The sequence below is a fragment of the Bradyrhizobium sp. Ken01 genome (assembly GCF_055807355.1).
In genome coordinates this window covers 1-55,468 of sequence record NZ_JBVVPC010000041.1, presented here as the reverse complement: position 1 = coordinate 55,468, position 55,468 = coordinate 1, and the positions used below count along the sequence as shown (strand labels likewise).

Annotated in this window: 60 protein-coding genes and 1 pseudogene (1 of these 61 cut by a window edge); 12 read left to right on the top strand and 49 right to left on the bottom strand. The window is 62.1% G+C overall.

Annotated elements, in window-relative coordinates; genetic code table 11:
• Positions 1-235, bottom strand: the 5' end (the start) of a protein-coding gene (locus tag AC0L3S_RS30265) for an MFS transporter (protein ID WP_473283295.1). The gene continues 992 nt to the left of window position 1, outside the view; the window shows 235 of its 1,227 coding nt (coding positions 1-235); the start codon lies at positions 233-235; the stop codon falls past the left edge of the window.
• Positions 236-721: 486 nt separating this feature from the next.
• On the opposite strand from AC0L3S_RS30265, the gene AC0L3S_RS30260 reads away from it, so the two are divergent.
• Positions 722-1,300: a MarR family winged helix-turn-helix transcriptional regulator gene (locus AC0L3S_RS30260; RefSeq protein WP_473283263.1), complete on the top strand. Its 579-nt coding sequence runs from the start codon at positions 722-724 to the stop codon at positions 1,298-1,300.
• Between the two features lie 14 nt (positions 1,301-1,314).
• Here the strand turns inward: AC0L3S_RS30260 and AC0L3S_RS30255 are convergent, their stop codons facing one another.
• Positions 1,315-2,313 carry a hypothetical protein gene (locus AC0L3S_RS30255; RefSeq protein ID WP_473283261.1) on the bottom strand — a complete coding sequence of 333 codons (999 nt, stop codon included), beginning with the start codon at positions 2,311-2,313 and terminating at the stop codon, positions 1,315-1,317.
• Positions 2,314-3,132: 819 nt separating this feature from the next.
• Between AC0L3S_RS30255 and AC0L3S_RS30250 the strand changes: the two genes are divergently transcribed.
• Positions 3,133-3,903: a response regulator transcription factor gene (locus AC0L3S_RS30250; RefSeq protein WP_007595845.1), complete on the top strand. Its 771-nt coding sequence runs from the start codon at positions 3,133-3,135 to the stop codon at positions 3,901-3,903.
• A 176-nt stretch (positions 3,904-4,079) separates the two neighbouring features.
• Here the strand turns inward: AC0L3S_RS30250 and AC0L3S_RS30245 are convergent, their stop codons facing one another.
• From AC0L3S_RS30245 to motA, 37 genes are all read right to left on the bottom strand, one after another.
• A complete protein-coding gene (locus AC0L3S_RS30245) occupies positions 4,080-4,538 on the bottom strand; it encodes a hypothetical protein (RefSeq protein ID WP_473263651.1) in 459 nt (152 codons plus the stop codon).
• Positions 4,535-5,047, bottom strand: a complete 513-nt coding sequence (locus AC0L3S_RS30240) for a flagellar biosynthesis protein FlgN (protein ID WP_473283293.1) — start codon at positions 5,045-5,047, stop codon at positions 4,535-4,537. Before AC0L3S_RS30240 ends, AC0L3S_RS30245 begins: the two co-directional genes overlap by 4 nt.
• A 42-nt stretch (positions 5,048-5,089) precedes the next feature.
• Complete coding sequence (locus AC0L3S_RS30235) at positions 5,090-5,572, bottom strand: rod-binding protein (RefSeq protein WP_473283258.1); 483 nt, start codon at positions 5,570-5,572, stop codon at positions 5,090-5,092.
• A complete protein-coding gene (locus tag AC0L3S_RS30230; RefSeq protein WP_473263653.1) occupies positions 5,569-5,988 on the bottom strand; it encodes a hypothetical protein in 420 nt (139 codons plus the stop codon). Before AC0L3S_RS30230 ends, AC0L3S_RS30235 begins: the two co-directional genes overlap by 4 nt.
• Before the next feature lie 6 nt (positions 5,989-5,994).
• Positions 5,995-6,747: a flagellar biosynthesis protein FliR gene (gene fliR / locus AC0L3S_RS30225; protein WP_456768230.1), complete on the bottom strand. Its 753-nt coding sequence runs from the start codon at positions 6,745-6,747 to the stop codon at positions 5,995-5,997.
• The gene (flhA, locus tag AC0L3S_RS30220) at positions 6,744-8,825 is read right to left on the bottom strand and encodes a flagellar biosynthesis protein FlhA (RefSeq protein ID WP_007595850.1); all 2,082 of its coding nucleotides are present in this window, start codon (positions 8,823-8,825) and stop codon (positions 6,744-6,746) included. The genes fliR and flhA overlap by 4 nt, the downstream gene beginning before the upstream one ends.
• Before the next feature lie 93 nt (positions 8,826-8,918).
• Positions 8,919-9,185, bottom strand: a complete 267-nt coding sequence (fliQ, locus tag AC0L3S_RS30215; protein ID WP_018453982.1) for a flagellar biosynthesis protein FliQ — start codon at positions 9,183-9,185, stop codon at positions 8,919-8,921.
• Complete coding sequence (gene flgD / locus AC0L3S_RS30210) at positions 9,182-9,595, bottom strand: flagellar hook assembly protein FlgD (protein ID WP_063995069.1); 414 nt, start codon at positions 9,593-9,595, stop codon at positions 9,182-9,184. Before flgD ends, fliQ begins: the two co-directional genes overlap by 4 nt.
• Before the next feature lie 14 nt (positions 9,596-9,609).
• On the bottom strand, positions 9,610-10,020 hold the full coding sequence (gene flbT, locus AC0L3S_RS30205) for a flagellar biosynthesis repressor FlbT (protein ID WP_007613934.1): 411 nt from the start codon (positions 10,018-10,020) through the stop codon (positions 9,610-9,612).
• Positions 10,020-10,364 (bottom strand): flagellar biosynthesis regulator FlaF, encoded by a 345-nt coding sequence (gene flaF, locus AC0L3S_RS30200; RefSeq protein WP_473263654.1) that lies wholly within the window; start codon positions 10,362-10,364, stop codon positions 10,020-10,022. Before flaF ends, flbT begins: the two co-directional genes overlap by 1 nt.
• Positions 10,365-10,431: 67 nt before the next feature.
• Positions 10,432-11,478 carry a flagellar hook-associated family protein gene (locus tag AC0L3S_RS30195; RefSeq protein ID WP_473263655.1) on the bottom strand — a complete coding sequence of 349 codons (1,047 nt, stop codon included), beginning with the start codon at positions 11,476-11,478 and terminating at the stop codon, positions 10,432-10,434.
• 3 nt (positions 11,479-11,481) lie between these two features.
• Complete coding sequence (gene flgK, locus AC0L3S_RS30190) at positions 11,482-12,960, bottom strand: flagellar hook-associated protein FlgK (RefSeq protein WP_473263656.1); 1,479 nt, start codon at positions 12,958-12,960, stop codon at positions 11,482-11,484.
• A 34-nt stretch (positions 12,961-12,994) separates the two neighbouring features.
• Complete coding sequence (locus AC0L3S_RS30185) at positions 12,995-14,248, bottom strand: flagellar hook protein FlgE (protein WP_473263657.1); 1,254 nt, start codon at positions 14,246-14,248, stop codon at positions 12,995-12,997.
• Positions 14,249-14,343: 95 nt separating this feature from the next.
• Positions 14,344-14,925 (bottom strand): transglycosylase SLT domain-containing protein, encoded by a 582-nt coding sequence (locus AC0L3S_RS30180; RefSeq protein WP_473263658.1) that lies wholly within the window; start codon positions 14,923-14,925, stop codon positions 14,344-14,346.
• Positions 14,876-16,240: a flagellar hook-length control protein FliK gene (fliK, locus tag AC0L3S_RS30175; protein ID WP_473283256.1), complete on the bottom strand. Its 1,365-nt coding sequence runs from the start codon at positions 16,238-16,240 to the stop codon at positions 14,876-14,878. Before fliK ends, AC0L3S_RS30180 begins: the two co-directional genes overlap by 50 nt.
• Entirely contained in the window at positions 16,237-17,418 is a 1,182-nt protein-coding gene (locus AC0L3S_RS30170) for a chemotaxis protein (protein ID WP_473283254.1), read from the bottom strand. Before AC0L3S_RS30170 ends, fliK begins: the two co-directional genes overlap by 4 nt.
• On the bottom strand, positions 17,415-18,764 hold the full coding sequence (locus AC0L3S_RS30165; RefSeq protein WP_473283251.1) for a MotB family protein: 1,350 nt from the start codon (positions 18,762-18,764) through the stop codon (positions 17,415-17,417). The genes AC0L3S_RS30170 and AC0L3S_RS30165 overlap by 4 nt, the downstream gene beginning before the upstream one ends.
• 6 nt (positions 18,765-18,770) lie before the next feature.
• A complete protein-coding gene (locus AC0L3S_RS30160; RefSeq protein WP_473283249.1) occupies positions 18,771-19,478 on the bottom strand; it encodes a hypothetical protein in 708 nt (235 codons plus the stop codon).
• Positions 19,475-21,106, bottom strand: coding sequence for a flagellar basal-body MS-ring/collar protein FliF (gene fliF, locus AC0L3S_RS30155; protein ID WP_473263665.1), 1,632 nt, complete (start codon positions 21,104-21,106; stop codon positions 19,475-19,477). The genes AC0L3S_RS30160 and fliF overlap by 4 nt, the downstream gene beginning before the upstream one ends.
• Before the next feature lie 304 nt (positions 21,107-21,410).
• A complete protein-coding gene (locus tag AC0L3S_RS30150; protein ID WP_473263666.1) occupies positions 21,411-22,322 on the bottom strand; it encodes a flagellin N-terminal helical domain-containing protein in 912 nt (303 codons plus the stop codon).
• A gap of 270 nt (positions 22,323-22,592) precedes the next feature.
• Entirely contained in the window at positions 22,593-23,501 is a 909-nt protein-coding gene (locus AC0L3S_RS30145) for a flagellin N-terminal helical domain-containing protein (protein WP_473263667.1), read from the bottom strand.
• A gap of 264 nt (positions 23,502-23,765) precedes the next feature.
• Positions 23,766-24,506 carry a flagellar type III secretion system pore protein FliP gene (gene fliP / locus AC0L3S_RS30140; RefSeq protein WP_473263668.1) on the bottom strand — a complete coding sequence of 247 codons (741 nt, stop codon included), beginning with the start codon at positions 24,504-24,506 and terminating at the stop codon, positions 23,766-23,768.
• A complete protein-coding gene (locus tag AC0L3S_RS30135; RefSeq protein WP_473263669.1) occupies positions 24,503-24,946 on the bottom strand; it encodes a flagellar basal body-associated FliL family protein in 444 nt (147 codons plus the stop codon). The genes fliP and AC0L3S_RS30135 overlap by 4 nt, the downstream gene beginning before the upstream one ends.
• 42 nt (positions 24,947-24,988) lie before the next feature.
• Positions 24,989-25,684 carry a flagellar basal body L-ring protein FlgH gene (gene flgH / locus AC0L3S_RS30130; RefSeq protein ID WP_473263670.1) on the bottom strand — a complete coding sequence of 232 codons (696 nt, stop codon included), beginning with the start codon at positions 25,682-25,684 and terminating at the stop codon, positions 24,989-24,991.
• A complete protein-coding gene (locus AC0L3S_RS30125; protein WP_473263671.1) occupies positions 25,685-26,443 on the bottom strand; it encodes a MotE family protein in 759 nt (252 codons plus the stop codon).
• A 64-nt stretch (positions 26,444-26,507) separates the two neighbouring features.
• Positions 26,508-27,638 carry a flagellar basal body P-ring protein FlgI gene (gene flgI / locus AC0L3S_RS30120; protein WP_473263672.1) on the bottom strand — a complete coding sequence of 377 codons (1,131 nt, stop codon included), beginning with the start codon at positions 27,636-27,638 and terminating at the stop codon, positions 26,508-26,510.
• Complete coding sequence (gene flgA, locus AC0L3S_RS30115) at positions 27,635-28,111, bottom strand: flagellar basal body P-ring formation chaperone FlgA (RefSeq protein WP_473283247.1); 477 nt, start codon at positions 28,109-28,111, stop codon at positions 27,635-27,637. Before flgA ends, flgI begins: the two co-directional genes overlap by 4 nt.
• 13 nt (positions 28,112-28,124) lie before the next feature.
• The gene (flgG, locus tag AC0L3S_RS30110; RefSeq protein WP_007595892.1) at positions 28,125-28,913 is read right to left on the bottom strand and encodes a flagellar basal-body rod protein FlgG; all 789 of its coding nucleotides are present in this window, start codon (positions 28,911-28,913) and stop codon (positions 28,125-28,127) included.
• Positions 28,914-28,928: 15 nt separating this feature from the next.
• Positions 28,929-29,258 (bottom strand): flagellar hook-basal body complex protein FliE, encoded by a 330-nt coding sequence (fliE, locus tag AC0L3S_RS30105; RefSeq protein ID WP_473263675.1) that lies wholly within the window; start codon positions 29,256-29,258, stop codon positions 28,929-28,931.
• A 2-nt stretch (positions 29,259-29,260) separates the two neighbouring features.
• Complete coding sequence (gene flgC / locus AC0L3S_RS30100) at positions 29,261-29,677, bottom strand: flagellar basal body rod protein FlgC (RefSeq protein ID WP_473263676.1); 417 nt, start codon at positions 29,675-29,677, stop codon at positions 29,261-29,263.
• Between the two features lie 11 nt (positions 29,678-29,688).
• Positions 29,689-30,069 carry a flagellar basal body rod protein FlgB gene (flgB, locus tag AC0L3S_RS30095; protein WP_473263678.1) on the bottom strand — a complete coding sequence of 127 codons (381 nt, stop codon included), beginning with the start codon at positions 30,067-30,069 and terminating at the stop codon, positions 29,689-29,691.
• A gap of 85 nt (positions 30,070-30,154) precedes the next feature.
• Positions 30,155-31,240, bottom strand: coding sequence for a flagellar biosynthesis protein FlhB (gene flhB, locus AC0L3S_RS30090; RefSeq protein ID WP_473283245.1), 1,086 nt, complete (start codon positions 31,238-31,240; stop codon positions 30,155-30,157).
• A gap of 13 nt (positions 31,241-31,253) precedes the next feature.
• Positions 31,254-32,294 carry a flagellar motor switch protein FliG gene (locus AC0L3S_RS30085; RefSeq protein ID WP_473263680.1) on the bottom strand — a complete coding sequence of 347 codons (1,041 nt, stop codon included), beginning with the start codon at positions 32,292-32,294 and terminating at the stop codon, positions 31,254-31,256.
• Between the two features lie 2 nt (positions 32,295-32,296).
• Positions 32,297-32,677: a flagellar motor switch protein FliN gene (gene fliN / locus AC0L3S_RS30080; protein ID WP_473263682.1), complete on the bottom strand. Its 381-nt coding sequence runs from the start codon at positions 32,675-32,677 to the stop codon at positions 32,297-32,299.
• 76 nt (positions 32,678-32,753) lie between these two features.
• Complete coding sequence (locus AC0L3S_RS30075) at positions 32,754-33,068, bottom strand: hypothetical protein (protein ID WP_473263683.1); 315 nt, start codon at positions 33,066-33,068, stop codon at positions 32,754-32,756.
• On the bottom strand, positions 33,049-33,987 hold the full coding sequence (locus AC0L3S_RS30070) for a flagellar motor switch protein FliM (RefSeq protein WP_007613971.1): 939 nt from the start codon (positions 33,985-33,987) through the stop codon (positions 33,049-33,051). Before AC0L3S_RS30070 ends, AC0L3S_RS30075 begins: the two co-directional genes overlap by 20 nt.
• Positions 33,984-34,883, bottom strand: a complete 900-nt coding sequence (motA, locus tag AC0L3S_RS30065; RefSeq protein WP_007613972.1) for a flagellar motor stator protein MotA — start codon at positions 34,881-34,883, stop codon at positions 33,984-33,986. Before motA ends, AC0L3S_RS30070 begins: the two co-directional genes overlap by 4 nt.
• Positions 34,884-35,025: 142 nt before the next feature.
• Here motA and AC0L3S_RS30060 point away from each other — a divergent pair, with 142 nt between their 5' ends.
• The 7 genes from AC0L3S_RS30060 to AC0L3S_RS30030 all read left to right on the top strand — a co-directional run bounded on the left by AC0L3S_RS30060 (position 35,026) and on the right by AC0L3S_RS30030 (position 43,007).
• Entirely contained in the window at positions 35,026-35,814 is a 789-nt protein-coding gene (locus AC0L3S_RS30060) for a DUF1217 domain-containing protein (protein ID WP_473283243.1), read from the top strand.
• A 3-nt stretch (positions 35,815-35,817) separates the two neighbouring features.
• Positions 35,818-36,546 (top strand): flagellar basal-body rod protein FlgF, encoded by a 729-nt coding sequence (gene flgF / locus AC0L3S_RS30055; RefSeq protein ID WP_007595915.1) that lies wholly within the window; start codon positions 35,818-35,820, stop codon positions 36,544-36,546.
• A 36-nt stretch (positions 36,547-36,582) separates the two neighbouring features.
• Positions 36,583-37,908: a flagellar protein export ATPase FliI gene (gene fliI, locus AC0L3S_RS30050; RefSeq protein WP_473283241.1), complete on the top strand. Its 1,326-nt coding sequence runs from the start codon at positions 36,583-36,585 to the stop codon at positions 37,906-37,908.
• Positions 37,909-38,758: 850 nt separating this feature from the next.
• A complete protein-coding gene (locus AC0L3S_RS30045; RefSeq protein ID WP_473263685.1) occupies positions 38,759-39,394 on the top strand; it encodes a MarR family winged helix-turn-helix transcriptional regulator in 636 nt (211 codons plus the stop codon).
• Positions 39,395-40,185: 791 nt separating this feature from the next.
• Positions 40,186-41,592, top strand: a complete 1,407-nt coding sequence (locus tag AC0L3S_RS30040) for a tyrosine-type recombinase/integrase (RefSeq protein WP_473283239.1) — start codon at positions 40,186-40,188, stop codon at positions 41,590-41,592.
• A 330-nt stretch (positions 41,593-41,922) separates the two neighbouring features.
• Positions 41,923-42,465: a hypothetical protein gene (locus AC0L3S_RS30035; RefSeq protein WP_473283237.1), complete on the top strand. Its 543-nt coding sequence runs from the start codon at positions 41,923-41,925 to the stop codon at positions 42,463-42,465.
• On the top strand, positions 42,465-43,007 hold the full coding sequence (locus AC0L3S_RS30030; RefSeq protein ID WP_473283235.1) for a hypothetical protein: 543 nt from the start codon (positions 42,465-42,467) through the stop codon (positions 43,005-43,007). The genes AC0L3S_RS30035 and AC0L3S_RS30030 overlap by 1 nt, the downstream gene beginning before the upstream one ends.
• 23 nt (positions 43,008-43,030) lie before the next feature.
• Here the strand turns inward: AC0L3S_RS30030 and AC0L3S_RS30025 are convergent, their stop codons facing one another.
• Positions 43,031-44,182 carry a sensor histidine kinase gene (locus tag AC0L3S_RS30025; protein WP_473283232.1) on the bottom strand — a complete coding sequence of 384 codons (1,152 nt, stop codon included), beginning with the start codon at positions 44,180-44,182 and terminating at the stop codon, positions 43,031-43,033.
• A gap of 142 nt (positions 44,183-44,324) precedes the next feature.
• Between AC0L3S_RS30025 and AC0L3S_RS30020 the strand changes: the two genes are divergently transcribed.
• Positions 44,325-44,702 (top strand): response regulator, encoded by a 378-nt coding sequence (locus tag AC0L3S_RS30020; RefSeq protein ID WP_473283230.1) that lies wholly within the window; start codon positions 44,325-44,327, stop codon positions 44,700-44,702.
• A gap of 583 nt (positions 44,703-45,285) precedes the next feature.
• On the opposite strand, the gene AC0L3S_RS30015 is transcribed toward AC0L3S_RS30020, so the two are convergent.
• The 6 genes from AC0L3S_RS30015 to AC0L3S_RS29990 all read right to left on the bottom strand — a co-directional run bounded on the left by AC0L3S_RS30015 (position 45,286) and on the right by AC0L3S_RS29990 (position 51,085).
• Entirely contained in the window at positions 45,286-45,423 is a 138-nt protein-coding gene (locus AC0L3S_RS30015) for a hypothetical protein (RefSeq protein ID WP_473283227.1), read from the bottom strand.
• A gap of 406 nt (positions 45,424-45,829) precedes the next feature.
• Positions 45,830-46,006, bottom strand: a complete 177-nt coding sequence (locus AC0L3S_RS30010; protein ID WP_247478167.1) for a DUF3606 domain-containing protein — start codon at positions 46,004-46,006, stop codon at positions 45,830-45,832.
• 2,547 nt (positions 46,007-48,553) lie between these two features.
• Positions 48,554-48,907, bottom strand: coding sequence for a hypothetical protein (locus tag AC0L3S_RS30005; RefSeq protein WP_473283224.1), 354 nt, complete (start codon positions 48,905-48,907; stop codon positions 48,554-48,556).
• 393 nt (positions 48,908-49,300) lie between these two features.
• Positions 49,301-50,224 (bottom strand): non-homologous end-joining DNA ligase, encoded by a 924-nt coding sequence (gene ligD / locus AC0L3S_RS30000; RefSeq protein WP_473283222.1) that lies wholly within the window; start codon positions 50,222-50,224, stop codon positions 49,301-49,303.
• 242 nt (positions 50,225-50,466) lie between these two features.
• Positions 50,467-50,646, bottom strand: a complete 180-nt coding sequence (locus tag AC0L3S_RS29995; RefSeq protein ID WP_473249435.1) for a hypothetical protein — start codon at positions 50,644-50,646, stop codon at positions 50,467-50,469.
• A 31-nt stretch (positions 50,647-50,677) separates the two neighbouring features.
• On the bottom strand, positions 50,678-51,085 hold the full coding sequence (locus AC0L3S_RS29990) for a hypothetical protein (protein ID WP_473283219.1): 408 nt from the start codon (positions 51,083-51,085) through the stop codon (positions 50,678-50,680).
• A gap of 272 nt (positions 51,086-51,357) precedes the next feature.
• Between AC0L3S_RS29990 and AC0L3S_RS29985 the strand changes: the two genes are divergently transcribed.
• Positions 51,358-51,552, top strand: coding sequence for a hypothetical protein (locus tag AC0L3S_RS29985; RefSeq protein WP_473283217.1), 195 nt, complete (start codon positions 51,358-51,360; stop codon positions 51,550-51,552).
• A 43-nt stretch (positions 51,553-51,595) separates the two neighbouring features.
• Here the strand turns inward: AC0L3S_RS29985 and AC0L3S_RS29980 are convergent.
• Both AC0L3S_RS29980 and AC0L3S_RS29975 read right to left on the bottom strand, forming a co-directional pair.
• Positions 51,596-52,266 (bottom strand): annotated as a pseudogene (locus tag AC0L3S_RS29980) (integrase core domain-containing protein); the annotation flags it as partial.
• Between the two features lie 493 nt (positions 52,267-52,759).
• Entirely contained in the window at positions 52,760-53,281 is a 522-nt protein-coding gene (locus tag AC0L3S_RS29975; protein ID WP_473283215.1) for an HdeA/HdeB family chaperone, read from the bottom strand.
• 433 nt (positions 53,282-53,714) lie between these two features.
• On the opposite strand from AC0L3S_RS29975, the gene AC0L3S_RS29970 reads away from it, so the two are divergent.
• Complete coding sequence (locus AC0L3S_RS29970) at positions 53,715-54,173, top strand: hypothetical protein (RefSeq protein ID WP_473283213.1); 459 nt, start codon at positions 53,715-53,717, stop codon at positions 54,171-54,173.
• Positions 54,174-54,436: 263 nt separating this feature from the next.
• Here AC0L3S_RS29970 and lpxD read toward each other — a convergent pair whose 3' ends face one another.
• Complete coding sequence (lpxD, locus tag AC0L3S_RS29965) at positions 54,437-55,462, bottom strand: UDP-3-O-(3-hydroxymyristoyl)glucosamine N-acyltransferase (RefSeq protein WP_473283290.1); 1,026 nt, start codon at positions 55,460-55,462, stop codon at positions 54,437-54,439.
• Between the last annotated feature and the right edge of the window lie 6 nt (positions 55,463-55,468).

Here is a 55,468-nt window from a genome sequence, read left to right as displayed (position 1 = left end):
TGGTCAGGATCGATAGCCCCATGAGTGCGAAGCTCAGCAGCATGGCAGGCCGCCGGCCGATCCGGTCGGAATAGATCCCGAGCACGATTCCGCCGATCGGCCGCGTCACGAAGCCGGCGCCGAAGGTCGCCAGCGACAGCATCAGGCTGCCGTACTCGCTTCCCGTCGGGAAGAAGGTATGGCCGATCTGGATCGCGAAGAAGCTGTAGGTGATGAAGTCGTAGAATTCGAGCATGTTGCCGACTGTGGCGGCCAATGCTGCGCGCTTGACGCTGAACGGCTTCACTTGCTCGATGACGGACGACACTCTGGCATTCCCGGGCTCTATCCTATTTCGATTTAACCGCCTGGCCGCATTGCGACGCAACATTCATTAACCGAAAACGGTGGTTCCCCCGTCCTCTTTTCCGCTCCCCGAGTTGCGGCCGATCCGCCTGCTCGCGCAATTCGAAGCGCCCCGCGCAACAAATGGGCTTTGCGGTGGTCTCAACGACACATCATGTTGCACGCACATCCCGCGCCATCGGAATTGGCGCGTACACCGCGGTCATTTGACGGAAATTTTCAGAAGAGTTGAACCGCGCGATTTACTCGAACTTTCTTCGTTACGCTCTAGTTCCACGACCGGAAGGTTCCACCTCTTTCGGGATCCTCATTATCAGCTGCCCGGATTGCGCTACCAAAGCTCAATTGAATTAAGATTTACCGACCTGGAATTGAAATGAACTTGGCTCGCGAATCGATTGAACTGCTGGAACAGGTCGCCCGGATCCTGTGGTTCGAAGGCACCAAGCACGGCTTGCGTGACCGCGAGTGGATGGCGCTGCGTTTCCTTTCCCGCGCCAACCGGTTTTCCAGGACCCCGTCGGCGCTCGCAAGTTACGTCGGCACCACGCGTGGCACCGCCTCGTTCATCATCGGCGAGCTGGAGCGGCTCGGATATCTCGAGCGAAAGCGCTCGGTCCAGGACAAGCGGTCGGTGATGCTGAGCGTGACACAACAGGGCAAGAAGTTCCTGGTGCGCGACCCCGTCAACGTCCTTGTCGAGGCCATCGCCGTGCTCGAGGACGAGGCGAAGGTCAGCTTCCGCGACGCGCTCCGCCACGTGCTGGATCAGTCGGACGCAGCCGAACAGCGGCACCATACCGACGTCTGCAAGCGATGCATCTTCCTCCGCGAAGATCGCAGCACCACGGACAGCAGGACGACGGCCGAGTTCAGCTGCCGCCTGTTTCGCGCGCCGATCGCGGAGGCGGAGGTCGATCTGCTATGCACCAGCTTCGAGCATCACCGCAAATAGCAGGCGGCCCTCGATCAGGGCGTCGCCTTGCGTGACGAATAGATGACGCCCCCGCTGGACTCGACGACCAGGCGTCCGTTCTCGTTTTTGATCTCCTCGATGCGACCAAGGCCGGGCACGTGCTGTCCCAGCACCGCCTCGACGACGCCGTGCGGGCCTTGCAGGATCGCAATCCCTTCATAGGCCTGGCGGACCGACCAGCCCTTGACCGTCTTGCGCGGCGCCGAGATGCGCTCGGACGGAGTTACCGATCCCGTGACCTCGGGCGTAGCGGCCGAGGCCATCATTGGCATTGGCTGTGAGGCGACGGGCGCTGGAGCCTGGGCCTGCACTTGAGCCTGCACCTGGGCAAGCTTGTCGAGCTTCACCGTAGAGGACGAGCTCACCCGTTCGATGCGGTCCAGATTCTCGCCAAAACGGCCAAAACGGTCATTGGTCGCCTTGCTCGATTGGTCGACCGCGGTGCGCAGGCCGTCGAGATTGTCGGACACGCCCGACACCTGCCTGCGCAGTTGCGCCACCGTCTCGCGCAGATTCCTGATCTCAGTATTGGCCGCGACGTTGGTCTGGGCGGGCTGCATGGCGAAATAGGCGATCACGCCGGTGCAGGCGCAGACGACCAGGATTGCAGCGACTGCCAATGTCGCGAGCGGCACGACCCATGTCGGACGCGGCGGCGGCGGCTTGGCCACGATCACGGCCGGCTTGATCACGGTGGGCGTAGGCTTGGGGATTGCCATCTTGTCGAGGCGCGCCTTGGCGCGAATACGCTTCAGGCCCTCGAGCGCCTCTTTCGCCAGAGTCTCATCGCTCGCTGCTGCCGACGCAGGCTTGGTGTTCGCAGCAGGCTTGGTATTTGCAGAAGGCTTGGTATTTGCAAAAGGCTTGGTATTCGAAGCAGGCTTGGCCGTCGGTGCCGCATTGTCTCTGGCATCGCGCGTCTCCGCAGCAGGTTTCGCCGCTGCGGAAACATCGGCGGTCGCGTTGGGACGAGCTTGTCCATCGGACAACATGCGAGAATGCTCCGTTCGGTTCGATCTTTCGAACGGTGACATTATTTGCCGAAGCTTGCCTGAAACGTGCGCATCGAAAACTTTTCATCCCGCGCGATACGACGTCACATGAGTCAAACGCGTCACGCACGTGGCGAGAGTGCGACTCGAAAGACACACCCTCGCCAAGATTTCGCCAAGCTGGAGTCGCCTCGCCATACATGAGTCGAATTGTCGCATGTGGAAAGACGATGGCGAGAGTCAATCCGGGGTTGAAAACCCATCAATGTGCCTGAAGCGAAGCACCACGCGAAATGGCTGTAATCATACGGGGATGCGAAACTTTAGAACCGCCACGGTGCAAAACTAGTTCGAATTCTAAATCAACTGATACGATTGAATATACAAAGAAACAACTCGAAACGAATCAAGAGTATCAAGCACCTATAGCAAACGCTTAGTTGCGCACGCTTGATCGGAAATCGGCAATTGTTACGGTCCTACTCAAGTGATTCTCGCCAGTTGGCGAGGAGATCGACACAGTACAGTGGCGTTCGGACGCAATGAGCAACTTGGCGCAACTGTTCTAGGTCGCTTTCTCAATCCGCTCCGCGAGGTGATCCGCAAGACACCCGCCGAGCCTCACGCAGTAAGCGTTCAGTATCGAGTCGAAGTAGCAGGCCTGCGAGACGCAGGCACTGAATGCGTAGGGCTGCCCGCGAATATCGAAACCATAATAACGGTTCGCGGGATGGAATATCGTCAAACAGCACAGTTGCCGAGCCGGGCATCACAACAAACAACCGGCCGAAACAAGTGCGAAACAGGGGCGAAAAACTGATGTATATTATCGTTGATGATCGCGAGAGCGTCACGAACAGCTATGTCGGAGGGCTCGTTCGCGAAGGTGTATCGTCGATCGGCTTCTCCTCCGGAGAATTCTGGGACTGGCTGCAATCTGCGAGTGAATCGGATCTGGCCGCGGTGGACGCCTTCCTCCTCGGGGATTGCGACACCCGCGGAAGCCTGCCGCGGGCAATGCGCAAGCGCTCCTCGGCACCGATTATCGCCATGAGCGGCCAGAAGATGCTCAAGAACACGCTGGAGCTCTTCGAATCGGGCGTCGATGACGTCGTCCACGTGCCGATTCACCTCCGCGAGATCCTCGCCCGAACGGCCGCGATTGCGCGTCGCCGGGTCGGGGAACTGCCAAGGCCCTGCGAGACCAGGATCCAGGTCTTCTTCAACGGACGTGACCCCGAGATCGCTGGCCACGCCCTCACCCTGCCCCGCCGCGAACTGCGCATTCTCGAATATATGGTCAGCAACCACGGCAAGTGGGTCACCAAGACGCAGATCTTCAACGCGGTCTACGGCATCTTCGAAGCGACATTCGACGAGAGCGTGATCGAGAGCCACGTCAGCAAACTGCGCAAGAAGCTCCGCGACCGCCTCGGCTTCGATGCAATCGTGGCCCGGCGTTACGTCGGATACCGCCTCGACATCCCGGCCGGCGAGACCATCGACGTGCCGATGCAGGAGCTCGACGAAGTCGGCATCCTGCTGAACAGGGCGCATACCGCCCCAGTGGCGTATCCGGCCGGAAACTGATCGGCAGAGCGCTGCCACTAAACCGACAACGGCCTCTGCGAACCACCTTCGCAGAGGCCGTTGTATTTTCAGCGACGTCGACGGCGAACAGAGGCGCGGCAGTACCGGCGCTGCGGCTCGCGTCTAAGTGCGATTCTAGAGGCTCGCTTCTGATTCACTCAGAAACCGGTAATACCCTAGGGCTTCTGCTGGAATTCTTCCTTCGACACGTAATTGAAGTCCTCGACAAGGACGTCCTGGACGACTTCGGCCTGCATTCGTTCGTTGACACGCTGCTTGATGGCCGTCGTGAGGATGGAGAGGTCGTAACGGGCGAGTTTTCTGAAATCGAGGCGGTCGTCGGCATAGATCCTGCGGAAGGCTTCATCGACGACGAACGGCTCGGGCGGAACGCTGAGCTGGTGCATGGTCCGCGCCTCCACCGTATAGACGAAGCGCGCGACGATGTAGCCCTGCACGTTGCCACTCTCGACCATCGGCACGCTCAGCGCCCGCGTCTTCTGGTACTGCAGCCCGTCAAGGTATTCGTCCTTTGCCGGCAGCAGGCTGCCATTTTCCTTCCAATAGGCCACGGCATAGCTCGTTCCCGCTGTGAGGATGCATACCCAGAGCCCGGCCAGCACGAGTCTGATCATTTTCCATCCTGTGCGGCGCGACCGGTATAGGTGCCATCCGACTCGGCATCCTTGATGGCCTTGACGATGATGGTCGCGACCTCGCGCACCGCATCGTAATGCATTTCCAGGATGGAACGGTTGCGCTCGAGCTTCTCGCGCAGCCGCTGAATCTCCTCGGTGATCTCGACCTCGCCGCCGAGGTGCATTCGCGCCCGCATCAGGCGGACGAATTCCAGCATGCTCCGGCTCTTCCGGGCGCTGAACTCGTCGAAGTCGACCTTCTTGCCCGTCGCCAGCGCGGCCGTCTCCTCTTCCACGATGCTTTCGAGCCGGCGGATCGCAGCCAGGAGGCCGCGTACCTCGTCCGATCTCGCCGCGTCCCCGCCGTCGTTCGCCACCTCGCCGCCGACATTCGGCAACAGCACGGGCAACAGGGCATCCCCCGACGCGGCGGCCGTCGTCATCGCCCCGGTGTCCACGGCCGGCTGTTCCAACACCATGGCCGCCGCGCCTTCTTGTGCCTGCATATGAAATTCACCCTTCAACTTCTGTGATCCATTCCCGGAACGTCATCCGGCCTTGCCCATAGTGTCCGGCCCCGGCGGATGCGCGGCAGCGAGCTGCTTGGCAATGCCGATGCCCTTGCCCTTTGCCAGCTGAGCACCAAGTTGCTCCGCCAGCATCGACTTCCAGACGCCGCCGGCCGTGCCTTTTCCAAAGACCTCCTCCGACTCCTTGGGCAGCATCGTCTCGACGAAGGTCTGGAGGATGAAGGCTTCGAACTTGCGGTACACCTCGCCGGATGCCGGCGCCTTGATCACCTGCACCGGCGCGCCGTTCACCGCACCCGACTGCGGTTCCGAAGCCTTCGCCGCGGATTGTTCGGCGGCGGCCGCAGCCTTGGCCTTGCCGACCTCCGCGTCCATCGTGGCGGCGAAATCCGTATCCGATGATTTCAACGCGTCGAGCTTCGCGGTGGCCGCGCGCTGCGTCGCGGGATCGGCGGCGTCGAGGACGTCGAGGACGAGGTCGGGTGTCGCTGTCACGATCATGTCTTGGTCCGGTTGGCTGGCCGTGGCGTCCACTCACGCACGGTGAGGCTTGTTCCCGTCATCTCCTCGAGCGATCGCTTCTCGGCGTCGCGAAGCTTGTCCGCGAGCGCCGCCTTCGCGACCTGCTCGAACTGCTTCACACGGCGGCTCTCCGCGCGAACCTGGTCGAGCTGCTGCGAGGCCTGGGCCTGAATGGTGCGAGCGCCGACGCTGGTTCTGGTCAGACGCCGCGCGATCGATTCGCTCGATGATCCCGCCGGCGGCTTTCCCTCGTTGAGAGTCCCGACCAACCATTCCTGCTCGTCCTGCAAGCTGCGCTCCTGCTGCCGCAGCTGCGCGAGCTGCCACTCGGACAGCCGAAGCTGGAGCTTCACGAGCGAGACCATGCGGCCGAGCTTGTCCGCGCGCGACGTCATGACCGATCACTCCGCCAGCCACGAGGAGACGCCGAGCATGAATTGCGTCAGGAGCTCGTCGCTGGTGAGGTAGAGCAGCAGGAAGCCGCCGAACAGCACGAAGGGCACGGAGATGAAATAGACCGGAATCGCCGGCGTCAGCTTGTTGATCAGGCCGACCGCCAGGTTGACGACGACCGAATAGACGATGAAAGGGCTGGCGATCCGCAGCGTCAGCACGAATGCCTCCGACAGCCGGCCGACGAGCTGGTCGAGCGGCATGCTGCCGCCGAGCCGGTCGCCCGGATGCCAGACGTCGTAGGAGTTCATCAGCCCGCGCAGGACCTGCCAGTGCTGGTCGGTCATGAAGAACAGCGTGGTGACGGACGTCATGATCAACGGCACCAGGGCCGGCGCCGGATCGGTGTCGCCGACCGGCGTCCCCGGGATGTTGCTCAGCCCGATCGCACTCGCCATTACAGTGGCCATGGTCTGGAGTGCGAGAAAGAACACGCGACCGCCGAGGCCGATGACGCTGCCGACCACGAGCTCGGAACAGATCAGCAGCACGAGGGTCAGCGGCGCCGCGTTCTCCGTGAGAGGTTTCAGGACAGCAATCAGGATCGGCGTCAGCGCGAATGTCGTGACGAGCGCGACGAACAAGCGGACCTGGGCCGGAACGTTGACGCTGGAATAGCCGGGCACCAGCATCAGGCAGGCACCGATGCGGCAGAACACGATGAACGTCACCAGCACGCTGTCGGTGAGGCCGCTGATCACGATATGGCTCCGAGGGCCCTGATCTCGGTGCTGCGCGCGACTTCGACATGCGACAGGATCGGCAGTGTCGGGAAGACCCGCTCCAGGATCATCCGGACGTAGGGACGCGCTTCCGGGGTCACCGCCAGCACCACGCTGGTGCCGTTCTCGGTGAACTTGCGGATCGCGGCGCTGGCTTCGGTCGCAAACTGCTCAATCAGGCGCGGATCGGCGTCGAATTCGACGACATCGCCCTTGGCGTCGCGCTTCAGGCTCTGGTGGAACGCGAGATCCCAACGGTTGCCGAGACGGACGACGTTGAGCACGCCGTTGTCGGAGAGATCGCCGCAAATCTGCTGGGCAAGACGTGTACGCACATGTTCCGCCACCTGCTCGGAGCGGCGAACATGGGGCGCGATCTCGGCGATGGCTTCGAGGATCAGATGGAGGTTGCGGATCGACACGCGCTCGGCCAGCAGGATCTTCAGGATCGCCAACAGCCCCGAATACGATATCTGCGACGGGCAGAGATCCTCGACCAGGCGCTTGTATTCGGGATCGAGCCTGTCGAGCAGGCCGCGCATGTCCTTGTAGGACAGGAGCTGGGCGAGGTTGGCCCTGATCACTTCGCTCAGATGCGTGAGCAGCACCGACAGATTGTCGACCGGCTTGCAGCCCTGACGCTTGACCTCGTCGGTGAACGCGTCCGTCACCCACAGCGCCTTCATGCCGAAAGCCGGCTCGATCACCTCTTCGCCGGGCACGTCGGGCTTGCCGTCCTTGTCGACCAGCACCAGCACTTCGCCGAGCCGGAGCTCGCCCTGGGCGACACGGGTGTCGTGGATCCGGATCTGGTATCCCTTGGGATCGATCGACAGATTGTCGGTGAGCTTGATCTCGGGAACCACGAAGCCGTACTGCTTGGCGAACTTCTTGCGGATCTTGGCCACGCGGTGCGCCAGTTCGTTGCGCGAGCCCAGCAGATGGACCGAGAGGTGCCCGCCGAGCGCCAGCTCGATCTCCGCGGTCTTGAGCGATTCCTTGACGGATTCCTTGGCATCGACCTGGGCACGTTCGTCGGCCTTGCGCGCATCTTCCTTCTGCTTCAGGGCTGCCTGCCGCCTCGGCAGCGAATACCCGACGAAGGCCATGACGCCGCCGAGCAGCAGGAAGGGCGCCGTCGGCAGCCCCGGCATCAGGGCGAGCACGAACATCATCAGCGCGGCGGCCGACACCGCGCGCGGATAGCCGCCGAGCTGCCGCAACACCGCCTGCTCAGCCGACCCCCGGGTGCCGCCCTTCGAGACGAGCAAGCCCGCCGACAGCGACACGATCAGCGCCGGCATCTGCGTTACCAGGCCGTCGCCGACGGAGAGCTTGGTGTAGACGTCGGCGGCGCGTGCCAGCGTCAATCCGTGATGCGTCACGCCGATGATGATACCGCCGAAAATGTTGATCGCGGTGATGATCAGGCCGGCGACGGCGTCGCCACGAACGAATTTCGAGGCGCCGTCCATGGCGCCGAAGAACGCGCTCTCCTCTTCCAGCTCTCGCCGCCGGCGCTGGGCTTCCTTGTCGTCGATCAGGCCCGCGGACAGATCCGCGTCGATCGCCATCTGCTTGCCGGGGATGGCATCCAGAGTGAAACGGGCGCCGACTTCGGCGATACGCGTTGCGCCCTTGGTGATCACGACGAAATTCACCGTGACCAGAATCGCGAAGATGATCAGGCCGATGACGAAGTCACCGCCCATGACGAACTTCGAGAAGCCGGCGACGACATGGCCCGCGGCGTTTTCCCCCTCCCCGCCGCGCGACAGGATCAGGCGGGTCGTTGCGACGTTGAGCGCAAGCCGCAGGATCGTCGCGATCAGGAGCACGGTCGGAAAGGCCGAGAAATCGAGCGGGCGCTGGATCCAGAGCGCGACCATCAGGATCAACGCCGAGAGCGCGATCGAGAATGCGAGGCCGAGATCGATCAGGATCGGCGGTATGGGCAGGAACAGGATCGTGAGCATGGCCACGATGCCGCCGGCGAAAAAGGCGTCGGCGCCCAATCGTCGCGGGGTCGGCAGGCTAGCAGCTAACGTATCGGACATGGGTCACCGGCAGAGGATCCGGCCCGTAATCTGCCGTGCAAAGCTTACGCGGGGGTGGTGGCAGGGGGGCAGAGGCGGCCGGGACCGCCCGGATCAGAAGCCGCGCTCGATGTGCGAATAGACCATCTCGGTGAAGGTGGAGAGATGGGCTCCGATGAAGGAGCCAGAGACGGCGACGACCACGAGAATGACGATGATCTTCGGAACGAAGGTCAGCGTCACCTCCTGGATCTGGGTCAGCGCCTGGATCAGCGCGATGATGGTGCCGACCAGCATAGCGGCACCGACGGCAGGCCCGGAGGCGACGATGATGGTCCAGATCGCCGCCTGGACGATGTCGAGAGCATCCCGTTCGTTCATGACTGGCTGATCGTGAGACCGGGGCCGATCGCGACCTTCGTGCCGTTCTCGAGTGTTGCGATGGAGCCGTCGCTGTTGATGGAAACCGAAGCGACCTTGCCGCTGAAGCTCGCTCCGGTCGAGTCCGTGAAGCTGACGGTCTTTCCAATCAGCCCATTGGCCTGCGACAGCGATTGCGAAGACAGCAGAGCGTCGAGCTTGTTATTGGTCTGCATTGCCTGCTCGACCGACGAGAGCTGCGCAAACTGGCTCATATATTGCGAGGTATCCATCGGATTGGTCGGATCCTGATTCTTCATCTCCGCGATGAGGAGCTGAAGAAATGTGTTGTAATCGACGCCCGTGCTCGACGTCGTCGTCGTCGTGCTGGTCGACTTGCTGGTGCTATCGGTCGCGCTGGTGACGTTCATGTCGCTCTCCGCTGTCAGGCAGCCTCGAATGGGGAATCGATCTTGGCGCCGGCCAGGATGGCCTGCTCCACCGGAAACAATGCCCGGATCCGCTTGAGCGCCTCGAAATAACGGGTCGCCCCGACCAGGTCGTCGACCGCGCCAAGCCCAACCAGCATCTCCTGGCTCTCGCACACCGCGAGCAGAGCTGCGTGATGCTGCCCGTAGAGAGCCGAAGCATCCCGGACATCGGTCGGATTCATCAGCATGAGCTGGACGATGAAATAGAGCTGCCGCAGCGCCGTGGTGGCGTCCGAGGCCTGCATGATCTGCCCTTCGAGCAGGAACATCACGTCATTGACGAGCTCGACGGAGACCTTGCGGTCCACGCGCAGCACCGCGCCGTTGATGTAGACCCGTTCGCCCGCACGCAAGGATATCTTCATCAAAGTGCGTCTCGGATCAGGCGATTGATTTCGATGAGCTGGATCACGTCATTCGACTTTTCTTCGCGAAGGCGGTCGGCTTCCTTGACCACCCACAGCCCGATCGAGATGATGTCGGCGCGCAGCTTCTCCGGAAGCCCGTTTTCCGGGTGCGCGAGATCCTCGATGAAGATCGTCCACAGCCGCCGCACATAGAGCAGGCTCTCGACCAGATCCTCGAGGCTGAAGCGGTCCTCCTGGATCCGCTCGAGCCGGTCGATGCCGAGGCTGAGCGCCTGCCGCTCGCGGCCCCGCGCTTCATAGCCGCTCTCGTCGACGACCGCTTCATAGGCTTCAAACGTCATCAGGACAACTCTGCGCAGGAGACCGAACAACAAGACAAGGGTTACGCGCCTTACGAAGGAGCTGGACTTAGAGATAGTTGATGAGGCTGATCTTCTGGAGCTGCGAGGTGAGCGCAAGTGCCGTCTGGATCTGCGTCTGCAAGGTGTTGACCCTGACCGATGCTTCCGTCGGATCGACCTTCTCTATACCGACGATCTGATTGTTCAGAATATCCTGCTGCGTCTTGAGCTTGTCGGTTGCGGAGGTGATCCGCTGCTGGACCGTGCCGATGTCGCCGCCGAGGGTCGCAAGGTCAGTGATGGCGTTTCCGACAAGGCCGATGGCCTTGTCCACGACAACCTGGAACGTCGCTTGGTCCAGGTTCGCGTTCCCGAGATCTGCCATCATGGTGTAGGCCTCGGCGAGCTTGCGGAAGCCTGTCTGATTGGCGCTGACGGAGGTATCGGCGATCTCGGTCGTGGAGATCCGGCTTTGCATGACCTGGTCGGTAGCCGATGACCAATTGGTGTTCCAGGCCGGGCTCGCGAACTCCGCATCGAAGGTGGTGTCGAGGAAGGTCTGCATCTGGGCCGGGGTGATGGTGTTCACGCTGGGCGATGATTGCGAGAAGCCGAAGGTCGCAAGAAAGTCGGCGTCGACCTGGTTCTTGCTGGCCGAGCCCGCGGTGTAGGCCGTGATCGGCGTGTTCTGCGTGTTGATGCCCGAGAAGAGAGACGAGCCGTTATAGGAGACGTTCAGCGCGCCAATCAGATCCTGGAGGTTTGAGGACGCAGGCGGCAGGATGATCCGCCCGCCGCCGTCGGTGCTGCGCGCCGCGATCAGGTCCTTGAGGAAGTCCGTTGCGGTCGAACCAAGCTGGGTGATGCGGCTCTGCGTGATGTCCAGGCGTCCCGAGACCAGCCCGTTGGTATCGACGAGCTGATCGGCGAAGCTCAAATCCGCCCGCAGGGTGACGTCGCCTCCCGTCGTGGCACCAAGCTCGAGGCCGACATCGGCGAAACGGCCAGTGGTGGCTTCCTTCGAGGCCTTGGCCAGCGCGGCCTGATTGTTGGTAATCGAGGACCTCAAGGACGAAGACAGCATCAAGGTCGAGATGTAGTTTGCGCTCATCATGACTTAATTTCCCACGGCGGCCAGCAGGCTCTGCAACATTTCGTCGACGGTCGAGATGATCTTCGACGAGGCCGAATAGGTGCGTTCGACCTGAAGCATCAACGACATCTCGTCGTCCATGTTGACGCCGCTGACGTTCGACAGCGCCGCCGTGCTGCGGTCGAGCAGCGTTTTTTGATAGGTTACGTTGGAGTCGGCGGTCTTGCGCTGGTTTTCGATCCAGCTCGTCGACGACGACGCGAAGTCGATCAAGCTGCCGTTCGGCTTGCCTTGCGTGGTCGCATCGAACGGTTGCGACGCATCCATGGCGCCGATGAGCTGCTGCAGCCGGGCCGAATAACCGCCGTTGCCGGCGGTATTGTATTGGTATGCGGCGTTGCCGCTGATCGCGCCATCGCGCAGCAGATTAGGATTGCCGCCTTGGGCGGGATCGACCGATGCGGCGACGGAAATCGTACCAGCGAGGCCCACCAGGACGGTGGCGCTCGCCGGCATCGCCGGTGCGCCGGGATAGGTGAAGAGACCGGGGACGTCGGGCAGTGTCGGAACAGGCGACTGGTCACTTTCCTTGAAGGCATCGACCAGGCCGCGCGCGATTTCGTCGAGCTGGCTCTGGTAAGTAACCGTATCATTGTCGCGCAGCTGCGCCAGGCCAGCAAGCTTGCCGGACTTGAGCGACATCGCTGAATTGGCGCCGGTCACCGGAACGCCGTCGATATAGACGGCATTGCCGGTGGTGCCGGCCGTATAGGCGTTCGTCGGCGCAAAGCTCACCGTTCGCGCCGTCTTGTCGAACAGCACGACGCCGCTATCGGTATAGAGCGCCGCGTCTCCGTTGGGACGGGTCGACATCGTCACGCCGAGCTCCTGCGACAGCTGCGAGACGATGCTGTCGCGCTGGTCGAGGTAGTCGGTGATGTCGTCGCCGGAGATCGTCCCCTTCACGATCGCGGTGTTCACGGTCTGGAACTGGGAGAGCAGCCGATTGATGTTTTGAACCGACGTATTCATGTCAGCATCTGCGCCCTCCCGGACCGACTGCACGGTCTGGGTCGCCTGGTTGAGCGCGGTCGCCATGTCCTTGGCAGACGTGACCGCCGCCTGCGCCAGCGTGGTGTTGTCCGGCGCGTTGGCATATTGCTGGAGCGCCTTCTTCAGCGCATTGAGCTGCGCCGTCGGCGACTGGTCGAGTTCCGGATCGTCCACCGTGGCAGATGCGATCTTCTGGAGACCGTCAAGGATCGCGCTCTGCTTGGCCGACGTCGAGGTTGCGGTCAGCACGTTGGTGTAAAGACCCGAGCTGGCGGCGCGCTGGATCGCCGCCACGTAGACGCCGGTTCCCGGGAGATTGTCCAGGACGGCAATCTTGCGCGAATAGCCGGTGGAGCTGGCACCGGCGATGTTGCGCGAGATGACCGACGACTGGATGCCCGACGCCATCAACGAGGAGCGGGCGGATTCGAGAGCGGCGGTAAGGTTCATGATCTGCTCTTGCCGGGGACGGGCGCTGAAGAAATCAGCGCTTCAGGTTAACGACCACGTCCAGCAGATCGGCGCCGGTCTGGAACGATTTCGAGTTCGCGGTGAAGCCGCGCTGCGCCTCAATCATCGAGGTCAACTCGTCCGCGAGATCGACGTTGGAATCTTCCAGAGCACCCGACTGGATGGTGCCGAGCCCGCTCTTGCCAGACACATCGACCTGCACGTTTCCAGAATCCAGGTTCGGCGAGTAGACGTTGCCGACTTCGGGCGTCAGACGGTCGGGACTCGGAACGGTGGCGAGCGCGATCTGGAAGCTCGGCAGCGTGGTGCCGTTCTTCAGGACGGCGGTGACCACACCCTTGTCGTCGATGTTGACCTTCTCGACAGCGGAGGGCGCGTTGCCGTCGACGGTCGCCTTGAAGTCGAAACTGGAGGCGACCTGGGTCATGGCCGAAAGGTCGATGTTGAAGGCAGCCGAACCACCGGGGATCGCCACCGTAAGCGATGTCGCGCTCGGCGGCGGGCCGACCAGATCGAGCTTGCCTTTTCCGGTCGAGCTTACGTCGAACTTGAACGTCGTGGCAGCGCCGTGCACTGTAAGCACGTTGCCCGCGGGATCGTAGACCTCGACGTCCCACGTATTCGCGCCGGTCTTGGCCGCATAGACGTCGAGCGTCACGGCGTTGCCGATGTTGTCGTAGGTCACCATCGACGTCTTCGACGTGTAGTTACCCGGGCCCGCCGCAGCGGCCGGTGCAGCAACGATTGCCGCACTCGGATCCAGGTTGGCGGCCACGGTGGCCTTGGTCGAGGGTGACGCCTGCAGCGCCATCTGATTGACGTTGATGACCTGCAGGTTGCCGAAACCGTTGGCGGAAGTGTTGGGCACGGCGCCGTTCTGGATGTTGTAGCCCATCAGCTGGAAGCCGGCGGCGTTGACGAGGTTGCCCGTGTTGTCTGGCACGAACGCACCGGCGCGCGTCAGGAAGTTGTTGCCGTTCGGATCCTGCACGACGAAGAAGCCGTTGCCCTGGACCGCGAGATCCGTCGCCGAGGTCGTAAATTGGTAATTGCCGGCATCGCTGATCGCGTAGCGCACCGTGGTCTCGACCGCGCCGGAATCGTAATTGCCCGAGCCGCTCTTCAGGATCAGCGAGGAAAACTCGGTCGAAGCCCGCTTGTAGCCGGTGGTGTTGACGTTCGCGATGTTGTCCGAAACCGTCGACAGCTTGTTGGACTGCGCGCTCATCCCGGAAACGCCGGTGCGCATAACACCATACAGGCTCATGAATTGGGCTCCTTTGGTAGGTTGCGGTTACAATGGAGGCTGTTGCTTGCGCGGGGCTGATGATTGGGAGCGATACACAATTTGATGTCGGCTCCTTAGGTCGTCTTGGGCTGACAGAACGAGCGCGCCTTGTCGGTCCACGCGCCGAAGCCGCTGGAGACGAGATGCGCAACGATGTGGCAGACGTAGCGCTTCTGTGCCGGCTGGTTGTTGGGGCCTGCATTGTAGCGGGCGACTGCCATGGTCCAACTGCCCTCGCGCTGCTTCAGCTCCTTCAGGAAGCGCGCGGCGTAGTCGACATTCCCTGCGGGATCGAACATCGCCCGGACCGAGGCGAACTTGTCGCCGTGATAGTAATGATTGATCTGCATGCAGCCGAGGTCGATCAGCTTGATCCCCTTGGCTCGCATGGCCTCGAAGTTGGCGATCGCGTCGTTCATGTCCTTGGCGAACACGGTCTGTCCTTCGGCGCCGAGCGCGTAAGGATGAAGTGCGCCGCGCCGCCCCGTCTCGGTCAGGCCGACCGCGTAGAGAATGCCGAGCGGAATTCCGTGCTGCCGGGACGCACGCGCCATCTCGCGCTCGCACGGGCGCGAATTGTCGGTCGCAGCGGTCGCGACGCCGGCGTTACAGATAAACAGGGCCGCGACGAAGCTGCGGCGCCACGTCCTGGTCATGACGCGTCTCCTCGTTGGACCGGCGCTCCTGTCGGGCCTGCTTCGCGCCGCCGTCCGCTTGTCCCGACGAATTGCTCGTACCGTCGAACGTGCCTTGCGACTGCGGCGATGGCTGTTGCTGGCTCGAGAGCTGCGGCTGCGACTGACCGGAGCCGCTCTGGAATCCATCCAGCGAGCCGTGCTGGACGGGCGCGACGTCGGCGACGTAGCCCGCCGACTGCATCAGATCGCGGATCGAATCGCGCTGCTGATCCAGCATCTGGCTCGTGTCCTTGCGCTCGGCGGCGAGGTGGACGGACACCTCGTTGCCGACGAGACGAAGGCGCACGGTGACATTGCCGAGCGCGGGCGGCTCGAGATTGATGGTCAGGATCTTGAGCGGCTGATCCGGCGCATTGACTTGGGACGCTGCAAGATCCGGGGCCGCGGACGCCGCCGGTGCCGGAGATTCCTTCAGCTCGACGACGACGGCGTTGGCAACTTGTTGCGGCGCATTGAATTGCGCCGGCGGCAGATGGGTTTCTTGCTGGACCACGGTGACCTTAGTCGTCTCGGGCAATGGGTCCCGCGCCGAAGCCTTGGCGGCACGCTCGACATTGGCCGCGACGGTCTCAAAGCCGGGCGCCGTTGCTTTCGGCGATGGCTCACTGCCGTCCGTCGATGTCGCCCGGGCGCTGGTCGCCGCGTGCGAATCCGCGGCCTGCGAATGCGCGCCGGTCGGAGCCACGAGAGATGGGGGCTCGGCTGTCGTCGCCTTCGCCGTGCCAATGGCCTGAACGTCGCGCTTCGTCGTGGAAGACCGCTCGTCGCGCCCGGACGCATCCTTCTTGTCGCCGGCCGGGGCTTGCATCTGCGGCATCACGACCGGCGGCCCGGCGACGATCTCCTGCCCGATGATCCCGGCGATGCTCGATCGGCTCTGGACGTCGGCCTGCTCGGTATGATCGAGGGGTCCATGTTTCCCGGACGACTTGTCGGTCTTTTTGTCGGAAGGTTTTTCGGTGGTCTCTTCGCTGGATCTGCGCTCTTCGACCGCCGCGATACGTTGGTGCACCGTCTCGTCGCTCGCGTTGTCCTTCCCGCTCTGATGCGCCGGGCGCGTCCGCAGCGTTCCGGCTTTCACGGCCGTGTCGCTGCCCTCGTCGTTGAGCGCGCGCTTCGCAAGATTCGAGACGGTGTGCAGCAGATCGTTGAAGGACGAGTCCGCCTGCGCTTTCGTCCCGGCGCTCTTGCCGGAGCGCGATGTGCCCCGCATGTTGAGGCTTTCGGCGAGACTCGAAAAGACCTGTCCGGAGGTTCCACTGAGCTTCGTCATGGACGGCGATCCCTGGTGAGAAGTTCGAGCTCGCCGAGCTGCCTCTGCGCGCGCGCAAGCGTTGCAGTCGACGACGCCAGATCGAGACGCGCCGGCGTGACCGGAGGCTTGTCGGCTGCGGCGGCGGATCCGCCGGCGAACGGCTTGCGAACGTCGAGTGCGAGCTGCACCGTTGCATTCAGAAAGGGAATGTCGCGCTCGGGCAGCTTCGACCGGTCGAGCACCTTCAACTCGGCGAGACCGCCGTCATATTCGTCGGCGAGCGCCCGCGCCACGCCGCGGAACAAATGCGCCCGCTCGCGCTCCGCCGAGGCGTCGGCGCTGAGAGTCAGGGCACGCTCGCCGGCAAGCCGGGTCACGGCCAGCCCTCCCCGCACCATCGCGGTCCGCGCAATCACGAGATAGAGCTTGAGGCGGCTCGCGCGGTCGATCTGCTCCAGCAGGGTGGTGATCCGCGCAAACCGGCGCTCGTCGAGCGCGAGGGTCGACTGCGTCAGGCCCGTGGAAAAACGCTGCCAGAAGTCCCCGGCATAGACCGAGTTGTGGTAGTGCCTGATATAAGCCAGCGCCAGGAACTCGAACTTGTCGAAATCCTCGGCTTGCCCGACCAACAGGATCTCGCGCCGCAGCGCTGCCTCCTCCACCAATGTGCCCGGCAAGAGCAGGCGCGCGTCATCCAGGCGCTCGATTGCAAGCGATGCCTCGGCGCGTGCGAACAGCGCGCCCTGGACCAGCGCGACCTGCCCGCCCAGGCCCGACGGAATCGTCCGCGGCTTGACGTCCTTGAGCAGCTCGCGCGCTTCGTCCTGACGACCCTCGACATAGGCAAGCGCGCCATCGAACAGCCGTCCATCGACGTTCAGCTTGTCGCGCGGCAGCTTGCGGATGATTTGCGGCGCGCCGCCGCTGAGCAGGTAGATGACAGCGGCCTGGCCGTTCTGCGGGTTGCTCCACACGCCCGGATCGGCGGCAAGAAATTTTTCGCCGATCTGCCGGATCAATGCGCCGTGGCTACCGTGTGCTGCGGTATCGCCATTGGCGATGCCGTCTTGCACGGCCTGCAACGCCCGAACGAGCTCATATGGCTCGACCGACGCCGGTGCCGGTTCGGCGAATGCACCTGCCGCCGTGAACGGCAGCAGCATCAGCAGCGCGGCGCGGAGAAGAGGCCTGGTCAAGGACGCTTCTCCCGGACCATGATCTCGATCCGACGATTCTGCGCGGCCGCGGGATCGTTTTGAAGTTTCGGCCGCCGGTCGGCGTAACCCTCGACATGCTCGATCCGCTGCCCATCGACGCCGGAGCGGACCAGCATGTAATAGGCCATCTGCGCACGGGCCGTCGACAGCCGCCAGTTGTCGTAGGTCTCCGAACGGTACGGCCGGTTGTCGGTGTGGCCGCGGACGATGATCAGGCCGGGACGCTTTGTCAGCAGCGGGCCGATCTTGTCGATCACACGGATGAGCTCGGGCCGCGGCTCAGCCGAGCCGACCGCGAACATGCCGAAATTCGCATCGTCGGTCAGGCTGATCAGCAGGCCTTCCTCGACCTGACGCACCTCGGCCACCGGTCCCGCGCCGGCCTTGACGTCCGACAGCGCATCCGCGATCGCCGATTGAAGCTGCTTGACCGCTAGTTGCTGGGCCTGAGCCGCGTCGCGCGGCTCGGATTCCTTCGTCGTGTCGTTGGGACGCGGCTGGGTGGCGGCATTGGCTTGATTACCAGCCTGGGCGCCCGGCTGCGCGCTCCCTTCGCGTGAGGCCTGCGACGCCGCGGACCCCGGCGGCAGCAGAGGCGACAGGCTTGCGGACGACGCATCGGCGTTCGGAGCGACACTTCCGCCGGCATCGTCCTGCCTGGGTCGGCGTGCCTGCGGCTCGACCTGGCCCGTGCCGGACGCAGTGTCACGCGCGAGTGAATTCGGCTTAGGCTCGAGCTCTGGCTTGGGCTTGGGCTCGGCCTCGATGATGCGATCGGCATCTTTGGCTGCCTGCGGCGCAAGCTTCCAATAGCCTGGATCGAACGGGTCGCGGTAAGCGTCGCCTCCCTTGAGGCCATCCTCCTCGGCGGACGTCAGAGCGCCGGCGCGCCGCTGCCCCGAGGCCTGGTTCGCGCTGCTGGCGATCTCGGCAAGCGTCGTATAGGGATCACGGAACAGGACCTTCTCCTCGTAGAAGGGCGGCTTCTCGGCCGTGGGAGAGTCACCGCGACGTTCCTCGCTCGGTCCTCCCGGCTGGCGCCTGCCGTCCTGGCCGTCGAACGACGACGGCTCTTTCTTGGAGAGATCCTTGAGACCCTTCGGGGCAGGTGCGTTTTCCGCGAGCTTGATCGGATTGAAATAGCTCGCGACCACCTGCTTCTGATCCTGGTTGAGCGCATTGATCAGCCACATCACCAGGAAGAACGCCATCATCGCGGTCATGAAGTCCGCATAGGCGATCTTCCAGACGCCGCCGTGCGGCTTCTCGTCGTCGAAGGCGCTGCGCCGGCGGATGATGACGAGTTCTGACTTGACCTCATTCATGACGGACTACCGGCGCGCCTCTTTCAGGCGCTCGCTCCAGGCCGAGATCTGCGTCTCTATCACCGTCTGGTCGGCCACGACGCGAACCTCAAAAGTATCGGCGGCCTCATACTCGAAACCCGTTCGCCGCGCCGTCCCGAGCTGCGTCTTCACCAGGTCGAGCAGTTCGCTCGGGCCGGTGACCTTGAATACCGGCACCGGCGAATTGCCGGTCAGCGCCGCAATCTGCTCGACCAGCGACCCGATCGCCTTGTCGCGGACCGCATCGGCGAGGAACGGCAGCAATATCCGCGCAACGGAGCTCGCGATGTTGGTTTCGATTTCGCGGCAAGCCGTCTCGAAGCCGCTGACGACCGCCACCGCCTGCTGGTCGGACCACTTGGCCCGCTCTTCGCCGAGCCGGATCGCACTGCGAACTCTTTCTTCGGCGATCCTGGACTCGCCCTCCGCGACGCCGGCCGCATGGCCGCGCCGAAAAGCGTCGTCCAGGAGATTGGCCGCCGGGGGTTCCGCCTTCGGCGCCGGAGGCGGCGACTGAAGCTGCGGCTGCGACTGCGGTTGCGAATGGGTCTGAGGCTGCGGCTGCGGCTCGCGCCGGGCTTCCTTGGGCCTCGTCAGCACATCCTGGATTTTGGGCGGCGGTGGAGGCGGAGGCGATTTGACCCGCCCGTTCGCGTCGAACTGCGTCAGGAGCTTTCCGATTGCCGCGTTCATGCCGCCTCCTCGCGTCGCATCCAGTCTTTAAGGATTGCTGCCGCCTGCATCTGATCGAGACGGACGATCTGCTCCAAGCGCTTCTGCGGCGTTCGCTGCATCTTGCCTTCGAGGTCTTCGACCAGGTTGAGCTCGGCCTCCTCGCTGTCCGCCAATGCAAGGGCGCCGGCGGCCGACTCGAGCTGGGCAGCTTCCGCCGCCTCGGTCTGCTCCTGCGCCGCGCGGTGGGTCAGAATGCCGTTGACCGCGGGACGAAGTCCGAACCACACCAGCATCGAAGCTACGGCCAGGATCGTGACTGCGTTGATGACGCTGCCGAGCTGCTTGTTGATCATCTCGACGAAGCTGATCGGCGGCACCGGTGCCAGTTCGCGCGAGCCTTCGATGAAATCGACGGCCGTCACCTGGATCTGGTCGCCGCGCGCCTTGTCCAGCCCGCCGGCCGTGGCCGCGAGTTGGCTGATCTCGGCGAGCTTGCTGTCGAGGATGGCCTGGTTGCTCTTGTCGCCCAGGTCGGCAATGAGCCGCCCGCGGTTCACCAGCACGGCAATGAACAGCTTCTTCACCGAATAGCCGTCGCTCACCGTCGTCGTGGTCTTGGACGAGACCTCGAAATTGGTGACGTCCTCGCGGCGGGTCTTGTCCTCGCTGGAGTTCTTGGTGCCGCCGGCGTTCACCTGCTGGTCGGGAAGATTCTGCTGCACCGTGGTCGGCTGCGAACGGTCTGCGTTCTGTGACTTCTCGTTCTCGCGGACGTTCCGGACCGAGCGCTCGGCGCGGCTTTCGGGATCGTAGACGGTTTCGTTGATCTGCCGCTTGTCGGTGGAGAGCTGCGATGCAACGCTCACTTCGAAATTGTCGAGGCCCAGATACGGCGTCAGCGCCTTGCGGATGTTTTCCTGAACCATTCCGCCGACCGTCTTCTGCAGGCTCGCCATTTTAGTCGGAGCGGCAGTAGCCTCGTCCTCTTCCGCAAGCAGCATCGAACCGTCGGCGTCCAGCACCGTGACCTTGTCGCGGCTCATGCCCGGAATGGCCGCCGCGACGAGATGACGGATCGACTGCGCCGTGCGTGCTTCGATCGCGCCGTCGGTGCGCAGTACGACCGATGCCGAAGGCGGCTGCTGCGTCGCGCGGAACGACCCGCGCACCGGCATCACGATATGCACCCGCGCCGCCTTCACGCCCTTCATCAACTGCACCGTGCGCGCGATCTCGCCTTCCAGCGCCCGGAGCTTGGTGACCTCCTGCATGAACGAGGTCAAACCGAGCGAGCCAATCTTGTCGAACAGCTCGTAGCCGGAATTGGCGCTGGTCGGCAGCCCCTTCTCGGCGAGCAGCATCCGCGCCTGCATGGTCTGGCTCGGACGCACCGAGACTGCGTCGCCGGCAGTGTTGACGTCGAAGGTGATGTTTTGCTCGCGCAGCGCTGCACCCATGCGCGTCACGTCTTCGCGGGAAAGGCCGGTATAGAGCGTTTCGAATTCAGGCCGGCTCAGATAATAGGCGCCGCCCACGACGGTGACGAGAACGGCGAAACCGATCAATCCCAAGGCCATCAGGCGTCGCGGCCCAAGCTCGAGCAGATTGTTGAGCAGTTGCTGTACCTGCGCACGACTGAGCAGCATGTGACCTCGTACCAATGCGAACGTAGAGGACACTCTGCTGCCAACCTTGTCTGAAGGTTGTGCGAGACCACGAATGTGTCGGTTCGCCGGCGAGGCGTTGCAATTTTACAAGAGACTGAGTGACGCAATCGCGCGCATCGGCAACAGGCGGACGGCCGGTCGCGTTGCGGTGCGATCGGCGACGGCATGTTGCCTGGGATGTGGCGTCAGGAGATCGATGGGGGCACGTCGTGTGCCGTCAGATCCGCCGTTCATGGCGGAGACCGTGCCCCCTGGGGAGCACGGTCGTTTTCGAAGCCGCGACTTAGCGGAACAGCGACAGGATGCTCTGGCTGTTCTGGTTGGCGATCGAGAGCGCCTGAACGCCGAGCTGCTGCTGGGTCTGGAGCGCCTGAAGGCGGGTCGATTCCGCGTTCATGTCGGCGTCGACGAGCTGGCCGACACCGCGGTCCACGGAGTCCATCAGGGTCTTGACGAACTCAGTGTTGGTCGCGAGGCGGTTCTTGACGGCACCGAGATTGGCGGCGGCCGAGGCCACCGAGTTGATGCCAGTGGTGACCTGCGCGATGTAACCATCGAGCGTGGTCTGGTCAACTGCCGAGTCGGTCAGCGCGGAGATGCTCATCGTGTCGATCGACGGAGAGGTCGAACCGGCCGTGTCCAGAATGCCGCCCTGCGCCGAGGTGTAGAGCGAGTAGTTGGCGGTGGTCACGGTGATGGAGCCGATGGTGGGCGTACCGCCGACACGTGAGTACGACGACACCAGGTTGAAGGTCGTCGGCGTGGTGGCGGTCGTGCTCAGCCAGTTGATGCCGTTGAAGGTCGCAGAGTTGGCCTTGAGCTTCATGTCCTGCTGGATCTGGGTGATGTCAGCCTGGATCTTGGTGCGGTCGATACCGGCGGTCTTGGCTTCGACCAGCAGCGCCTGGAGCTTGGTCAGGCCGGAGTCCTTGTCGCCGATGACCGAGGTCAGCGCGGTATATTCGGTGTCGACGGTCGCAGCCGACAGACCGAGCGAGTCGGAGACCGCGGAGAGCGCGGCGTTGTCGGAGCGCATCGACGTCGCGATCGACCAATAGGCAGCGTTGTCCGAGGCCGTGGAGACGCGCATGCCGGTCGATATCCGGTTCTGCGTCGTCGCGAGCTGCGAGCTGACGTTGCGAAGGGTCTGCAGCGCGGTCATTGCAGACGAGTTGGTGAGGAGGCTAGAACCCATTTTGATGTCCCTTTGGAGATTGAATTAAATTTGGGGACATACCGGACTTGCACCGGTACGGCAGGGCGGCGTCATGCCTTTGGGCTGCGCAAAAGCGTCAAGGCCCAACCTGTCGTAACGGCGACGATAGCCCGTGAAGCTTGTGCGAGGCTTGTGGCTCTGTGTCTTTGCCGCAACAAGGCGGCCGAAATTGCGGCGCGCGACGTCACGCCAAAACAAGAGGGCCGCGCTTCGCAAGAAGCGCGGCCCTCTTCCCGGATGGTTCGGAGGTTAGCGGAACAGCGACAGGATGCTCTGGCTGCTGTTATTGGCGATCGAGAGCGCCTGCACGCCGAGCTGCTGCTGGACCTGGAGGGCCGACAGGCGGGTGGACTCCTGGTTCATGTCGGCGTCGACGAGCTGGCCGATACCGCGATCCACGGAGTCCATCAGCGACTTCACGAAGTCCGTGTTGGTCGAGAGCCGGTTCTTGACAGCACCGAGATTGGCGGCGGCCGAGGCCACCGAGTTGATGCCAGCGGTGACCTGCGCGATGTAGCCATCGAGCGTGGTCTGGTCAGCCGCCGAGTCGGTGAGCGCGGAGATGCTCATCGTGTCGATCGACGGAGCGGTCGAGCCGGCCGTGTCCAGAATGCCGCCTTGAGCCGAGGTGTAGAGCGAGTAGTTGGCGGTGGTCACGCTGATGGAGCCGATGGTGGGCGTACCGCCGACACGCGAGTACGACGACACGAGGCTGAAGGTCGTCGGCGTCGTGGCGGTCGTGCTCAGCCAGTTGATGCCGTTGAAGGTCGCCGCATTGGCTGTCGCCTTCATCTGCTGCTGGATCTGGGTGACGTCGGCCTGGATCTTGCTGCGGTCGATACCGGCGGTCTTGGCTTCGACCAGCAGGGACTGGAGCTTGGTCAAGCCGGAGTCCTTGTCGCCGATGACCGTGGTCAGAGCGGTATATTCGGTGTCGACGGTCGCGGCCGACAGACCGAGCGAGTCGGAGACCGCAGAGAGCGCGGCGTTGTCGGCGCGCATCGAGGTCGCGATCGACCAGTAGGCAGCGTTGTCCGACGCGGTCGAGACGCGCTGGCCGGTGGAGATGCGGGTCTGCGTGGTAGAGAGCTGCGAGCTCACAGACCGCAAGGTCTGGAGTGCGGTCATGGCGGTCGAGTTCGTAAGCAGGCTTGACATTGCGAATGTCCCTTTATGTACGCGTTACATTTTCACGAGGGGACATACCGGGCTTTCACCGGTACGGAGGGGCGGCATCATGCCTTTGGACTGATGTGGGTGTGGTCCAACCCGCCGTGACGCATTGCTAGCACGCCGAATCTTGCGCGCAGATTAAGATCGGATTGAATTACGATGTAAAATCAGATGGTTAACGGTACCTATTGCTAACTATAGTCCGGTACTTCTCGCTAACCATAACGCTCCCTCTGGCGCTCGTTGCCGTTACGAGAACGACCGCACCAGTCCGGAGGCGAGAAGATTCCAGCCGTCGATCAGCACGAAGAACAGCATCTTGAATGGAAGTGCGAGGATCGTTGGCGGCATCATCATCATGCCCATCGACATGGTCAGCGTCGCCACGATCATGTCGATGACGAGGAACGGCAGGATGATGAGAAATCCGATCTCGAACGAACGCCTGAGCTCCGAAATCATGAAGGCCGGAATGATGACGCGCATGTCGACGCGCTTGTCGTCGAACTTCCTGCGGAAGCTCTCCGCGGCCAGCGATTCGAAGGTCTGCAGATCCTTGTCACGAACATGGGCCAGCATGAATTCGCGGAACGGATCAGTGATCTTCAGATAGGCCTCTTCCTCCGAGATTTCGTTCTTCATCAGCGGCTGGATGCCGGTTTCCCAGGCGCGGTCGAACGTCGGCGCCATCACGTAGAAGGTCATGAACAGCGCGAGGCTGACCAGCACCAGATTGGCCGGCGTGGTCTGGAGGCCGAGACCGGCGCGCAGGAACGACAGCGCCACCGCAAATCGCGTGAAGCTCGTCACCATGATGAGCAGCCCCGGCGCCACCGACAGCACCGTGATCACCGCCATCAACTGGATGATGCGGCCGCTGGTCGAGCCGTTGCCCGGCGGCAGCAGCGAATTGAGGTCCGGAATCTGGGCCAGTGCCACTTCAGGCAGCACGACCAGGAGCAACGCAAGCAGCAGGACTCTCAGTTTCACTGAATCACCAACGTCTCAATGATCAATTCGCGGATCTTGCCCGCGGAGCGGATATTGGCGCGTTCGGTCAGGTCGTCGCGCAGATGCTGAAGCCCGCGCGATCCCTCGAACTGCGCCACCGTCGCCGACCGCAGATAGGTGACGATGTCCTCGCTGATATGGGCCGCCAGGATGCCGGCATCCTCGTCGCTCATGCTCTCGGTCACCATGGAGGCTTCGATGCGGGCCCAATTGTTGGCCGGCGCGCCGAGATTGGTCACGATCGGGGACAGCTTCCTGAGCCGCGCGCTGCCGGCGTAGCTTGAGGCAAGAGGTGGCGGCGTGGCGGTTTTCTTCGCATCGGCAACGCGCTCGGCGGCCGCAAACAGATGCAGGCCTGCAAGCGCGCCCGCGCCGATCGCGATCAGGGTCAGCACCACGATGGCCGCAATCAGGCGCATGACGTACCCTGCCCTCGTGACGCGGCCCGACGGTCGCGCATCTCAGAACGGTGCCACGGCGTCATAGATCCGATGTCCCCATCCGGGCTGCTGCACGTCAGACAGATTTCCGCGACCCCCATAGGCCACGCGCGCCTCGGCGATCTTCTCGTAGGAGATCGTGTTGGTTCGCGAAATATCGCGTGGGCGCACGATGCCGCCGACGTTGAGCACGCGCATTTCCGTGTTGACCTTGAATTCCTGCGAGCCGCTGATCATCATATTGCCGTTCGGCAACACGTCGGTGACGATAGCTGCGATCGACAGCTTGATATCTTCAGTGCGGTCGATCTGGCCGTTGCCCTTGATCTGGGTGTTGGTGTTGAGGTTGGCGCTCGTCGAGCCCTTGTCCTGCCATCCCGCAACGTCCATCAGCCAGTCGAGCCCGAACTTGATCTGCGAATCGCGCGAGCGGTCGGTCTTGTTGTCCAGCTTGGCCTTGTCCTGCATCGAGATGATCACCGTCACGACGTCCCCGGTGCGGCGGGCACGGGGATCGCGGTAGAGATCGGTGCCGTCATCCCAGGTCGAGCGATAGCTGACGGGCGAGCGCATGCGAGGCGTCACGGGAATCGGATCGGCCTGCGTCCTCAGGCCGGTCCCGACCGGCGACAATCGCGGCCCCGTCAGGACCTCGGCCGGATCAGTGACGCATCCGGCAAGCGACAATAGCGACAGGATGAGGATCAGATTCTTCATCTATTTGGTCTTTCCGTCATCCACGCGACGCATCCCGCCGAGCAGATCGGCGAGGTGCGCCGCGCGCCCCGTCTCCATCTCGTTGAAGATTGCGCTCGAGCTCCTCGGGCTGAGCTTTGCGAGCACGGCAGCGGCCGTCTCATCCGCCATCCCGGCGATCTGGGTTGCGGCGGCGTCCGGCTTCATGCGCGAGTAGATCTCGACCACGCTCGCTTCGGCCTTCTTCAGGAAGTCGTCGCGCAACGCCATCCACTTCTCATATTCCGCGCGCTTGGCCTCGACCTCGGCGATCCGCTCGCGAAGCTGGTTCTCGGCCTTCTCCAGCTCCTTGAGCTGCCAGGCCAGCCTTGCATCGACGGCGGGCTCGGCGACATTGCTGCAGAACAGGGCGACTTCGTTGTCCGGGGTTGCAGCGGCCTGGGGCGGCACCGGCTTCGGCGGCGCCGTGACGCTGCCGGGCTTGGCCGGTCGCGGCGCGGCTGTGGGTGCCGGCGCGGGCTTCTCGGAGGCCGGCACGGCACCCGTGGTCGCGGGTCCCGAATCTTCGGCTGCCCACGCTGTCGCCCGCATCGACGCATTGTCGCTCGGGATCGACGAGATCGGCTTGTGCGGGCCAGGCGCGCGGGCGCGCGCGAAGGACAGCAGGTTCAGCGGCTTCGACGGCTTGGCCTCATCCAGCGCCAGAACGGGCGAAGCGCTCGCGAGCGCGGAGGCCGCGACCAAGAGGAGGAGTTTGGCTTTATGATCCAGCTTCAACATCGGCCCGCGTACGATTTTCGGTCGAGAGAGCATTGAGCGACCAAGCTTGCAGGGCGCTTACGCGTCATTGCACGATGACATCCGCCTGGAGGGCGCCGGCCGTCTTGATCGCCTGGAGGATCGCGATGATGCCGGATGGTTTCAGGCCGATCTGGTTAAGGCCGCGCACCAGGCGCTGAAGATCGACCCCGCTCAGGATCGCCACCTGCGAGCCGGCCTCGTTGGCCTCAACCACGGTTTGCGGCACGACCACGGTCTGCCCTTGCGAGAACGGCGCCGGCTGCGACACCACGGGAAGCTCGGTGACGCGGACCGTCAGATTGCCGTGCGTTACGGCAACGGTCGATATCCGTACGTCGCGTCCGATCACCACCGTACCGGTACGCTCGTTGATCACCACCCGCGCCGGCGTGTCCGGTTCGACCGTCAGCTCGCCGATTTCCGCAAGAAAGCGGACCGGGCCGATGTGGCGCGGCTTCGACAGCACGATGGTGCGGTAGTCGCGCTCGAAGGCGATCTGGGCGCGGTAGCGTCCGCCCGCGTAGCGGTTGATGGCGTCGAGGATCCGCGTTGCGGTGACAAAGTCGGGGTTCTTGAGCTCCAGCACAAGATACTCCATTTCATGGAGACTACCCTGCACCTCGCGCTCGACCAGCGCGCCGTTCGGGATGCGGCCTGCGGTCGGCGTGCCCTGGCTGACGTTCTGGGCCTGGCCTCCGACGCTGTAACCGGCGACCGTGACCGCGCCTTGCGCCACTGCATAGACCGCTCCGTCCGCCGCGCGCAGCGACGTCATCACCAGCGTGCCGCCGAGCAGCGAGGTCGCGTCTCCGAGCGACGACACCGTCACGTCCATGCGCTCGCCCGCACCGATCGAGGGCTGCAGGTCCGCGGTCACCATCACGGCCGCGACGTTGCGCGTGCGCAGCGTCGTCGGACGCGGCGGATTGTTGGTGCTGGTGGTCTCGTTCCTGACATTGATGCCCATGTTCTCGAGCATCGATTGCAGGGACTGCTCCGTGAACGGCGCATTGCGGAGCGTGTCGCCGCTGCCGTTCAGGCCGATGACGAGGCCGTAGCCGACGATCTGGTTTTCGCGCAATCCCTTGATGTCCGCGATGTCCTTGATACGGACGGCAGCCTGGGCGCTGGCGGCGGAAACGAGCAGGACGAGCGCAAGCAGGACTCTGGTCATGACCCGTCCACGACCTTGACGGTGCCGTCCGGCTGGACGACGCCCCTGATGATCACGCCCGTATCGGTATTTCGTATCGGGATCAGCGCGCCGGGCGCACCCGACTGCATCGCTGCGCCGTAGGTCACGATCGACAGGCCGCTGTCTTCGACCACGACCTTGACCATCGCGCCGCGGGCGACCGTCCAGGGATCCTCCACCGAGTTGGTCGGGATCGGCTGGCCGGGCAGCAGCGCGCGGCGCGCCATGCGGCCGACCAGGACCTGGCGTCCTTCGATGAACATGGCGACGCCGAGCACGTTCGGCGCGAAGGCACGCTCGGTGATCATGTCGTCCCGGATCAGCTCCCCGGCGCGGATCGAGACGGCCGGCACGGGGAGCCGCTTCTCCTCGGCCGCCGCGAGACGCGCCGAGGCGAGAACCAGCAGCACGGCGGCCAACCCGCGCATGATCGAGCCCATCGTCTTCAACATGGATACACCGGAACTAGCGCATGCCCTTCGAGACCGTCTGGGCCATTTCATCCGAGGCCTGGATGACCTTGGCATTCATTTCGTAGGCGCGCTGGGCAGAGATCAACTCGGTGATTTCCTTGACCGGATCGACGTTCGAGGCTTCGAGATATTGCTGGTTGATCTTGCCGTAGCCAGAATCGCCGGGCAGCCCGACGACCGGCGTGCCGGACGCCGTGGTCTCGCGATAGAGATTGCTGCCCAGCGGTTCGAGACCGGCCTCGTTGGCGAAATTGGCGAGGTTGAGCTGGCCGATTTGCCTCGGGTTCACTTCCGTATCCAGCTTGGCGAACACCTGTCCGGTCTGGTTGACCGTGACCTGGACCGTTCCCTGCGGCACCGTGATAGCCGGATCCAGCAGGTAGCCGTCGGTCGTGACGAGCTGGCTGTTGGCATTGGTGTTGAACGAGCCGGCACGGGTATACTGCACCTCGTTGTTCGGGCCGAGCACCTGAAACCAGCCGCGGCCGTTGATCGCCATGTCGTAGGGATTACCGGTCTGCGTGAGCGCGCCCTGGATGTGCAGCTTGCGGATTGCCGCCGATTTGACGCCGAGGCCGAGATTGGCGCCTTCCGGGATCGGCGACGAGCCGCTGGTGTTCGCAACGCCCTGCATGCGGTCCATCTGGTAGAACAGATCTGTGAACTCGGCGCGCGCCCGCTTGTACGACGTCGAGTTGATGTTGGCGATGTTGTTCGCGATGACTTCGATGTTGGTCTGCTGGGCGTTCATGCCCGTGGCCGCGATGGCAAGCGATTTCACAGCGTCACTCCTTGATCAGATCGACATCCGAACGACTTCTTGGTAGGCCTGCACGACCTTGTCGCGAACTGCGACCGCCGTCTGCAAGGCCTGCTCGGCCGACATCAACGCCTCCACGACGCGCCGCGTCGATTCCTTGCCCTGCATCGCCGAGATCGAGGCCGCCTCCCCCGCCTTCAACGTTCCGATCGCGTCCGTCGTCACCTGCTTCATGATCGATTCGAATCCGCCATCGCCGCCGGACTGGATCGCGGGCGTGGCCGCCGGCGAAATGGCCTGCGCCTCGGTGGCGCGGCTCGCCGCCTGCGCGGTTGAGATCGCCGTGGATGAAATTGCCTCAAGCATTGTCAGCTCCTCAGCAGGTCGATGGTCATGCCCAGCATCGACCTCACCTGTTTCACCACCTGGAGATTGGCTTCATAGGACCGGTTGACTTCCCGCATGTCCGCCATCTCGATCATCATGTTGACGTTCGGCATCTTGACGTAGCCGGCCTTGTCGGCGGCGGGATGCCCCGGGTCGTACTCCACACGGTACGGCGTGGTGTCGACCCCGATTTCCTTGACCTTCGCCAGCTGCGCGCCCGAGGCGCGGTCCATCGCGGCATCGAAGGTGATCGTCTTGCGTTGATAGGGATCTGCGCCGGCAGTGCGCCCCGTCGCCGTCGCGTTGGCGAGGTTCTCCGAGACGATGCGCATGCGCGTCGACTGCGCTTCGAGCCCGGAGCTCGCGACCGTCAACGAGGATTGCAGAGAGTCCAGCATGTCAGTTCACCTCAGGTCTTTGCGCTCGACAGCAGCATGCGGTGAAACGACCGCACGATGGCCGAGTTCATCGAGTAGTCGCGACTGACGTCGCTGCCCTTGATCATTTCCTGCTCGAGGCTGACGGAGTTGCCGGAGTGAACCACATCCCAGCTATCCTTCTTCGCAGTCGCCCGCGTGTCGCTCTCGGCTGGGGAGAGCTGCAGGTGTGACGGCGACGTGGTCGCCAGTCTCACCGGGGTGCTGTCGAGCACCTTGTTGAAGGGTTCGACGTCGCGCGCCTTGAAGCCCGGCGTGTTGGCGTTGGCGACGTTGGTGGCGATCGTCGATTGGCGGAGCTCGAGGTATCGCGCCTGCGACGATGCGAGTTCGAAGAGATAGAGCGGTCCCACGGCAGCACCATTCTGGTTCAGACGGTGTAACCTTAGGGTCGCAAGCTTTCGTCAGGCTGATGGAAGGGACGCTGTCCTCGGAATTCTACTGGACCTTCTCGGACCGCGGCGTCTGCTTGGACTGCAGGAAGTAGATGATCTCGGCGACCGGCCGGAAGAACTCCGCCGGAATCACCTGGTCGACCTGAACCGCCTCATAGAGCGCGCGCGCCAGCGCCTTGTTCTCGATCACCGGAATCCGGTTCTGCTCGGCGACTTCGCGGATCTTCAGCGCAATCACGTCCATGCCCTTCGCCACGACGATCGGCGCCGGATTTTCCTCACGATTGTAGCGCAGTGCGATCGCGAAGTGGGTCGGGTTCGCGATCACCAGCGTCGCGCGCGATGCGGAAGCGATCATGCGCTGGCGCGAGCGATCGCGCGCCAGCGAGCGCAGGCGCGCCTTGATCAACGGATCGCCTTCGGCCTGCTTGTGCTCGTCCTTGATCTCCTGCCGCGTCATGCGCAGCTCGCGCCGCCAGTGGAAGCGTGCCCAAGCCAGATCGACCGCGACCAGGACGATGGTCGCGATGCAGATCGCCGAGACGATTCGCATGGCGATGTTGAGAATCATCTCCGGCAGCGCGACCGGATCGGTGTACATCGCCTCGAACGCCTTCGCTTCCGACGAGCGCAGCACGAACGCGACGACGATAGTCACCGCGGCGAGCTTGAACAGCGACTTGGCGAACTCGACGAGGCCCTGCGATCCAAACAGCCGGCTCCAGCCGCCGAGCGGAGAGATTCGCGAAAGGTCCGGCGTGATGCGCTGGAGCACCAGGCTGGGAGCATTTTGCAACAGCGAGGCTGCGAGCCCGAACGCCGCCAGGGTGACGACCAACGGCGTCAGAAACCGCAGTGCCTGAAGGCCGACCACGATGAGGAGATTCTGGGCGTCGGCCCCGGTGCTGAGGGGGAAGCCGTCGGGATCATCGAGAAAGCCCGTCAGCATCGGCGTCAATTGCTGCACGCCCTGGCCGATCAGGAACGCCTGGATCACCATCAGCGATGCCATCGAGGCGAAGATCGAAGCCTCCCGAGAGACCGGGATTTTGCCCTGTTCGAGCGCATCGCGGACTTTCTTCTCGGTCGGCTCTTCTGTCTTGCTCTCCTGATCGGTTGTTTCTGCCATGCCCGTTCAGCGGTCAGCGAAAGACCAGCTCATCCTCCTGCTCGGGGTTGAGCTCGATTTCGCCCTTTTCCGCAAGGTCGAGCGCGAGGTCGGTGATCACGCGCCGCGCCTCCAGCACGTCGCGCTGGTTCGACGGTTCGCCGATGGCGAGTTCGTGCTCGACGACCCTGCGGACGCGCGAGGCGACCGAGGAGAGGATCATCTCGCGGAAGTGCTTGTCGGTGCCCTTCAGCGCGATGACGATACGATCGGTCGGCACCTGGTCGAAGATCATCGTGCGCGCCTTCGGCGTCAGGTTGGTGACGTCGTCGAAGGTGAAGAGCAGCTCCTTCAGCACTTCGGCCGACTTCGGGCGCTTCTCCGAAAGGCTCTTGAGCATGTCCTCGATGTGTCCGCGCTCCATCTTGTTGATGATGTCGGCGACGCGGGCATAGGTATCGGCGCCGAGGTTGCGGGCGAAGTTCAGCGTCAGGTCCTCATGCAGCGTCTTCTCGAGGACCCTCAGGGCGTCGTCGACGATCGGCTTGAGGCTGAGCACGCGCCGCATCAGCTCGTTGCGCAGGCTCGACGGGAGCTGGCTCATGACCTTGGCGGCGCAGGACGGCTTGACCTTGGACAGGATCAGCGCCGCGGTCTGCGGATGCTCCTTGGACAGGTAGCTTGCCAGCGAGTTTTCCGACACCGACGAGACGCGGTCCCACACGGACCGGCTCGAATTTCCGAGCAGGTCCGACATGATGGCCGAGACCTGGTCGGCCGGAAGCACGTCGCCGAGCACGGCTTCCAGGCCGCCGAGGGTGCCGAGAATGTTGGCGCCCATCGAGAATTGCTGGGCGAACTCCTCGACGATCGCCTCCAGTTCCTGCGCCGTGATCGGCCGCAGCTCGGCCGCGGCCTTTGTAACGGTGCGGATATCCTGCGGCTCGAACTGCGCGAGCACGCTCGCGGCAGCCTGCCGGCCCATGGCGAGCAGGAGTGCCGCGACTTTCTCTGTCCCGCCCAGCGTGGCAACGCCTCGCTGTTTGATGGGAGCCACGCCGACCTGTGCCGCCATGGTCAGCTATCACCCTGCCCCAACGGCCCGACAATCTCTGTGAGCGAGACGCCGAAGCGGGAATTGTCTTCTTCGACCACGACCACCTCGCCGCGGGCGACGACGCGGCCGTTGACGACGACGTCGACCGGTTCGCCGACCCGGTGGTCGAGCGGAACCACCGCGCCGCGGCCGAGCTTCATCAGGTTTGCCACCGGAATGGTGGCCGATCCCAGCACCACCTGCATGGTCACGGGAATGCGCAGAATGGCATCGACATTGGCGAACTTGCCGGTCTCCTCCGCGGTGCGCGCGGCGATCTCCGCCAGCCGCTCCAGCGGAGATGTCTCGGTATGCCCCTCGTCGGACGCCGATGCTGACTCATAGTCGAAGGATTGCGCCATCTGGTATCGCCTCTTGGTATTTCCGCTCCCGGAGCGCCGCGACGTTCCGATCGTATTTCTTTCGCCGGCTTCGGCTTCAATGCTTGTTCACGTCGGCGCCGCCAGCGCTCGCCGCGGATGCGAGCCCGTTCCTCGCATCCAGCGCCGCGATCGCCTCGTTGGCCTGATCGATCTTCGTGCTCAGCACGCTGGCAAGCCGCCCGAGGTTTGCGGTGGAATCATGCGCCGCGGTGATGACCGTGTCGAAGGCGCCCGCCGTCTCCTGGACGATGGTCGAGAACTCGCCCTGGTAGCTGCGCAACCGCGCCAGCTCGCGATGCATCCGGGTCACCCGCATGCTGGTGAAGGCGAGCGCGATCAGCAGCACGGCATCAACGAGATAGGATATCATCGACGAACTCCCGTTTCTGATCGACGGGATCTGCCACCTGCATGGCGTAATAGCCATCAAGCTGGCCGATCTGACACCAGAACAGCACCTGGTTGTTGCTCTCGAGCCGGGCCAGCGTGCGCGGCGTGGCTTCGAGCTCGAGCACCTGCCCGACCTGGAACTTGACGACGTCGCCGAGCGAAATCATCTTCTCGTCCAGCACGGCGCTCAGGGTCACCTCGGTGCGGTGAACCTCGGTCTCCATCTGCTCGCGCCAGCGCGGATCGGCCGCCCGGCCGTCGCTGACGACCACGGTCGCGAGCTTCTGCCTGAGCGGGTTGAGCGCGGAGTGCGGAATGATGAGGAACATCTGACCGCCGCGGTAGAGCGCCTGCAGCATGATGTTCGCGCAGATCGACATGTTGCCGCTCCGCCCGATCGCCAGCGACGCCATGGCGGTCTCGACCCGCTCGACGCGGAAGGTGACGTTGGAGGTGCCGGCGAAAGCGGATTGCAGCGCCTTGGCGAACCGCTCGAACAGCGCCTGGACCAGGCGGATCTCGATGTTCGAGAAGCTGCGCTCGACGTCGAGCGGCGGTTCGGCGCCGTCGGAGCCGAACATCGCCTCGACCATCGTGAACACGAAGTCGCGGTCGAGCATGATGATGATGCGGGAGTCCCACTGCTCGGCATAGAGCACGGCCGCAACCGCGTTGGCCTCGTAGTCCTTGATGATGTCGCCGACACGATCGTTGGTGATGCCGTTGACCGAGAAATAGCATGGCGTTCCAGCCATCGGCTGCAGGCTGTCCGTGCACGATGCCGCCATGCGATCGAAGATCACATTGAGCATCGGCATGCGCTCGATCGAGATGCCGGCGGCGTCCAGCAGATAGTTCGGCAGCGGCTTGCGCTGATCGACGTCGAGGGCTTCCATCATGATGCGCGCGCAGCCTTCGGTTCAACCTCGGTCACGACCGCCTTGGGGCCCGCGATCGTCTCGTTCTCGACGACGTCGATCGAAGGCCGCTCGGGGCTCGCGATCATCTTGCGGCCGTGCTCGACGGCGATCTGCGGCATGGCGCCGTTCATGAACGCCAGCAGCGTCTGCTTGACGATGATGTAGGGCCGGCAACGCTTCTCCCGCGTCATCTTCACCTTCATCGCGAAGGGCGAAATGATGCCGTAGGACAGGAAAATGCCTGCAAAGGTGCCGACCAGGGCGGCGCCGATGAAGCCGCCCAGCAGCTTCGGCGACTGGTCGAGCGCGCCCATGGCCTTGATGACGCCGAGCACCGCGGCGACGATGCCGAGCGCAGGCAGCGCTTCCGAGACCACCACCAGCGCGTGGTAGGGCGCCAGCTTGCTCTTCACGATGGTGTGGATCTCCTCGTCCATCAGCGCTTCGATCTCGTGCGTTCGCGCGTTACCCATGATGATGAGGCGGACATAATCGCAGATGAATTGCAGCAGCGACGGATCTCCGAGCACGCTCGGGAACGCTTTGAAGATCTCGGAGGACGCGGGATCGTCGATATGCGCCTCGACCTCGTTGCGGCCCTTGCCCCGCAGCTCCCGCATCAGCGCGTGCAGCGCGCCGAGCAGATCGAGATAGTAGCGCTGGCCGGGCACCGCTCCCGTCACTGCCTGCACGCAGGCAAGCCCGGTATCCGCGACCGTCTTCCAGGGATTGGCCATGATGAAGGTGCCAGCCGCGGTGCCCATGATGATCACGAACTCCCACGGCTGCATCAGCACGCCCAGATGCCCGCCCATGGCGGCAAATCCGCCCAGCAGTGCCGCTACCGTGATCACGATCCCCACGAAACTGCCCAACGCGCCGCTCCATCACCGACCCCATCGGGAATATCTAGTGGGCGAGCCTTGCGTGAGGCTGGCTTCCCCCTCGCCAGCCTCGCGCAAGCGATTCACGGCAGCTTGGGACGACGTCGCGAAAGCGGCCAGAGGGGCGCGGGTCATGCTATCCACCATCGCGGACTACACCAGACTGACCAAGGACATGGGGAAGTCGCTGACACAGGTCGCGACGCAACCGGACGTCAGCCGCGACACCGATTATTTCCTCAGCCACATCGGCAACGTGAAGACGATCGACGACTTCCTGAAGGACTACCGCCTCTATTCCTACGCGATGAAGGCATATGGCCTCAGCGACATGACCTATGCCAAAGCGTTCATGCGCAAGGTGCTGACCGAGGGTATCGCCGACAACAAGACCTTCGCCAACAAGCTGACCGACACCCGCTACCGGCAATTCGCGGCCGCCTTCAATTTCGCCGCCCTCGGCGACAAGGCGACCCAAACCGCCGCGGCCACGACCGGCACGGCGACCCAGTTCGTCACGCAGACGATGGAGGAGAAGGCCGGCGACCAGAACGAAGGCCTGCGGCGGGCGCTCTATTTCACGCGCAAGGCCTCCACGATCACCAACTCCTACCAGATCCTCGCGGACAAGGCGATGACACAAGTGGTCCAGACGGCACTCGGCCTGCCGTCGACGATCAGCTCGGCTGATATCGATGCCCAGGCCAAGATGATCACGAGCAAGATCAATCTCACCGATTTCCAGGACCCGGCCAAGGTCACCAAATTCGTGCAGCGCTTCGCGGCGATGTGGGATGCGACCCGGGCCCAGAGCGACAACTCGACCAACCCGGCGCTGGTCCTGATCGGCGGCGCCGCAACGTCGATCAGCATGGATAGCAACGTGCTCACGACACTTCAGAACATCAAGTTCAACAGGTAAGTCATGCAATCGGCCCTCTATGTAGGATTGTCGGCACAGGTCGCCCTCGAAAAACGCCTCCAGACGATCGCCAACAACGTCGCCAACGTCAACACGGCGGCGTTCCGCACCGACGTGGTGAAGTTCGAGACCGTGCTGTCCAAGGCGGGCGCAAATCCGGTGGCCTTCTCCTCGCCCGGCGACAACATCATCTCGCGCGAGATGGGCAGCATCACCGAGAGCGGCAACCCGCTCGACGTCGCCGTGGTCGGACAGGGCTGGATCGCGTTCGCCGGTCCGAACGGCACGGTCTATACGCGCGACGGCCGTCTCCAGATCGCCGCCAACGGCGACCTTCAGACGGTGTCCGGCTTTCCCGTCATCGATTCCGGCGGCGCGCAGATCACGCTGGATCCGAACGGCGGACCGGTCTCGATCGCGCGCAGCGGCGCGATTACCCAGGACAACAACGAGATCGGCACCATCGGCCTGTTCAACATTCCCGCCGACGCCAATCTCGACCGCTACGGCAATTCGGGCGTCACGCCCAACCGGCCTGCGACCGCCATCGCCGACTTCTCCCGCGACGGCTTCAAGCAGGGCTATGTCGAGGGCTCCGGCGCCAATCCGATGATGGAATTGACGAAGCTGATCGCGGCCTCGCGCGCCTTCGACGGCACCAATTCGATGATCGAGGGCACCGAGAGCTCGCTCCAGAACGCAATCCGGACGCTGGGCGAACCCGGCAAATAGACTGCGCCTCGCGCGCAATGAGGTTGGACGGTTTCCTTGAACGCTCTTCGGCAACTTGAGTGGGCGCTGCTGGAGCTTCAGCAGAGCACTCCCCTGGCAAGCGTCAGCGGCGCGATCTCCGAGATCGCGTCGACGCATTTCCGCGTCTCCGGCCTGTCGCGCTTCGTCAGGCTCGGCGAACTGATCGGCGTCAACTCCGGCGGCAAGCCCCAGATCGGCGAGGTGGTGCGGATCGACAGCGAAGGCATCATCGCCAAGCCGTTCGACCGTCAGTTCGCCGGCGGCCTCGGCTCGGTCGCCTACCGGATGCCCCCATTGTCGTTCGCGCCCGATCCGAGCTGGAAGGGCCGCGTCATCAACGCGCTCGGGGTGCCGCTGGACGGACAGGGCCCTCTCACCCCCGGATCGCGTCCGGTCTCGGCCGAGGCGGAGGCGCCTTCGGCCATGAAGCGCGCCCGGGTCCACAAGCCGCTGCGCACCGGCGTACGCGTCATCGACCTGTTCGCCCCGATCTGCGCCGGCCAGCGCGTCGGCATCTTTGCAGGCTCCGGCGTCGGTAAATCGACGCTGCTTGCGATGCTCGCCCGCAGCCAGGGTTTTGACACCGTCGTGTTGGCCCTGGTCGGCGAGCGCGGCCGCGAGGTGCGCGAATTCATTGAGGACGTGCTGGGCGCCGATCGTCACCGCGCCGTCACGATCGTGTCGACGGGAGACGAGAGCCCCATGATGCGGCGGCTGGCGCCGAAGACGGCCATGGCGGTCGCCGAATATTTCCGAGACCGGGGCGAATCGGTCCTGCTCATGGTCGATTCGATCACCCGCTTCGCCCACGCAGCCCGCGAAGTCGCGCTCGCCGCCGGCGAGCCCGCGGTCGCACGCGGCTACGCACCCACCGTCTTCACCGATCTGCCGCGCCTTCTGGAGCGCGCCGGCCCCGGCGAGGAGGGATCCGGGACGATCACCGGGATTTTCTCCGTGCTGGTGGACGGCGACGATCACAACGAGCCGATCGCCGATACCATCCGCAGCACACTCGATGGCCATATCGTGCTCTCCAGGCACATCGCCGACCAGGCGCGTTATCCCGCGGTGGACGTTCTGGGTTCCGTCTCCCGCCTTGCCCATAACGTCTGGGACCCCGAAGAGCGCGAATTGGTGAGCAAGCTGCGCGCCATGATCGCGAAATACGAGGACACGCGCGACCTTCGCCTGATGGGCGGATACCAGGCGGGACGTGATTCGGGTCTCGACCAGGCGGTCGACATGGTTCCGAGAATCTACGGCGCGATGCGACAGGACGCCTCGGCTCCGCCAAGCGCCGACCCGTTCCGCGAGCTGCGGGATATGCTCAAGGGCGACTAGCAAGTCTCAGATTTAGCCGGCGCGCGAGGGCGCCCGCGATCACTTGCTCCTTGTTTTCGACAGGCGATTACGCATGCAGCCACGCTTACAGCGCATGCGCCTGCGCGACCGTCTCGGTTTTCGCCGCGATCGCCTCCACCATTCGGGTGAGGCAGCCCGCGCCGAATACGACTGAACTGGCGATTCCTCGATCTGGTCCGGACAACCGCCGCGTGCAATTCCTGTGAGTTCCCTCGGACAATCCTTGGCAGAACGCACAAGTTGTGGATGACATGCCGAGGCACATCGTCGTCATGCACAAGGTTCGATCAACTTGCATCAACGACGACCAACAACGTGCCGTGCAATAAAACTGTCGCATAGTCGCGTGCATGTTGCTGGTGGGACAGGGCATTGCGTTCACCATCATGTGTCCCGAAGAGCGAGATTGTCTTGAACGTTACATTCGCCTGCGACGACATCCAGTCTCCGAGAGGGTCTCTACTTGATTTTGTTGAGAAGCTCATTCATCGTTTCGTTGAACATAAGAAACGTCTGCGTGTGACTTGAACCTTAGGGGCTTCGGTTGAACTACTCCGATCCTTCGTCTGCTGGCGACGGCTATTCGGGCTCCCGTGCGACGACGCCGCGAATGGCATACCATCAGCAACACCGCTTCCCGCGTCATAACCTGCAGTGCTCATCAGTCCAGGTCGGGCGCCGAGCAGGCCGTGCTTTCACGCCAGAGAAGAGCACGCTGCATATGTCGGGCGTTGCGGTCAGTACGGCTTCTCGCAAACGGTTCGTTCGCGACGACGGAAGGCGGCTCCGGGGCGCCGCAAACGTGACTCCCGGGGCAAGGTAGGAATTAATGCCATTGGCAAGAGAAGCCGTCGAGCTGCTGATTCAGGCGGCGAGGGCTTGGTATTTCGAAGGCAATCAGCATGGGTTGCGCGACCGGGAATGGATGGCGCTGCGCTTTCTCGGCCGGGCCAACAGGTTTTCGCGCACGCCGTCCGCGCTCGCCGGCTTCATCGGCGCCACCAGGGCGACTGCATCGCAGATCGTGAAGACGCTGGAGGGCAAGTCCTTCCTGGTGCGAAAGCCGTCGCACGAAGACAAGCGTTCTGTCGTGCTGCACGTCACTGCGCAGGGCGAAAAGTGTCTGAGCCAGCACGATCCAATCAATCACGTGCTGAACGCGGTCACAGCGCTCGGCCCCGACGAGTGCGTCAGGCTGCGCGATTCGCTGCGCGAGATCCTCAACCATCTCGACGCGGCACATCAGCGGCTCGAAGCCAGCATCTGCCGGGACTGCATGTTTCTCGCCGAACGCGGGCCGAGTACCGGCAAGGGACGCGCAACGGCCGAATTCATGTGCCGGCTGTATCGCGCCCCGGTTTCGCTCGAGGAGACCGAACTGCTCTGCACCAGTTTCGAGCGCACCCGCGACCGTCCCAAGATCGATGAGCATCTCGACCGCGCGCGTGTGGTGAACCAGGGGTGAGGCACGCGTCATTTCCGCGCGCGAATCCTGCACTGAACTTGCGGAAGGTTGCGCAGCGTTGGCGAGAACGAAATGTGGCGCACACTCCGTCAAACCGTCATTGCGAGCGAAGCGACTTGTCCGCCGAAGCTTTGGCGAAGTCGGAAGAAATCCAGATTCCCTCCGCGGCGGCAGACTGGATTGCTTCGCTGCGCTCGCAATGACGGAGCATGAGGCGGTAGCGCCAATGTTCCAGCTCGCATTTTGAATTGCAGACACAGCTTCGCAGCCTCGCGGCGCGTTTCGCCCGAGCTTTGCTTGGTCACTTCACCCTCAAACCAAGAGGGCGCAGGGAAGGCCGGGTGCTGACCTCGCACCCGCGGTCCGCTGCGCGAAAAGCACACGCAGGAAAACCGCACAGCAGCATACAGGTGGTGCCAATCACTCGGCCTTCCCTGCGCGATGGTTGGACGGCTTATGCCGTGATCTCCCGGGAGCCGAGTTCCTGCTGGCCTCCCTCGTCCTCGCGAAATTCACCGGCACCGCGCCGGTTGACGCAGATGCCGCATTCGCCAGGGCTTGACCGTAGCAACGACGGCCAGGACCACACGTCTATATTTTGGTACTCGGTGAAACACGCCGAAACTAACAAAAGACTTTGAAACAAGAGCTTTTCGACTACCCTGATGCAGGCTGTTTCAGCGGGCTTCACCAAATTAAGGGCCCGGCCCTAAGTCTTTCAGCGTCCGCACGACAAACTGAAAGCCTCAAAGCCGAGCCCTTTGGTCCCAAGCCTTAGGAGCCGAAACCAAATGGATAGTAGCATCGCCCCCTCCCCCGTCCGCAAGCGCGGCCGCAACAGCAGCGTCATCCTGACCGACCGCCTATGCGAGAAGCGGGTCGCCAAGCGAGCCAAGCTCTACGACCGCAAATGCCCTGGTCTGTACGTCAGCATCACGGCGGCGGGCGTGGCGACCTTTTCGTACAAGTTCACCGACCGGCAGACCGGGAAGCAGCGCACCGGCTGGCTCGGCGTCTACAATGCCGAGACCTTTACCGTCGAAGACGCCCGCAGCAGGGTCTACGGCCTCAAGGGACTGGGTACCGAGGCTCTCGCCGAAACCTTCCGCGACCAGAAGACCGCAAAAGCGAGGCGCGGCAAGACCGTCGCCGAGATCATCGAGGAGCGGATCGAGTGGATGAAGACGCCAGTCAAGAAGCCGGATGGCGAGATGCGGCCCCGGCTGGAAAGCTGGGAGAACACGGCAAGCCACCTCCACCGTTTCATCCGGCCCCGCCTCGGCAAAAAATTGGCGATGGAGGTTACCAAGCACGACATTGCGACACTCTCGAACGACGTCGTCGCGGGGAAGTTCGGCAAGCCCTCGGTCAGTAACGCGCGTCATATGCGCAAGGCGGCCTCGGGCCTGTTCAACTGGGCGGCGGAGGCAGGCCGCGACTATGTGACAGCCAGCCCCTGCGTCAACCTGCCGAAGCTCGATCCGGAATATCCGCGCACCCGCGTCCTGTCGGAGAATGAGATCAGGATCTTCTGGCACGGTCTTGATCGCAAGGACCTGCCCTGGGACCGCCGGACCCGGCTGGCGCTCAAGTTCGAACTCGTGACCATGCTGCGCTCGCGTGAACTGCTCAGTGCGCACCGGGATGAGCTATTCGACCTCAATGGCGACAACCCGCGCTTCGACGTGCCCCTCAAGCGAGTGAAGAAGCGGCGCGTGATCCAGCAGCCGTTGTCCGATCTGGCGGTTGAAATCATCAAGGAGGCGCTGGCGTCCACCGACCAGCAGTTTGTGTTCGAAAGCCCGATGTACAAGGGCCAGCCGATCCACCGCAAAGCGATGGCCGACGCGCTGCGCGGCACCAAATACGAGAAGAACGAGGACAAGACCAAGACGCCTGGGCTCTGCGAGCTGTTGGGCCTCAAGCCGTTTACGCCGCACGATCTGCGGCGAACGGCGGCGACGTTGGCCGGCGATCTCGGCTTTGACGATGCTGCCATCGCCAAATGCCTTGACCACGCCGTGACAAAGAAGGGTGACACCATCGTGCCGACCGTCACGGGCAAGGTCTACAACCACTCCCGACGGATGAAAGAAAAGCGGGCGGTGCTGGACGGAATCGCCACCGAGCTGCGGCGGATCGTTGGCGCGCCTGTCGCTAATGCCCAAGGAAAAGAGGGGCAACGGCTCGCCGCCTAATTGCTTAGGCGCACCGACTCCGAGCCCGGTCACTCTCGCGGGCCTCTTTCCCCTGCGCAGGGAGTCAATGGGCGCTAAAATCATCGTTATATCAATGCCATGGTGCCGCAGTGTCCAAATTTGTGTCGCGATCCGGAGGCGGTCCGCGAGAAAATTATATGAGTTACTGTGGATCGCGGTGAAGTCTAGCGGCGGGCGCAACGGTCGCGCTACGATCAGCGGATGGCGAATCCCACGATGATCCTGCTCGCACTTTCTGCCGGGACAATTGTCCCGTCAGTGCCGCCGGCCGGCGCAGCGTCGGTGCAGCCGCCGCCAGAGCGGTGACCGATGGCGGAAGAAGACCTCTACTTCACGAACCAGAAGCAGCCCCACGCCATTGAGCCGGGAGCATTCGTGCTCGATCTTTACCGGCTGCTTTGCATGGTTATGGCCTCTCGCGACGTGGCGAGACACGGCCTCACCTCGCCCGTCATCGCGATGATGCAGGGAGGTTTTTTCAAGTCCGAAGTCACACGGATTTTGATCTCGTGTGCCACTGGCTTGCGCATCCGTTTCGATCAGCGTCCCCAGAGACCAACGAACGACGAGAGATCAGATTGCGGGAAACTGTTTCCGAACTGGGTGACCGATCCAAAGACGGTCGAGGTGCTCACGCTGCGCGAGGCTTGCAACAAGATCATTCACGCAACCGACGTTCGGTTTGATGTCGTGATCCCCGATGCGGCGATAAACCCGGATGAGGAAGGCCTTTACTACGAACAGCACCTGTACCTGTACGGGAGCAAGGGGCGCAACGATTGGCGCGCCGAGCTGTCGCTGATCGACTTCGCACGGCGGGGCGCGGTGGCGTTCAGATGGCTTGCCTGCTGATGACCGAGACGGTGAAAACTGACAATGACGAGCCGATACGTGAAGTCGCAACGATAGTGCGAGGCGATAGGTCGCTCAGCGGAAAACAGGTCCACGCGATTGTTGCGCGGCGATTGCGTAGAATTGAAAAGCTGAATTTTCTGGAGAGCTTTGCCATGTTCATGGGGAAGGCCCAGCTTATCGAATTGGGACTGAAGAACATTCTTGCGGACAAGTATGGCTACGACGAAGAGAGGATCGAAAGTTGGCCCCTCGGGCGAGTGGTCAAATTATTACGCGAGAGCGGGTTGCGGCAAGACTTCGTCCACTTAGTGGAAGAGTTAAAGGAACATCGCAACTACATTGCACACGAATTGTTGGCCAACGACGCGCTTCTGCGAAGATTGGCAGGCGGCGGCACGCGGCGCATAGCGTGGAAGTCGCTAGGTCGTGGTCTATATTCGGTGGAAGAGGCGATTGTGGTGCACGATTTTCTTTTTGGCGGGACGAGTCCGCACCCACGACGTAGTCGACCCAAACAACGACACGACGAGGCTAATTAGCCGGACGGAGTCGGAGATGTGGGTCAAGGAGCGGACTGCTGGCCGTTGGTCTGGCCGACAATCTCGAATGCGGTACATCCTGGGCGAGAAGAAATCGTCATCGTTGCATCTAGTCGCCGCACAAATGCTTTCACGACTTGCATGCCGAAGCCTTTGCTCTGATCGATGTCGAATCCTGCCGGCAAGCCGCGCCCCTGATCAGAGACTACCAAAGCCCATCCGCCCGCATTTGTTTTGAAGCTTACGTTGACAGGCCCCGGCTGACCCGGAGCATAAGCATACTTGAAACTGTTCGTGGCCAACTCCGCGACCAAAAGGCCTAGTCCGCTCGCGACATCCGACGGAACTCTGGTGTTTTCCGCATCGACATTGATCGCAGTTATCTGTGCCGGAGCTGTGTGCTTGAGGCTTTCGCACAGCCTGAGCAGAAAGGTATCGATTTGGATCTCTTCATGACTGCCGGTCAAGTGCAGCTGCTTGTGGACGGTTGCAATGGCGAGCACACGATTGCTGGCCATATCGAGCTGAGCCCTCGTCTCCTCGCTCGCGGCATTGCGGCTCTGAAGTGCCAGAATTGACTGGACGAGCTGCAATGAATTCATGAGCCGGTGATCGCCTTCGCGCATCATCGTCTCTTTTTCGTTGAGCAGGTCTTCGGCTTCGACTCTGGCGGCGTGTTCGGCAGCGCTAATCCCGCGCAGTTCAAGCAACTTCATCACCTGATTGGCCATCAGTCGCAAGAAAGCCTTCTGAGTCTCATTAAGCTCCCGTGGCTTGTAATCGAGCACGCAAACGGTACCTAGCGGAAGGCCATCAGGCGTCTCCAACAACGCTCCGGCATAAAACCGCAGATGCGGGTCGCCCGTGACCAGCGGATTATCCGCGAAACGCGAGTCCAGCGTGGTGTCGGGTACGACAAACAGGTCCGGCTGTAAGATCGCGTGCGCGCAGATCGAGCTGTCCAGCGGCGTTTCCCGGATGCCTAATCCGACTTCCGCCTTGAACCATTGGCGGCCGTAGTCGATCAAGTTGATGACAGAGATTGGCGTGCCGCAGATGGCGGACGCGACCTTCACGATTTCGTCGAAGTCAGCTTCTCGTGGAGTATCGAGGATGCCATACCGCCGGAGGGCAGCAAGACGAGATTCTTCAGCCCTATGCAGATCAGCTTGCACGATTTCTCTGATATCTATGTGGCCAGTATGGTGGCCTTTACAGACAGCGATGTCTACTGTTTCGGGATAAGCGAGCCGCACACTCGCAGAGGGGGAACTATCCGAGCCGGCAGAGCTTAGGTTGGCTGGAGGCATTTATGCTTTGAAAACAGATATTAAGCTACCCGTTGTGCTGATTGTAGAGGATGACCTCCTTATTCGTTTGGATGCCGTGGATATGATCAGGGCAGCCGGGTTTGAAACGATTGAAGCAAACGGCGCGGATGAAGCCATCGCCATTCTGGAGCGCCGACGCGACATCACAGTCGTATTTACGGACGTGCAAATGCCGGGCTCGATGGACGGCCTCAGACTGGCCGCTGCGGTTCGCGACCGCTGGCCGCCAATCAAGATCATTGCTACGTCTGGAATGACGAAGGTCGGCCCCGACGACTTGCCTTCGGGCGGCCGATTTATCCGAAAACCCTATAGCGCTCAAGGAATTCTCGAAGTCATCCTCGACGTCAGCGCCGGCACCTAGGCCCTCCGCTTCGCGGCTGAGCGGCTGGAGGGTACCTCGAGAACTGATCGCGCGAACATCGCCGCTGGATCGGCGCAACTTGCGTCGACCTTACTTGCTGGAGCAACTACAGAGATTGCTGCTTCTCGGCGCTGTTGATCTTCGGCTGCTTCCGCCTGTTTCAACCATTCTTCGGCGAACAACAGCCACTGCGCCTTGCTGGACGCGCTAGTAGCCTTACTAGCTTCCGCTCGGCAATCCTCATAGTTCGCGCGGTAAACCCTGCCCCTATCCATGCACGGATTTTATCAACCGGGTGACACTCGGGATATGCAATTTCGGCATGTCTTGTTGCAGATCAACGCTCGGCAATATGCAGTTGTGCCATGCGGAAACCGGCTCCGACGGGATGCGTCCGGTCATGCCTTTGCATGCCTGCGCCGCTGGGACGGTCGTTTTGGCGGCACTCGGATAACGGCCTTGATCTACGTCAAGCGACCGTAGCGTGAAGCGGCTGTCCTATCCGCCGAATGGATGAGCGGTCCGTCCGATTGTGCCGGCCACCCCGTCCACCGCAATCTGAGCTGGGCTCTTCATCACTATGTCATTCTTCACAGACCGTGACCTCGAACGCCTCGCCAACTTGAAAGCAAACTGGCGTCAGCTCTATTGTGGTGAACTCAACCGATTGCTGAACGAACACGCTGACAATCGTTGGATCGGCAAGACGCTGAGGCCACATCAGGTCTCCAGTGTCCTCACGATAACCCCGTGGTCGAGCCGATTCATCCAAGCGATGCCTGTGATACTGACGAAGGCGAGAAGCCGGAGGCGCACGCTCGGAGGCAGTCAGTAAATAGGTCGCTTCCCGTCCTCACCGTGCTCAGTGGCTTCCCTTTCCCGTAGGTGTCCGAAATGATGTGGCTGGCGTCCGGCTCTTCGATTCCCGCGTCGATGTCCGGCGATCTATTGCAGGCGCACGGATCACCGGCACCACATTGACAGCCAAGTTCTGCGCTCTAGGCCCGGTCCGGGTGGTTCTCGCAGACAAAGCCGATGCCGAAGCAGATGGGACAGTTGGGATTTGACATGGAATGAAAAAGCGCGCGGCCTTGCTCCAAAGATCGCAAGCATACCGCGCGCCTCGGTTACACCGCCAATTGTTTGCGAACGGCGGCGGCCGAATTGCCTACTTTGTCGACGGCCTTTTGCAACTCGTCCTTTGAGACACCAAGCGCCTTGGTCCAATACTTGACCTCGAAGTCTTCATGCATGTTGATCTTGCTACGGTCGCGCTGGTCCCGTTTGGTGAGATTGTCGCTCATCTTCCTCCTCCATCGCCTGTACAAGCCGCTCATCGTCTAGAACGGCCAGCAGGTCATTGATCGTCATCTCGCAGTCCCGCGGCCCAGGCTCGACATAGCGAGCCAGGATGGCTTGGGCTTCTTTTACTGCTTGGGCTACGCGATCCGGTTTCATGGCCGGTACTCCACTCACTGGCGATAAAAACGCCCGTAAGAACGGTGTGTTCCCAAAAGGAAGGCCTCCGGGAGGGCGGAGGCCTAGTCTGGGGAGGCTGGAGGTCCTTGAAAAACTTGGGCTCTGGACACCGTTCCTACCGCTGCGCATGAGCAGGCGCCTCCGCGCTGATCCGCTTAATCTGCGTTATAGGTGCTCGTGAGCAGGAGCAGTGCGCCTGTCCGATTAGTGGGCTTGTCGTGCCCCTAACGAGCAATGACGAGACGCTTCTATAGGAGACTGTCCTGCTTGGATCGTTCGCCCGTACTCGCTGACCGGCTCTCCAGCCGGGCGTTCTGCCAGAGCCTCTGCGGCAAGCGCCTACTTTAGTCACTCGTCTGCAACGAAAGCCACTGCGCCTGAGCGGTGGAAGGGGCGCTTAGGAACGAGGACGCGAACCCAAGATTGAGCCTCCTCAGTTGGCACAAGGTCCTCGTAAGCGGCTTATGATTTGTCCGACCGGGAGGACTAGCGAGTAGAACTTGCGTGACGGCTACCGTTGGGTGCTTCGGTGAAATTGGTGAGCGAGTACATTGAACGCGCTACGCAGTTGGAAGCGCTCGCCGACGGGGAGACAAACCTCAGGTTCAAGGCTGAGCTGCTGAAGCAAGCCGCCTCTTATCGCAAACTCGCCGCAAGCCGTGCGGAAAAGCACGGCTTGCCCCCTCCCAGCGCCCTCGAAGAACCAAACTAGATCACGCGGCGCGGCTTTAATCGTCCCACGTCAGCTTGTCGCACTCGGAGCACTTAAAGGCCCGGACTATCTTGCCGGAGGCAACGTGGAGGCAGCTATCTACCCTCAACAGCCGGCCATTGCAGTGCGCGCAGGTTTCGAACTGCGCGGGGGGGGGGTGGGGTGGCGTAAAACCAAGGCGACTCATGTGTTAGCTCCCGCTGCTGGCTAACGACGCTAGGCGCAAAGGGCCGTTCCTAAATTAAAGTAGGATACTTTCCGCCAAAGCCCTCCCCCATTAATCGGTGCAAGAAGGCCGCCTAAGTTGCGGCCTTACTCTTTAGTCTCTTGGTGCAGTTCGGCCTTCCTTGCGATCAGATCAGCGACGAGTTCGGCGATTCCTGTAACGGTTATCTGGTCGTTCACGCGGAGAAGCCATCTTTCGGTATCGTTCGATCTTCTTGTCGAGATTGATGCACTTCTCACACATGGTCCGCCCCGTCGCGGCTATACGCGGTTCCCAATTGACAATGATCGTATGGTTCCCCCCAAGCGAGATCAGGCAGGGCGACGCTCTTCTATCGGCTGCCCCGTACGAGGCGCAGCTGCGGAGATGCCAGTTTGTGGGGCGGAACCGGTATCGCAGTGAACTTTTCCTCGCTCCGTTGCGCGCGTTTGCAGTTCGGGCAGACGAAAAGTGCGCGATGATTGGATCCGGGGTATCTCGCACCAGCTCCGAGCGGAACCATCTCATGGTGATGCGGCAATTCGGACATTGCGGGTCGTCCAGTTGCGCTAGTGCTTTCTTTAGCTGGTCCATGCCACGCCCCACGCCGTTCGGGAAAGGTAGCAAAGATTTCTGAGCGTGACGTACCAAAGGATACATATCGCCTGCTAACTAAGGAGGTCGCCAATTAACAAATGCGATAGCTGGAACATGGGAGATCGGGAAAAGTAGGCAAGCCGGGGAGGCGCAGCGATTTCATTTCGAACATTTTGAAACCCGGAAAGAGGGCCGCTGCCTTTGGACAGCGGCCCTTCGCTTTTCGCACCTTGCTGTTGTTTCCGCGTACGAAGGCGCGTCATGTCCCAGGCACCCCGGCGAGCGCCTGCGAATATTTGCGGCCCCGTGCATCGATTGCTCGGAACGAAACCAATTGTTGCCGGATTATCCCGGCGACGGACCCCAAACGTCAAAACAAGTACAAACGGCCTCAGCTTCTCCCTTGCCCCCCGGAGCTGAGGTCGTTTCGTCTTTGCGGCCATGTCATGTCTCTGTGGCACAAGCATTGCACATTCATTGGTGACTGGGATTGCTGGTCCCCAGTTTGGTACAGGGCGCCGCCGGGACGCTTCATTTCGAGCCCGGCGGCGTATCTTTGTGGAACATCAAAGGCGATGCAGCGCGTTGCTGAGCAGGGCAAGGGACATACTGGCCGTAAGGCCTAGCGGCGAGCCGTTACAGCGTGAGCAGGAGCTGAATGAGGCCCATGTGGGTCTCCCCCATGCCAAGCGGCTCGGTAGTTGCGCTCCAGCTTATCCAGCATCTCAGAGAGGTGAAGCACGGCGACGGTCAGCTACCTTACCGGGTCCGCCGTTCGGTAATCCCGAGAGCCTCGACCCGGCCTATATGGGCGCGCCGATCTGAAACGCTGCTCACAGTCTGAAGGCACGTCACCCTCTAAATCCCCATCGCCTTCGTGCCGTCCCCGCCTGAATAACGGGCCACCGTGCCGCTCGCGCGAGCCACTGGGGCCTCGGCGGCAACCGCAAGCGCTTGGGCCCGATTTGGAAGTACGCCCTGTATCGGTTTCTCGTCCGGCAGGAGGTGGACTGAAAAAGGGTTCCCGTGGAGGCGTTGGATTGGCGCGAAAATATCCAGCTGCGGTGCCCGCTCAGCAAGCGACTTCATCCGTGCAGTCCATTCCGGCCCGCTCGTATAGAATACCGCCAAATGTTGCTTGATCAGCGCAAGGCTGCCACGGCCATCTGGCTGGCAGGCAAGGATTTTCAATGTAGCGAGCTGAAAACTCAACGCGAGGCACCGCACGCAAAGCGGACTAGTTTGGCCGGCGACCAACACGCTCGAAGTCTAAGATGCCCCCATGATGGAATCATGAGCCGCCGATGCGGCGCAGTCAATTCCAGAACAAGCTTCCGACCATATGAAGAACCCCGACCACTGCTGCGGAACCACAGATGGCTATGGCAATATCGACCAGCAGTAGAAGCTGACTTCTAGTTTCGTAGTCCAGGTTAGCAAAGACTTTGCGCATCCCCAGCTCCCGGCGTCAGGAACAAGGAACGTCATTTCATTATTCATTGTTCCAAGCGACGTTCGAGAGCGATGGGCAAATTTTTCCTCGCCATAATCATTGTCAGTCCAGGCATCATCATCGCTATCGTGGTTATGTGATGCTGCTTTGAGCTACTTGCGGGACAGGCCCTTGAACGAGCTGGCCCGGAGCAGGCCTTCAGAGGTGATGTCCCGATATTCGATGTCGGCGTAGAACTTCGGCTCGACCCAGGTGGCCTTCGGTTTCCTGACCGGCTTGGTGAGCTTCTGCTTCGGGCTGACGACGGTATCGAGGGCCTTGCGAATCTCGGCCGACTTCGTCCGGCTCCAGCCCGTTCCGACCTTGCCCATATAGCGCAGCTCTTTCCCTTCCTGCTTGCCGAGATAGAGCGCGGCGACGCCGGACGGGTCCTTGACGAAACCAACAACAGGGAATTTTTCGCGCTGCACCGTCTTGATCTTCTGCCAGGCCTCGACTCGGTCCGACCGGTACGGCGCATCCACTCGCTTGGAAACGATGCCCTCATAGTTGAGCTTGCTCGCCGCCTCGAAGAGCGCCTGCCCGTCGCCTTCATGGTGCTCGCTATAGAAGATCGGTGCTTCCAGCCCGTTCTCATCTATCAGCTGTTTCAGCAGCTCCTTGCGGGCAAGCTGCGCGTTGTTGCGGAGATCTACGCCGTCCAGCCAGAGGAGATCGAAGGCGAAGAAAAGCAGGCGGTCCTGGTCGCCTCTGCCGAGGTCGGCCTGCAGTTCGGAGAAGTTGGCACGCTCTTCGTGGATGACGACCACTTCCCCGTCCACGATAGCCTGACCTGGGATGTCGAAGGCGCCGGCAATGACAGAGAACCGATTGACCCAGTTGTGGCCGTTGCGGGTGAAGGCCTTCCGGTCGTCACCGTGGATGTGGAGCTGGATGCGATAGCCGTCGTATTTGACCTCGTGAATCCACTGAGCCCCTGAAGGAGCTTTCATCTTCAGGGTCGCAAGCTGGGGGCTGATAAAGCCCGGCATGGAAGCTCGCGGCTTCTTGGCCAGTGCTCGGGTACGCTTTGCCACGAACGCAACTCACAAAAAGCCCGCCGTCGGTGGGGGGAGCCGACGGCGGGGCAGCCTACCTACCTTACTTAGGACTCTCCAACCGCGAGGCTCATGCGCCGTTCCCAGGCGTTCTCACATACAACCGCGATTCAGATTCCAGGTTGTATTTTCAACGTCAACTAGAACGTCAGACGAACGGTTGGCGAACGCGATGCGATAGAGCGTTCTTACAGCGGAACGCCCTTAGTACTGGGACCTCTTCAGAAGCTCCGGCAGACGCGAGATCGCCTTTGCACGATGGCGTAGCCTTCTTCAAGCGCCTTCAACGCAGCCCGAGCGTGACGAGCGGCTTCTTCGTTACCTGATTTTTCAATCTCTTCGACAGCCCAGGCCAAATACTGAATGGCGGCGTCATGGTGAGCGCTATCGCGTTCTGACATTGACTAACCTTGTAAGCGTGGTTTCGAAACCTCAAACGCTCAGGCGCGGCAGTCGGATCACATTTCGCATCAGACCCGTGCACGGCACAGGACTATCACTAATTGAAACGAGGGTTCGTCGCGGGCGAGAAGCAATGTCCGTCGTCCTCCAGGATGGTCCACGGTGGTGGAAACCGCGAGGGTTATCCATCACATCCGTCGGTTTGCCGGAGTGCCCCTTCGGCTTACTGGAGGCATAGGTCGGGCCTTCCTTTGCAGCCCGCACCTGCCGGTCTCGCTCGGCGCAGAGATCGTCAACCTTGCTCTGCATCCGTTGCAGGGTCTCAGCCGAGGCGGTCGTTAACCCCGCCCTTTGAAGCTGGAGGATTTCCTTGCGCTGGCGACTGACCTGCGAGCGCATGCGCTCGATTTCCGAGCGGAGATATTCGAGTGTGGGCATGGACAGACCTGGATTTCCCACAATAGAACAAAGGCCGAACATCCGGTCAAGGCGGCGGACGTGAAAGATTTACTGATGTACCTCTCTCACTCGGCGGGAGCATCGCACCGGCATTGGCACATAGTGCACTAGCCAAAGACGGACGGTCTGTTTGTCTAAGGTGCGCCTTGCCAGTCTTTCAAGCCCCCAAGCTTCCGACGATTGGCGAGAGCGTCGAAGGCCCGGCGCGGTCAGCTTCACCGGGGCCGGTCAGCGCGGGATAGCTCAAGACGATGGACGCTGAAGCTGAGCGGCAACGTGGTTTGGAGTTGGGTCGCCGATGGGCGGAGCACGCTTCGGCACACGAGCTGGCCACCTTGGTGAGCGGCTCGTTCAATGACCTCAGCCAAATGCTGCCAGCGGACCTGTCAGATCATTTCGTCGGCCGTTTTCGCGAAGGCGTGCTGCGCGTCTGGCGTGGAGCCTAAGCTTACCTTTCTTCCTTGATGATTCTGACCTGCCCCTGAAGTTTCACCCAGTAGCGGTTAGAGTCTCGGCGGATGTTACGCCGTTTGGCGCGGTGTGAGCAACGTGCGATCGGCGGAGCTGGTCGGGGTTGCGCAGCCGATCGCACGTCGGCGGTGAGGTAGGCGGCGTAGGCCGCAGGGGTCAGATAGCCGAGCGAGGAATGCGGGCGTTGGCCGTTGTAGTCGCCGACCCAATCCGCAATCTTGGCGCGGGCGTGATCGAGGCCGAAGAACAAGGTTTCGTTGAGAAGCTCGTCCCGCATCCGGCCGTTGAAGCTTTCACAGAAGGTGCATCGGCTTGCCCGGCGCAATGAAGTGCCAGTCGATCTTGTTCTCCTCCGACCAGGCCAGCATGCCATTGCAGGTGAACTCGGTGCCGTTGTCGGAGACGATCATGCCCGGCTTGCCGCGCTGATTGATCAGCGCCGTCAGTTCGCGTGCCACCCGCCGCCCCGGGATCGAGGTGTCGGGGATGGCCGCCAGACATTCGCGGGTCACGTCATCGACGATATTCAGGACCCGGAAGCGACGGCCGCTGGCGGAATGGTCGTGGACAAAATCCAGCGACCACCGGGCGTTCGGCCGAGCCTCGACCAGTATCGGCGCTCGGGTGCCCACGGCGCGGCGGCGGGCCCGGCGCTTGCGCACGCTGAGGGCTTCGCCTCGCCTCCAACGAGATGCTGACGCCACCTGATGATCCGCAACGCTGTGCGAGCTGTTGGTTTTGAGGCGCCTATTAAGGCCTTGAGCGGGGCATGTTCTTCGAGGATACTATTGGTCGGCAGATCGGGGGCGCCCGCCTCTGTAGTTCTGATTTACGGAAACTTAATGGATCATTGCCAACGTCGAGAGCATTGCAACTCGTCGCCCCTTATCATCTAGACCTGCTCGGTTGGCAGTCTCTTCGTGGGAGACACCCTTATGCTAAAAGGATGCACGATTGCTGCTTTCGCGCTGTTTTTTTTGGCATTGTACGATCACCAAGTATCAAACGGCAAGTATACTGACGCTGTTCTTGTCTTGGCGAAGCAAATAACGCGTTCGTTCCGGGTCTGACAGAGCGAGGCGGGCTGGCGCGCGTCTACGGCTTCTTCGTGCCGAAACGTCCTGCCCGGCACAGGGACTTTGGGAGCGCCGTCGTCCCTCCCTGGCTGCAAACTGGTTCGACCTAGGTAGCTCTGTTCTGAATGGCCGTTGGTAGAGTCCGGGATTTGTTTTTCTTACAATACGCGACGACCGCAGTGGAATTCCGCTGCAGGCGGTCGTAATCCAATACACTGTTGCTTGCGGCTGCGTTGTAATAGCCACTCATGAAGTATCTTACGAAATCTTGATCCGCTGGACCGTACGCCAACCAAGTTCCGCAAGTGATCTTGTTAAAATCCAGCGTAGCAGTAGGCACTGCGGTCACGCCTATCGATTTTTCCAACCCTGCCATCACGCCGGCATTCGGGTTGGATTGGCACCACCCTCTTACGCTTGTGACATTTGTCCGATGCAGGTCAAAATCTACAAACGTCCTCCGACTTTCATAACTAAACCAGCCGGTCATCCAAGCCGAAAACTTGCTCGACGGTGCAGCCGGCATGGCAAGATATTCACCACAGGTGATGCTGCGAATATCTGCCGTCGTGGCGCCCGCCTCGCTGGCGATAGTTGAGGAGACTAGGACGAGCGCAAGCAGAAGCAATCTGCACCTCATTGTGATGACCTCCCAAGCGACGATTGGCTGCCGGACCAAGCACGATCACCGTGATCACACACGCCTCCCGTGCCTACAAGGGCATTCGCCCTTAGGGCGACTGACCTACTTGATCTAGATCAAGGCCGGCGACGCAATCTCCTTACCCGGCCATTTCCGCTCAAGCAAAAGTATGTCCCTCCAATCCCAGTAAACCTTCCGCCATTTGTCGGTCGCCAATCATTGACTTAGATCAATGCCAATCCCCACCCGCAGGCAAGTTTCTTTTGGGTGCATGCCTTTAGCTGGATCGGAATGCCGTCCGCCACAATTCTCTGGCAAGACGGCCGCGCATCGCGAAGCCGCTATTCACCTCGCGCCAGTCAGGATCCCCGATGATAGTCGCTAGTGCTAGTTGATGTCTCGTCGGAAGAGGCAAAATATGAAGATACTTGCGCTGTTGCTCGCTTCGGCAATTTTGCTCTTCTGCGCAGGCGAGAGCCACGCTGTGGTGAGAATTGCCAATGATCGCGGCGGCTTGATCCGACATTACGTCGATCGATACGATCAGTTGAACGACACGGGCCAGACGGTGGTCATCGATGGGCTGTGCGCCTCCGCCTGCACGATCGTGCTTTCGATCGTCCCATCAAACAGGATCTGCGTTACCGAAAAGGCAAACCTTGCTTTCCACGCAGCTTGGGACCTCGGGCCTGGTGGACGCCACATTACAAATCCAGAAGCCACACGGACGATGTATTTGATGTACCCGGCTCCAGTTCGGAATTGGATATCAACGCGGGGTGGGTTGTCGCCTCGCATGATCTTCCTTCGGGGGCCGAAGTTGCAGGACATGTTCGCACGGTGCTATCTGGATGCTGCAATTTTTCTAAGGCTGTAACTGACCAGAGGCCGTCCGCGAGCGGCAACATAAGTGGACAAGCAATGTAAGCTCAGAACCGCTGACAACTCAGCATGCCATGTTACTAGCATTGCGCGGGCCGTTCGATTCATGATGTTCGGTTGATCGCGGAATCGGACGCATCGACGGATCGCGGCACGCGCTTTGTCAGCCGTTATGGCGGCAGCCGGATAGCGACTCCGGCCGCAGGTACAGCGGAGCTTCTTGTCTGTCGTGCGCCTTGCCGATTGTGGCCCGCTGCTTCAGTTTCTGTGCGCCGCCATCTTCTTAAGCGTGGCAATCTGTCGAAAGAAGGTTTTTATCGACTGGGCAGGGCTTCCGAGAACCCTAGCGCCGGGTGCTAGATCCGAAATGACGCCCGCCTGCGCTCCGATTTCCGAACCTCGGCCTATTAGAAGATGCCCTGCCATAGCAGCCTGCCCACCAACGCGGACGAAATCTTCAAGGACGGTTGAACCCGAGATCCCCACTTGTGCAACTACGACGCAACAGCGGCCGAGAGTAACATTGTGACCGATCTGCACGAGGTTATCGAGGCGGGAGCCAGCGCCGATCACGGTGTCTCGCGATGATCCTCGGTCAATCGTCGAATTAGCACCTACTTCAACATCATCTTCAAGAATAACTCGCCCAAGCTGGGGGATCGAGAGAAACCCACCGCTGGTGGAGGCGAATCCGAACCCTTCCTGGCCAATCCGCGCACCCGGATATACGTAAACGCGCGCTCCCAATACCGCGTAACTAAGGCTCACATGTGCGCCAATCCGGCAGTCCCTATCGATGGTGACGCCGCTTCCGATGACTGCGGAAGGACCGATCCGACAGCCCGGCCCTATCTCCACTCCGCTTTCGATCACAGACAGGGGTCCAACTTCTGTCGAGGGATCTATGTGTGCGTCATCCGCTACTATGGCGGACGGGTGAACACCGGGTCGCAGCGGCGGCACAGGATAGAAAAGGGCAGCAACGCGGGCCCAGGCCGCATAGGGCTCGCTCGTAAAAATCGCCGCAGTTGTCGCTGGCACTCGCGCAGCCATATCAGGGTGAACGACCACAGCGCCGGCGGACGTTTGATCCAGCGCAGAAGTGTAACGTCGGTTATCTAGGAAGCTCACTTCACTCGGCCGAGCCGTTTGTAGAGGGGCTACACCTTCCAGCAATAGTTCGCGTCCGTCCGCCACACCCCGCGCCGCGCTAGCGACGAGCGCGAGGGAATGCGGGCCAGTTCGCCGGAAGAACCTTGCGCTCCCTAGTACTGTTTCGGTCATCACATC

Coding starts and splice junctions, on each gene's coding strand:
- AC0L3S_RS30125 (WP_473263671.1), bottom strand. CDS start 26,443: ATGTTGAAGCTGGATCATAAAGCCAAACTCCTCCTCTTGGTCGCGGCC.
- AC0L3S_RS30015 (WP_473283227.1), bottom strand. CDS start 45,423: ATGTGGCCTCAGCGTCTTGCCGATCCAACGATTGTCAGCGTGTTCGTT.
- AC0L3S_RS30245 (WP_473263651.1), bottom strand. CDS start 4,538: ATGATCAGACTCGTGCTGGCCGGGCTCTGGGTATGCATCCTCACAGCG.
- AC0L3S_RS30145 (WP_473263667.1), bottom strand. CDS start 23,501: ATGTCAAGCCTGCTTACGAACTCGACCGCCATGACCGCACTCCAGACC.
- AC0L3S_RS30010 (WP_247478167.1), bottom strand. CDS start 46,006: ATGAGCGACAATCTCACCAAACGGGACCAGCGCGACCGTAGCAAGATC.
- flgI (WP_473263672.1), bottom strand. CDS start 27,638: ATGACCAGAGTCCTGCTTGCGCTCGTCCTGCTCGTTTCCGCCGCCAGC.
- flgA (WP_473283247.1), bottom strand. CDS start 28,111: ATGTTGAAGACGATGGGCTCGATCATGCGCGGGTTGGCCGCCGTGCTG.
- flgD (WP_063995069.1), bottom strand. CDS start 9,595: ATGAACGTCACCAGCGCGACCGATAGCACCAGCAAGTCGACCAGCACG.
- AC0L3S_RS30045 (WP_473263685.1), top strand. CDS start 38,759: ATGCCATTGGCAAGAGAAGCCGTCGAGCTGCTGATTCAGGCGGCGAGG.
- AC0L3S_RS30255 (WP_473283261.1), bottom strand. CDS start 2,313: ATGTTGTCCGATGGACAAGCTCGTCCCAACGCGACCGCCGATGTTTCC.
- AC0L3S_RS29985 (WP_473283217.1), top strand. CDS start 51,358: ATGGACGCTGAAGCTGAGCGGCAACGTGGTTTGGAGTTGGGTCGCCGA.
- AC0L3S_RS30230 (WP_473263653.1), bottom strand. CDS start 5,988: ATGACGTCGCGCGCGGACAAGCTCGGCCGCATGGTCTCGCTCGTGAAG.
- AC0L3S_RS30165 (WP_473283251.1), bottom strand. CDS start 18,764: ATGAATGAGGTCAAGTCAGAACTCGTCATCATCCGCCGGCGCAGCGCC.
- fliK (WP_473283256.1), bottom strand. CDS start 16,240: ATGACGAAGCTCAGTGGAACCTCCGGACAGGTCTTTTCGAGTCTCGCC.
- fliN (WP_473263682.1), bottom strand. CDS start 32,677: ATGGCGCAATCCTTCGACTATGAGTCAGCATCGGCGTCCGACGAGGGG.
- AC0L3S_RS30195 (WP_473263655.1), bottom strand. CDS start 11,478: ATGATGAGCGCAAACTACATCTCGACCTTGATGCTGTCTTCGTCCTTG.
- fliF (WP_473263665.1), bottom strand. CDS start 21,106: ATGCTGCTCAGTCGTGCGCAGGTACAGCAACTGCTCAACAATCTGCTC.
- lpxD (WP_473283290.1), bottom strand. CDS start 55,462: ATGACCGAAACAGTACTAGGGAGCGCAAGGTTCTTCCGGCGAACTGGC.
- AC0L3S_RS30070 (WP_007613971.1), bottom strand. CDS start 33,987: ATGATGGAAGCCCTCGACGTCGATCAGCGCAAGCCGCTGCCGAACTAT.
- AC0L3S_RS30185 (WP_473263657.1), bottom strand. CDS start 14,248: ATGAGCCTGTATGGTGTTATGCGCACCGGCGTTTCCGGGATGAGCGCG.
- AC0L3S_RS29995 (WP_473249435.1), bottom strand. CDS start 50,646: ATGTCAGAACGCGATAGCGCTCACCATGACGCCGCCATTCAGTATTTG.
- flbT (WP_007613934.1), bottom strand. CDS start 10,020: ATGAAGATATCCTTGCGTGCGGGCGAACGGGTCTACATCAACGGCGCG.
- flgC (WP_473263676.1), bottom strand. CDS start 29,677: ATGCTGGACTCTCTGCAATCCTCGTTGACGGTCGCGAGCTCCGGGCTC.
- AC0L3S_RS30085 (WP_473263680.1), bottom strand. CDS start 32,294: ATGGCGGCACAGGTCGGCGTGGCTCCCATCAAACAGCGAGGCGTTGCC.
- fliE (WP_473263675.1), bottom strand. CDS start 29,258: ATGCTTGAGGCAATTTCATCCACGGCGATCTCAACCGCGCAGGCGGCG.
- AC0L3S_RS30260 (WP_473283263.1), top strand. CDS start 722: ATGAACTTGGCTCGCGAATCGATTGAACTGCTGGAACAGGTCGCCCGG.
- flgK (WP_473263656.1), bottom strand. CDS start 12,960: ATGAACCTTACCGCCGCTCTCGAATCCGCCCGCTCCTCGTTGATGGCG.
- AC0L3S_RS30150 (WP_473263666.1), bottom strand. CDS start 22,322: ATGGGTTCTAGCCTCCTCACCAACTCGTCTGCAATGACCGCGCTGCAG.
- AC0L3S_RS30040 (WP_473283239.1), top strand. CDS start 40,186: ATGGATAGTAGCATCGCCCCCTCCCCCGTCCGCAAGCGCGGCCGCAAC.
- flaF (WP_473263654.1), bottom strand. CDS start 10,364: ATGACGTTTGAAGCCTATGAAGCGGTCGTCGACGAGAGCGGCTATGAA.
- AC0L3S_RS30135 (WP_473263669.1), bottom strand. CDS start 24,946: ATGCGCCTGATTGCGGCCATCGTGGTGCTGACCCTGATCGCGATCGGC.
- AC0L3S_RS30250 (WP_007595845.1), top strand. CDS start 3,133: ATGTATATTATCGTTGATGATCGCGAGAGCGTCACGAACAGCTATGTC.
- AC0L3S_RS30060 (WP_473283243.1), top strand. CDS start 35,026: ATGCTATCCACCATCGCGGACTACACCAGACTGACCAAGGACATGGGG.
- AC0L3S_RS30035 (WP_473283237.1), top strand. CDS start 41,923: ATGGCGGAAGAAGACCTCTACTTCACGAACCAGAAGCAGCCCCACGCC.
- AC0L3S_RS30240 (WP_473283293.1), bottom strand. CDS start 5,047: ATGCAGGCACAAGAAGGCGCGGCGGCCATGGTGTTGGAACAGCCGGCC.
- AC0L3S_RS30030 (WP_473283235.1), top strand. CDS start 42,465: ATGACCGAGACGGTGAAAACTGACAATGACGAGCCGATACGTGAAGTC.
- flhA (WP_007595850.1), bottom strand. CDS start 8,825: ATGTCCGATACGTTAGCTGCTAGCCTGCCGACCCCGCGACGATTGGGC.
- AC0L3S_RS30180 (WP_473263658.1), bottom strand. CDS start 14,925: ATGACCAGGACGTGGCGCCGCAGCTTCGTCGCGGCCCTGTTTATCTGT.
- AC0L3S_RS30235 (WP_473283258.1), bottom strand. CDS start 5,572: ATGATCGTGACAGCGACACCCGACCTCGTCCTCGACGTCCTCGACGCC.
- AC0L3S_RS30075 (WP_473263683.1), bottom strand. CDS start 33,068: ATGATATCCTATCTCGTTGATGCCGTGCTGCTGATCGCGCTCGCCTTC.
- fliQ (WP_018453982.1), bottom strand. CDS start 9,185: ATGAACGAACGGGATGCTCTCGACATCGTCCAGGCGGCGATCTGGACC.
- AC0L3S_RS30160 (WP_473283249.1), bottom strand. CDS start 19,478: ATGAACGCGGCAATCGGAAAGCTCCTGACGCAGTTCGACGCGAACGGG.
- AC0L3S_RS29990 (WP_473283219.1), bottom strand. CDS start 51,085: ATGCCCACACTCGAATATCTCCGCTCGGAAATCGAGCGCATGCGCTCG.
- flhB (WP_473283245.1), bottom strand. CDS start 31,240: ATGGCAGAAACAACCGATCAGGAGAGCAAGACAGAAGAGCCGACCGAG.
- flgF (WP_007595915.1), top strand. CDS start 35,818: ATGCAATCGGCCCTCTATGTAGGATTGTCGGCACAGGTCGCCCTCGAA.
- flgH (WP_473263670.1), bottom strand. CDS start 25,684: ATGAAGAATCTGATCCTCATCCTGTCGCTATTGTCGCTTGCCGGATGC.
- AC0L3S_RS29970 (WP_473283213.1), top strand. CDS start 53,715: ATGAAGATACTTGCGCTGTTGCTCGCTTCGGCAATTTTGCTCTTCTGC.